Genomic DNA, 54,428 nt, shown 5'->3' with positions numbered 1-54,428 from the left:
ATTCTTTAACGTTAAATCTATACTCGTAATTCCATCTGGTGTACCATCATCGCAAACCTCTAATGGTGTAGGATCGATGATAGTTGGCTGAGTAAATACTGTCACAGATTGAGTACTTGTTGTTGGACAAGCACCATTAGTGGTGTAGTCAACAGTGTAAGTCGCATCGAATTGTCCACCAGATATCGTACCTGTTGATGGATTTATAACCGCTCCATCACCAGGATTTGGATTAAATGCAAATGTTCCTCCTGGTAATCCAGTCACTGTTGCTGTACCTCCATCGCATGTTGGTGACAACGTGAAACTAGAATCATCCTCTGGAAAAACTGTAACTGCTACAGTTGATGTTACAGGACAGTTGCCTGTTGTTGTATATTCAACTGTATAAGTTACTCCTGACGATCCGTTAGTAATTTCACCCGTAACAGCATCTATTATAGTTCCATCTGTAGGAACAGGATTAAACGCAAACACACCTCCAATGTCTCCTGTGATTGTTGCTGTTGCTCCAGTACAACTTGGTGTTAAATTGAACGTAGCATCTTCAGCAGGGAATACAGTAACACTTTGGCTTGTTGTTTCAGGACAAGGTCCTGAAGTTGTATACTCTACAGTATAAGTTGTTCCAGACACTCCTGTTACCAATCCCGTATTAACATCTATTGTTGCGCCATCGGCAGGCACAGGGTTAAACGCAAAAGTCCCTCCTGCATCTCCTGTGATCACAGCTGTTGCACCTTCACACGTAGATGTTAATGTGAAATTTGCATCTTCGAAAGGCAAAACTGTTACAGATTGAGTAGAAACTTCAGGACAGGCACCAGCAAGAGCGTATTCAACTGTATATGTTGCACCCTGTGTTCCGTTAGTAATCGTACCCGTTAATAGATCTAAAGTAGCGCCATCAGTTGGAATTGGATTAAACGTAAATGTTCCTCCTGCATCACCCGTAACTGTCGCTGTTCCTCCATCACATGTTGCTGTATAATTAAAACTTGCATCTTGTGCAGGTAAAACAGTTACAGATTGAGTTGTTCCTGGACTACAAGAACTAGCAAATTCATAGATAACAGTATACGTAGTACTGGATACACCTCCAGTTATTGTACCTGTTACTGGATCTATAGCTGCACCATCTGTTGGCTGTGGATCTTCAAATGCGAATGTTCCACCTGCATCTCCAGTTACGGTTGCAGTTCCTCCATCACATGTTGGTGTCATTGTAAATGACGTATCAAATACTTGACCAACGAGAATTGTTTCAGTATCATTGACCGCTAGAGTACAAGCCCCAACAGTGATATCTATAAGTGTAAATGTTTGATCTACGGCAGGCACTCCTAAAGTAACTGTAGCTGTCCCAGCAGCGTCAAGGGTTACGGTTTGTGTGGCACCAGCATTAATATTATAACTCACCACTCCATTTGGAGAACCAGTAATTTGAAATTGAGCATCTTCTCCATTACAAATAGGATTGGTTACAGCAACTACGTCTGCCATAAGTTCTTCTTCAACAGTAATACAAACTTCTTCAGTATACTCACATCCAAAATCATCAACAACTCTGTAAGTGTAACAATGAGTTCCAGCAGTTGCAGGAGCAACAGTAATAGTACTTCCCGTAACGTTTGTAATTGAAGGATCTGCATCCCAAGATTCAGAATCAATCATTGGAGTAAATGACAATTCAGGTGGTTGTATGTTTGGGTCAAAATTTAATCCCCAAGAAAAGATATATCCGTTATCGATAGAAAGGTTGTCAACAATTTCAATACACCAATCTCCGTTCAAAGGACTTCCAACCAATTCATTAAAAGACTCCACAGGAAGATAAGTCCCTGGTTCCCATGAATTATTTGGTGGATTCGTTCCGGCTGTTATTGTATTGGCATTTGAAAGCAGTGTTGTTGCAGACATTGAAAAGCAGTAATCTGCTCCTGTTCCAGGCGTGTTTGAATTATCATCATTAGCACCTCCGAAATATGTACCACCACCTGCTTGAGTAAACAGATCAGCTTCTTGTCCGTTAGGAGAAATAATCTTTATATCTAAATCGCCAGAATAAGAGTGTTCCATATTAACACAAATCTCAATAAGCTGGTTAGGATCTGTGAGTAACTGATCTGATTCAAAACAATCTACTGTAATACACGTTGTATAAACTGCACCAGAACCATCTGGTAAGAATGTTGTACCACTCACTGGAGGTGTACAATCATTAACGAAAGGAACTGGAGTAACAACACCATCAATAGTAGTTGATTCTCCAAAACATAAGGTTGAATTTGCAGCTTGAGTACCAGTAAAATCTGGCTCAGTTGCGACCTGAATGACTTGATTAATTAAGTTTGTATTGGGACATCCCAGAGGATCTGAATCTGTATTGGCATCTCTAACATTTAAGTTAACGATATAAACTCCTGGTGTATCATATGAAAATGTAGCTGTTTGACCATCTACAAAATTCCCATTATCTAAATCCCATTGATATGTAGCACCTGTTCCATCAAATTCAAAAACACCACTACCTGTCAAAGTAATTTCTTCATTAGGACATACTCTGATGTAACCATCAGCATTTGCCGCAGGAATTGAAGAATCTAACTGAGATACAATGGTTTGACATGGCGTAAAACATGAGATATCTGCCGCCCATCCTGTAGTAGTTCCAGCACCATCAGAAACAAACTGAATGGTTAGACATCCAGATCCATTATCATCTGTTGCAGTTACCGAACCTGGGTTATTAGCACCATCATAAGTTCCAAAAGGTGGACTAGCTGTACTATCACCATTATAAATGGTCATGACATCTGCACCTAATTGTGTGTTGAATGCTGTAAAATTTAATTGTACCAATTGACCTGGATTTTCAGGACATATAGTTAGTACTAAGTTTTCGTCACTTGAGTAATTCCCTCCAGCTCCTCCTGAATCAACAAAAGTTCCTGAACAAGCAGTTACTGTACCATCTTGCATAAGAACATCTTGCGCATAGGTATGAAGTGAAAATAAAGTGAAAATTATGAGTAGTGCTTTTTTCATAGCGAATAAATATAAATGGCTAATTAATGTCTTATTGATGTTGAGATTTGATAATGATAAAGTAATTAGTATTATCTACACGATACATATGTGTTCCGTTACCATAAAAATTAAAAAGGTATTTCAGCGGGTTAAAATTTTGAGGGTTAAAATTGGTATCACGTTGTAAATTATTGACATAATAGTCCATTAATGGCACTTCAGACAATAAAGTACATGCTTTCTGATCACTTGGATTTGGAACATTCTTGATCTCAACTCTGTTGCGCAGAATATTTTTAATATCCTTCAATCGCTGTGGCTTGCTTAATACATTTTTGTTTGCTGTGCTACCATAGACCTCATTGATTAATGCTAATTCACTAGCACTCAAAGGATTGTTTATATTATTGTTATAGTTAACTGTTTTTTGTTTTCTATTCTGATTTGAAGATTGAGAAAACACAGAAGGTGTTGCCAGTAAAGTACAGAACAACATTAGAGGGAACAGTAATTTTGAGTTCATGATTTTTTCTATTTAATGGATGCGGAATTTAAGAAAATTTTAATAAATAAACTGTTAAATCAGATATCATGTCCAGACATGCCGATTATAGGCATATAACATGTTAAATTAAAAAAGTCCTACCCTACTTTCGTTTTTTTTTATTGCTTATCTTTGCAGTCCTCTTTGAAACAGAGAATGAAAAAGTTTTAATTAAAAGAATTTCCGTTTTCCGGAATATAAAGAATGAAAATAGATAAAGACATTCAAGATATTGATGCTGTAGGTGATAATCATGTTGGAACTTCATCTGAAACACCTATGCGAAGTGATGCATTTAATCTGACATCTTCTGAAAAGATCGATATCATTAAAGATGACGTTAGGCATATTATGGAAACTCTAGGCTTAGATCTAACAGATGACAGCTTAAAAGGAACACCTAAGCGTGTAGCTAAAATGTTTGTTAATGAAATTTTTGGAGGCTTAGACCCAGAAAAAAAACCAAGTGCTTCAACCTTTGATAACAAATATAAATATGGTGAAATGCTTGTTGAAAAAAACATCACTGTATACTCAACTTGTGAGCATCACTTACTACCAATTGTTGGAAAGGCACATGTAGCTTATATTTCTAATGGTACTGTTGTTGGCCTTTCTAAAATGAACCGAATCGTCGATTATTTTGCTAAGCGACCACAAGTTCAGGAGCGTCTAACCATTCAAGTGGTCAAAGAACTTCAAAAAGTTTTAAATACCGAAGACGTAGCGTGTGTGATTGATGCAAAACACCTATGTGTTAACTCCAGAGGAATCAGAGATGTTGATAGTAGCACAGTAACTTCAGAATTTGGAGGAAAATTCAAAGAAAAAGAAACCAAAAGAGAGTTTTTAGACTACATTAAACTCGATACAACTTTTTAAGTATCCCTTTTTCCGAAGAGAAAATAAAATGTTAGATTTGACTATTATAACAATAGATCAAACTAACAACCGCATTTAAATATCTAACTATATGCATTTGTACGAAGAACAAAAGATTCAGATTTACAATACCCTTAGTGGAAAAAAAGAAACTTTTAAACCCATTGAAGAAGGATTTGTTGGAATGTATGTATGTGGACCTACCGTATATAGTAATGTACACTTAGGAAATGTGAGAACCTTTATGTCTTTTGATATGGTATTCAGATATCTGAGTCACTTAGGTTATAAAGTTAGATATGTTAGAAATATTACAGATGCAGGTCATTTAGAAAATGATGCTGACACTGGCGAGGATAAAATTGCACAGCAAGCACGTAAAGAAGAAATCGTTCCTATGGAAGTTGTTCAGCGCTACACTGTTGATTTCCATAATATATTGAATACATTCAATTTTCGTCCACCAAGTGTAGAACCTACTGCAACAGGACATATTATTGAACAAATTGAATTGATCAAAACCATTATTGATAACGGATTTGCTTATGTGGTCAATGGATCTGTATACTTTGACGTTCACAAGTTCAATGAAACTAATGACTACGGAATTTTAAGCAAACGTAAACTAGAAGACCTTATCCATAATACTAGAGCTTTAGATGGTCAAAGTGACAAGAAAAATCCTCAGGATTTTGCGCTTTGGAAACGTGCCGAACCTCAACACATCATGCGTTGGCCTTCACCATGGAGTGACGGATTTCCCGGATGGCATTTAGAATGCACAGCAATGAGCACAAAATATCTTGGAGATAATTTTGATATTCATGGTGGTGGAATGGATTTGAAATTTCCGCATCACGAATGTGAAATTGCACAAAGTCAAGCCGCCAAAGGACAAGCGCCTGTTAATTATTGGATGCATGCCAATATGCTACAATTAAATGGGCAACGCATGTCTAAATCTACAGGAAATGTAGTAAATCCTGATGAGCTATTATCTGGTAACAATGACTTTTTTAGTAAAGCCTACGCTCCTAGTGTGATTAGATTTTTCAATGCACAGTCTTCATACAGAAGTATTTTGGATTTAACAGATGATGGATTAAAAGCTTCTGAAAAAGGATTTCACCGTTTAATGGATGCTATTAATTTATTAGAGGAATTACAAACTGGCGACACATCTACCTTTAATATCTCAGAATGGCGACAGAAATGTTATGATGCCATGAACGACGATTTCAATTCGCCGATATTAATTGCGCATCTTTTTGAGGCAGCTAAGCAGATCAATCAAATAAAGGATGGTAATGCATCTATTACTTCTCAAGATCTGGAGTTACTAAAAAAGACAATGCACGATTTTACTTTTGATGTTTTAGGACTTGTTAAAGATTCTGATGGAGACACTGGAACAGATAAGTTGGCAGCAGCAGTTGAATTATTGATAGAGCTACGTCAGCAAGCAAGAGCTAATAAAGATTTTGCTTTATCTGATAAAATTCGTGATGATCTGGCAGCCAAAGGCATCCAATTGAATGACGGAAAGGATGGCACGACTTTTACGACAAACTAATTATGAAACGTGTTCTCATTGCTCCTTTTCTATTTCTTATAAAATTTTACCAAACGTTAATCTCTCCATTAACTCCAGCAACGTGTCGGTTTCAACCAACATGCTCACATTACTCGAAAGAAGCTTTGGAAAAGCACGGACTTTGGAAAGGCGGCAAACTTGCATTAAAACGAATTTTGAGTTGTCACCCATGGGGAGGTTCTGGCTATGATCCTGTTCCTGAAAAAGAAGATTAAAACTATCTTAACACTAATTGTAGTTTATACATAAATACTATCTTTATCCCAACAAAACTAAATACTATGATTGCGCTTGACATGGTTTGGAATCCATCAAAAGGAATAGACTTAGGTATATTCACCCTTCATTACTACAGTCTAATGTGGATTGTTGCGTTTGTTCTCGGACTCAACATCATGAAACGCATCTACAAAAACGAAAATCAAACCAACGAATCCTTAGATTCTTTATTTATCTATTCGGTTATTGGTATTATGTTAGGAGCACGTTTAGGACATGTCATCTTTTATCAACGTGAATTAATAACTGAAGACTTCTGGAGCATCTTCCTACCATTCAGCTTTAAAAACGGCATTGAATTTACTGGATTTCAAGGTTTAGCAAGTCATGGTGCTGCAATAGCAATGATTATTTCAATGTATCTGTATAATAAAAAAGTCTTGAAGAAATCGGTATTATGGATACTTGATCGTGTTGTTATTCCGGTAGCCTCAGGAGCTGTATTTGTAAGACTTGGAAACTTTATCAATTCAGAAATTATTGGAAAGCCTACCGGAACCGATTTTGGAGTCACCTTCAAACAATTAGGTGAAGATTTCCCAAGACATCCAGCTCAACTTTATGAAGCTGGTAGCTACATTTTTGTATTCTTCATCTTATGGTACTTCTACTGGAAAACAAAAAAGAGTGAACAGCAAGGCTTTTTATTCGGATTGTTCCTCGTCTTATTATGGACTGTAAGATTTTTTGTAGAATTTGTTAAAGAAGCGCAAGTTGAAGGACGTGATGACTATGTTTGGTTTATGAATACCGGACAGGTTTTAAGTATTCCGTTTATACTCATCGGACTCTACTTTATGTTCTTCTATAAACCTAAAACAGAATTAGCTTAGCATGTTCATAAAGTATTATAAGTTCGTTTCTGTGTTATGCTTCGGAATTGTATTTCTGAATATTCTATCGTGTAAGGACGAACAAAAATCGTCCACAGTAAAACAAGTAAAAATTGAATTTAAAAAAGAAGGTGTACTTCAACTTAAAAAAGCAGTTACAGATTCGCTTTTAGCTTCCTTAGACATTGAAATTGCCGATGATGAGTACCAAACGCAAACAGGTCTCATGTATCGCAGTAGTATGAAAATGAACCAAGGTATGCTGTTCATTTTTCCGAACTCAGACTTTCGTTCGTTCTATATGAAAAACACCGAAATCGCTCTCGATATTATTTATCTGACTGAAGACAAAACAGTTGTGAGCATACAGAAAAACGCAAAACCATTTGATAAGACATCTTTACCATCAGAAGGTCCTGCAAAATATGTTCTTGAAGTTAATGCAGGTTTAAGTGACCAATGGACTTTAGACAAAGGAGATAGAGTCGAATTCACAGTAAACTAAATCAATTCCCTATTTTATTTTTTAGTCTTTTATCGAGATTAAAACTTAATCCTAAACGATGATGACTCACATTATTCAAGTTTCCATTATTAAACGGAATACCATAACCATAGGTTAGATTAACCCAACCATACATACTAATTCCTAGCTCTGGTAGCAATCTAAACTCAGACTTTTCATTTTGAAAATAGTTCACAGCTGATAATCGTAGTGCAAATACTGTTGCAGAGATCTCATAACCCACTTTGGGAGCAATAACATAATTTCGACCACCTCGTAAATTGGTCTCCAATCCTATTCTAAACCCTTCTACTCCAACAACAGGAATTTTACCATCAGCAACAGTCACTTCTCCAATAAGCATATTAAATTCCAGAAATGTATCATGCTGAACAATAAGTCCTGGAGCAAAAATAAAGTCTTTGTATTGTAATCTATGCTTTTCAAATTCCTGTTCTCCAGATTGGGCATACGATACAAATCCCAATAAAAGTAATATAGATACGATTAGATATTTCATCATTACATTGATATTAATCTTTAAAGTTACTCAATACAAAATAAAAAGCCACTTCAAATGAAGTGGCTTTTTAATCATTACGAATAATAATTATTTTTTATCGTCATCCTCTTTTGGAGGTGCGATACCTTTGTTCTTTAAAGTATCATACATTAGTGGAGTTGCAATAAATACCGAAGAGTATGTACCAACTACCACACCAATAATCAAGGCAAACAACAAGCCTCTAAGTGATTCAGCTCCAAATATGAACATGGCTAATAACACGACTAATGTAGTTAACGAGGTATTCAACGTTCTACTTAATGTACTATTGATTGCCGAGTTGATATTTACACCACCTTTAAATCCAGAACGCTCAAGAAGAACCTCTCTAATTCTATCAAATACAACAACCGTATCATTCAGTGAGTAACCAATTACAGTCAAGATTGCTGCTATGAACGCTTGATCAATTTCCATACTAAATGGCATGAACTTATACAATAATGAGAAGATTCCTAATACAATAATTACATCATGGAATACTGCAGCTACAGCACCTAATGAGAATTGCCATTTCTTGAAACGGAATAAGATGTATAAGAATACTACAATTAAAGATCCTAATACAGCTAGTAATGATTCATTCTTGATATCATCAGCAATAGTAGGACTCACTTTACCTGAAAACACTTTACCAATGTTATTTTTTCCTTCAGAAAAATCCTCATATGAAAGTCCGTTAGGTAAGTAAGATTTCAAACCATCAAATAGCATAGTCTGTACTTCTTCATCTACATCAACAGAATTCTCATTGACTTTATACTTCGTAGAGATCTTCAATTGATTAGCACTTCCAATAGTTTTAACTTCAACACTTTGGAAAATAGCAGTTAAATCTTTTGCTACATCTTCAGAACTTACAGGCTTATCAAAACGCACCTGATATGTTCTCCCTCCAACAAAGTCAATACCTTGATCTAATTTATTAGTCAATAAAGACCCAATACAAACTGCAAGTAAAATACCTGAAATGACGTAAGCCACTTTTCGTTTGCTGATAAAATTGATTTTTGTATTCTTAAATAAGTTCTTGGTAATAGATGTTGAGAAATCCAACGTTTTACCTTTATTCACATACCAATCTACCAGTAATCGGGTTATAAATATGGCTGTAAACAATGAGGTCATGATACCAATAAGTAAGGTTGTTGCGAAACCTTTAATTGGTCCTGTACCAAATACAAATAAGATTAGTGCTGTTAAACCAGTTGTGATGTTTGCATCTAATATAGAAGATAATGCATTAGCAAAACCATCTTTTACAGCTTCCTTTTGAGATTTACCTTTACCTAACTCTTCACGTATACGTTCAAAAATAAGTACGTTAGCATCAACCGACATACCAATTGTTAAAACGATACCTGCTAAACCAGGAAGTGTCAATACAGCACCTAGACCAGATAATACGCCAAAGATTAGTAAGATGTTTAATAATAAAGCGATATCAGCAAAAATACCTCCTTTTCCGTAGTAAAGAATCATCCAGATTAGCACTAATGATAGTGCAATTAAGAATGATTTTGTACCACTATCAATAGCTTCTTTTCCTAAAGATGCACCTACTTGTTCAGCCTGTACGATTTCAGCTCTTGCAGGTAACTTACCAGCTCTTAATACGTTAGCAAGATCGACTGCTTCGTTCACTGTAAAGTTTCCAGAAATTTCTGTGTTACCACCAGAAATAGCTCCACTTGAAGAGGTTGGCGCTGAGTACACAATATCATCTAATACAATTGCAATCTGACTTCCCTGAGCATATGCTCTTCCAGTCATTTCCTCCCAAATTTTAGAACCTTTAGCATTCATCTGCATTGTAACACTTGGTTTATTCGTTTGGCTATAAGATTGACGAGCATCTGTAACTACACCACCACTTAATTCTGGTTGATTATCTCTATTTCCTTTAAGTGCATAAAGATCAACTGTTTCCAATCCAGTTTCTTTGTCTATTTTTGGTAAACCAAAAGCAAACTTTGTATAGCGAGCTTCTGCTGGAAGACCAGCACGAACTTCTGGCATTTCTAAATACGACTGTAATTTTTCTTTATCTTCTAATTTTACAGCAAACATACCAAAGCTTTGCACTGGCGCAATTAAATCACCTATAGGATTAACTGTATTAGTTGCTGTAGAATCTGTAGATGTCTCACCTAAGAGATCATCAATAGTACTATTTTCTGAATCTTCAGTTGCTGTTGAGTCTTGCGCCTCAACCGCTTCCTCTTTCTCGTTTAAACCTAACTTATTTTTTAAGGTTTCATTAGCTAAGGCAAAGAAATTTCCTAGCCCTTGTCCGCTTTCTACGTCCCAGAATTGTAATTGTGCAGTAGTTGTGATCAACTCTGTAGCACGCTTAACATCTTTTACACCTGGTAGTTCAACAAGCACACGTCCAGAGTTACCAAGACGTTGAATGTTTGGAGACACAACACCGAATTGATCAATACGCTTACGTAATACTTCAAAAGCAGATACGATAGATTCATCTACCTTTTCTTCTAATTTCTTTTTAACATCATCATCAGTCATTGTAATGTCTATAACATCATCAAGGTCTCTGTTGGCGAAAATATCTGGTGACGCTAATTTTTGATCACCTTTGATCGCATCCCATGCTTGGAAAAACGATTCTAAGTAAGACTCCTGAGCATCTTTTTGAATTTCTTCAGCATCAGCTAATGCTTTATTGAATGCAGGATCTTTACTATTGTTAGATAGACCTTCTAAGATATCTCTTACAGAAATTTGAAGAATTACATTTAATCCTCCTTTAAGGTCAAGACCAAGGTTCATTGACTTTTCTCTCACTTCTTTACCTGTGAAGCTTGCAATACCTATGTTGTAAGACTCTATGTTAGAGATAGAATCTAAGTAACGAATTTCAGCATCGCTGATATCGTCTGGGTTGTCATATTTACTTACTGCGTATGTTTTAGCAGCCTCGTCAATTTGGTTGTTTTTGAATGTAAATGATAACTGGTAAATACTTACCAATCCAAATAACACTGCAAAAAGCTTTACTAGTCCTTTGTTTTGCATTATTATAATTTTTAGGTCAAACGTTAACCCGAATTTTCGGGAGAGCAAATATAGAATTTACCTCCAGTTTGACAATTATTATTTATGTTTATATATACTATTTATGTGGCTTTTCGATTAAATACTAAAAGCCATCTTTGAAAGGTTAAGCGTTATGTTGCTCAACACTATTTTTACGGAAATTTAATGGGAATTTGCTATTTAGCTAATTGTATGAAAACATGTCCCAAAATGTGAAGGTCCTGCTCTAACTTCAGGAATTTTTCGAGAGCTATTATCTATTGCAATTGCAACAGTTCTATTAAATTTATAAGCAACTTCTACACTTTTGCAAAGTTCTTTTTCATCTACATTTTTTTGAGGAACAAATAGATTAGGATTATAAAACCTATCCTGTTCTGCTTTGGTTTCTAAAGCTAGCTTACCACCTAGATCAGAAGCATCATCTGCTTGTTGAATTTCATAAACATCAAGGTTGTAAGATAGCGAACGATCATCAGAAGGTATTTGAGGATCGCCATTTTGGTCTGATAAGTATCCAAGTTCTAATAGGTTCACTTCGGAAAGCACCGCTTTGATACTATCTACATCTGAATCACTGTAATAGGTGATTTTTAAATGTCCGCCTTGCTGCTCTTTGACTTGAATATTCTCAACACCTACAGACTGAAGTTGTTGCTTTACAATACTAATGGTGTTTTTAGCATCATTAGAAGTGATAGCATCATTAGTAAATTGAAGAACGATTTCCTGATTAGGTACAGCACAATGCTCCTTAGTAGCAAAACCTGCTAATAAGACAAACATAACCGTGAGAATACTATAGTACCATCTCGTCTTCATGCGCCAAATATAATTAAAAAATATAGATTAGATGAAAGGAATATATTTTATGATTAAAAGCATAAAAATCTACAAAAAAAAAGAGCAGCTATGATGCTGCTCTTCTGAGATGTATTGTAGAATAATTTTTAATTCTGACCTTCCATATTTTCGTATCCTTCTGGAGGTGTCATACTAAACTGATCATCAGAAACTGATTGCTTTTCAATTTGAGTAACTTCAGTAGTGATTTTCATTTTATTTCCCATCTGATTCATATCCATAACCATGTATAAAGGAAATCCTTTCAATTTATCACCAAGCATTGATGTTTGTTGAGAAGCGACTGGAATAGCTTCGGTTGTAAATATTTCCATGGTCATTTGAACACCATCTTGGTCTATACTTACAAAATATTGCTTGCATTTGTATCCTAAAATCTCTTTCGTTTCTTCTCCTGCTTTGACTTCAATGTTCTTAGACATTTCTTCAGCCTTGTCATTTTTAACATAAGTATATTTCTTACCCATCATTGGGTTGTCCATTAATGTTAAAAACTCATTGGTTTCAGTATTAGAAATCGTAACAACATCACCAGACATTGGGTTTGACAGCTCAGTACGTGATTTTTTATCTTTAAAATACGTTGTTGTTTGCATATCGCCCATCATTGCCAATTGTTGCATCAATTGTTCATTATCACTTGATAAGGTTTGTTTAGAAACGATTTTTCCTTCAGTTAATTTGTCTTGAGCAGTAAGTGTTAAACTAAAAACTGCTATGAATGCGATCAGTAATTTTTTCATTGTAAAATTTGTTATGATTATATATTTGTTGTTTTACTCATTATTGACAAATACCTTGCCATAACAAATTTCACAACGTTTGTTGAGTTTATAATTCTAATAATCCGTTAGTTTTTTGAACACCAGCAGCACTTTCTTTTAAATGTGCTTCTTCTGCATCACTAAGGTCGATCTTTACGATTTCTTCAATTCCGTTACGTCCTAAGATTACTGGCACACCAATACAAAGATCGTTTAATCCATACTCACCTTCTAACAATGTAGAACAAGGAAACATTTTCTTTTGATCACAAGCAATAGCTTGAACTAATCCGCTTACTGCAGCTCCAGGTGCATACCATGCTGAAGTTCCTAACAATTTAGTTAATGTTGCTCCACCAACTTTAGTATCTTCTTTTACCTGATTTAAACGGTCGTCTGATAAAAATTCAGACACCTTGATACTATTTCTTGTAGCATGTGCTGTTAAAGGCACCATCCCTTTATCGCTATGACCTCCAATTACCATTCCGTCAACATCACTGATAGGAGCACCTAAAGCTTCCGCTAATCTATATTTGAAACGTGCTGAATCTAACGCACCTCCCATACCAATAATCCTGTTCTTTGGTAAGTTAGTTGTTTTATGAACGAGGTAAGTCATGGTATCCATTGGGTTACTTACTACAATGATTATCGTATTTGGAGAATGTTCGATTAAGCTAGAAGACACAGACTTAACGATACCAGCATTAATACCAATGAGCTCTTCACGAGTCATACCTGGTTTTCGAGGAATACCAGATGTAATGACACAAATATCACTATTGGCGGTTTTAGTGTAATCATTTGTTACTCCTGTAAGCTTTGTATCAAAACCATTTAAAGACGCTGTTTGCATTAAATCCATGGCTTTACCTTCGGCGTATCCTTCTTTGATGTCTAATAATACAACTTCGCTTGCAAAATCTTTAATGGCGATATATTCGGCACAACTTGCACCTACTGCTCCTGCTCCAACTACTGTTACTTTCATTTCTCTAATCTGTTTTTATGTTAAATTGTGTTGATAATTGAGTTTGCAAAATTACGAATTTTTAGCATGTTAAAGAAAAAAGCACAAGATAAAATCTTGTACTTTCTTTAATAATGGTTTGAATGGTATAAGCTTTAAAATGAAAAATTTATGCCGAGTGTAGCACTATCAAATTCTGCAATCGTATAATCAGCATTCAAACCAAAAAAACCAAGTTTAAGATTTGCGCCAACTGTTGCTCTAACACCTGAGATATCTTGTTCGATAGAAAAAGGATCAATAATATCCTGAGAAAAGAGAAAACCATCGGTTACTCTGTAAGTTCCCAACAGATCTGTAGTTGATGTTCCTGTGACATATCCCAATCCGCCATAAAAATTTATAATCTTCAGTTTAGTACCTACAATCAATTGAAACAAAAAGGTATTAACATTTGTTTCGATGCGTTGGTTTTCACCTTCAACAATCTCTACATCTGTAAAGTCGTAACTAGCATCTAAATTTGTATAAGCTACCAATCCTGATATAGCAACAGGAAAGATTTTATCTGCAGGCAACCAACTTGTAAAGTCTTGCTGAAGTCCTATTCCATAAAGTCCAACTTTGGCATCTTCAGATTCGATCTTCGGAAAAAACCGTCCTTTAACCTGTGTTCCTTTAAAAGGCGAAAAACTAGCTTGAAGAAATCCAGTAGGAATGATATTTATATTTTCCGAGGCAATTCCTGTAGGTAAAATGAGTTCTGTTTCCTGATTTCCGAAGATAGGATCATCATAGGTAATAATAATTCTGATATCAGGATCATTATTTCCAAGTGCTGTAGCTACCATTTTAGATGGGCTACCATCGTCAAATCTTATATTCTCATAATCGGCTACATTCATTTGAAATGATTTCTTATCATCTTTAATGAAGCCTACATTCCCTATAATTGAAAGTTCAAAACTAAACCGCTTTGGTGCTTTAGCGTTATTAAACCACCCATTGTTAATTCCAAATCCCAGACCTTCGGAAGCTGGGGCAATATAGTCTTGGGTGAATCTTTTGGCATCAGCAATACCTGCTGCTAATAAATCATTGATGTTTTCCTGAGCTTTGGCTGACATTACACTTGCAATTACAAGAGTCAGTATTAAAATATTTTTCATAAGTTAATTGATTTGGTATTAGATTATGGCATTACTAATATAACGTAATTACACCAATTCTATTTTGATTTCAAATAAATAAAGCAACTACATGAGATACGTAGTTGCTTTATATTTGGTTTTCACTTTCATACGTTTAATAGAAAGTAAAACTTGATTTATTATGCATCAATATTGGCATAGATTGCATTTTTTTCAATAAACTCACGACGTGGTGGCACCTCATCTCCCATTAACATTGAGAAAATTCGATCTGCTTCTCCTCCATTATCAATTTGCACCATACGCAATGTTCTAAAATCAGGATTCATAGTTGTATCCCATAATTGTTCGGCATTCATTTCTCCAAGACCTTTATAACGTTGGATCTTAGAACCATCTCCAAACTCTGAGATAATTTCGTCACGCTCTTTATCACTCCATGCATATTGCTTTTTCGCACCTTTTTTAACAAGGTACAAAGGTGGTGTTGCAATGTAGATATGACCGTTTTCGATTAATTCTTTCATATATCTAAAGAAGAACGTCAAAATCAAAGTTGCAATATGGCTACCATCAATATCGGCATCACACATGATGACAACTTTGTGATATCTCAATTTAGATAAATTTAAAGCTCTTGGATCTTCTTCAGTTCCAATTGTAACACCAAGTGCTGTAAAGATATTTTTGATCTCTTCATTTTCAAATACTTTGTGTTGCATTGCTTTTTCAACATTTAGTATCTTACCACGTAATGGTAAAATGGCTTGAAATGCTCTATCACGACCTTGCTTAGCAGTTCCACCTGCCGAATCTCCCTCAACAAGGAATACTTCACATTTTGCAGGATCCTGTTCTGAACAGTCACTTAACTTACCAGGTAAACCTCCAATACTCATGACGGTTTTACGTTGCACCATTTCACGAGCTTTTTGAGCTGCATGGCGTGCTTGGGCTGCAAGAATTACTTTTTGAACAATAGTTTTTGCATCATCTGGATGCTCTTCAAGATAGTCTGTAAGCATTTCTGACACTGCCTGACTTACAGAAGCAGACACTTCTCTGTTTCCAAGTTTAGTCTTTGTTTGACCTTCAAACTGAGGCTCAGCAACTTTAACAGAAATAATAGCTGTTAATCCCTCTCGGAAATCGTCTCCTGCAATATCAAATTTCAACTTATCTAGCATTCCTGAACTATCTGCATATTTTTTCAGAGTATGTGTTAGACCTCTTCTAAATCCAGATAAATGTGTTCCTCCTTCATGTGTGTTGATATTATTTACATAAGAATGTAAATTTTCAGCATAAGAGGTGTTGTAAATCATAGCCACCTCAACAGGCACACCATTTTTCTCACCTTCAAAGGCAATCACATCATTCATTAGTGGCTCACGGTTTCCATCTAAGAACTTGATAAACTCTTTAAGTCCTTCTTCAGAGTGGAATGTTTCACCTTCAAACTCACCATCTTCTTTCTTAGTTCTTCTATCGATCAAATGAATTGTGATTCCTTTGTTCAAATATGCTAGTTCACGTAAACGACTAGCAAGTGTATCGTAGTTATATTCTAAGCTTTGTGTAAAAATAGTCGGGTCAGGTTTAAAGGTTACAATAGTCCCTCGTTTATCTGTTTCACCAACTTGTTTTACAGGATACAATGTTTTTCCGCGTTCATATTCCTGCTCCCAAATTTTACCATCTCGATGTACTGTAGCTTTCAAATGCTCAGATAAGGCATTTACACAACTCACACCTACACCGTGTAATCCACCAGATACTTTATATGAGTCTTTATCAAATTTACCACCTGCACCAATTTTGGTCATTACAACTTCAAGGGCAGAAACTCCCTCTTTTTTATGCAGATCTACAGGAATCCCACGACCATCATCTTCAGTTGTAATAGAATTATCTTCATTAATGGTCACAGTGATATTATCACAGTGTCCTGCTAATGCCTCATCAATAGAGTTATCGACAACTTCGTATACCAAATGGTGGAGACCACGTGTCCCAACATCACCAATATACATGGAAGGACGCATACGTACGTGCTCCATTCCTTCGAGTGCCTGAATACTATCGGCAGAATACTGTTTTTTATTTTCTTCGCTCATAGATTATTATGTGTTATTGAAATAATTTAGTTTCTAATTGTTTTGATATAATTTCGAATCATACCAGCATAAAAAAAAGACGCCTAACAGCATCCTTTTGAACACAAACAAAGATAAGAAATTCTAAGGCATTTTAAAAGCTTTTTATCGAATGAAAACAATAATTATCAACATTTGTTAATTACTTAAAAGTGTCTTAAATCGATCAAAAAGCATCTTAAAATCGATTTTACTGTTTTTTAACTGCTATAGAAAACTTACAAAAACCCAAAAGCGTTTACAAGTAATATTTTTAATGTTATTTGCTGTAAAAAAAAACTAAAATTCTGCTTATGAATTCATGTTTTTAACAACAGGAAAATCATTCCATTTCCAAATTAAAAAGGTCATAAAAAGAAATACAGCATTATATAAAAGTATGAAACCGATAAAATAAGGCCAAGTATCAAATGTAGCGTTGTTCATGGTGTAAAAAATACTATCTCCTGAATCTGTATTTGTGACTAAATGCCGAGTTGCCCAATTGTTTCCTAAATGAAGTCCTATAGGAAAAAATAAGGTTTTAGATTTCAACAATGCCGTAGAAAACCATAAATGTCCAACTGGTATACTTACAATTAACAAAATCATCATACCTCTATTTTGCATGACGTTTTCATCTAAAACATGAATTAACATGAACAACATAGAAAAAATAATATTGGCTATAACCACGTTAGTCTTACTAATGGTTTTCTTAAACAAATAACCTCTAAATAAAAACTCTTCAACAGCAACAGTTGGCAAAATAAAGTAGAATGCATATAAGATAGACACATAGTCTATAGACTCACTAATCACAAGCGATTCGTCAGTATACAATGCTCTGACATATTTAGCCACCCATAAAGCTATAACTCCAATTAACACTCCTAATGGCAAAAACGAGAGGTTCCTTAAACTTAAATTTAGACCAATTTCTGATAAGGATTTGTTTTCAGCTTTATATAATATCCAAGTTGCAAGACCTAATAAAATTGGAGCTGTATATGGAAAGTATTCTTTTACAACACCTTTGTTTATTATATTACTTAATATCAAGGCTAAGGAAAAAAGTAATATTGACAAAATTAAATGTGATGCAGTCGGGTACTTATTTAGCAATGTCTTCATTATCGTTATTAAATATTTGAATGTTTGATTTGATTATATATTTCACAAATAATAAAGTCATAATTGATGGAAAGATCCCCTTTACTAGGCTATAAAAAAGCCAATTCCAATCGTTCAAATTAGTTTTGGACAACTCTTCAAAAATCAACTCACCGTAAGGCATCGAATCATAAAACATGGTCATTAAAAAGTTATATCCCAAATGAAAGCCTAACCCTAACATTATAGATTTCGATTTATAAAAAGTATATGCCCAAACGTATCCTGTCAAACCCGTTACAAAAACAACATATGCAATAGCTATAATTCTATCACTTGTCATTCCATATGAAAACACATGATAACCTCCGAAGATGATTGCAGAAATCAGCATCGCCCATTTCGCACCTATTCTATGTATAAGTATGTATAGGATAGCACCTCTAAACACTAAATCTTCAGTGAGTGCAGATCGAATATGATAAACAAAAGATTTAAAAATTAAGGTATAATTAATAGCATTTTTTAGTTGCCAATTGACATTCAAAATAAAGGTTTCAATTGCAATCCATAGAAGACAAAGCAAAACCATAAACAACATGCCAATCAAAAACTGAAGTATTCTTTTAGGATAAGGGATGATGCCTAAAACCTCGATATTTTTCTTTTCAATGAAATGCAAGAGCACCCAAGAGACTACTATTATGACTAATAATCCTAACATATGACTAAATGTTTAAAATGTTAATCCTTTTGTGGTTTCAAAAAAGGAATGGATAACGGGTAGTTACACGTTTGCTTGTTTAATGCAGATGAAATATTGATGATACTAACAATAATTCCGAAAAGAAAAACTGCTCCAGTAATAAAATAATTATAGCCTGGAATCAAAAAAAACAACAAGAGCGATACAATAACCATTAAATTAATCGTCCCATGAAAATTCACTACGGCTCTTCCATGTTGGTCGTATACTTTATTATCATTGGCTTTACCTACCCATATAAATAAAGGAATTAAAACATTTGCAAATGGAATAATTAATCCCAAAAATGGAGTACCATGAAATAGCAACATCCACTTTCTTTGAATAACTTCTTCATTTGGATTATCAAGAACAATTAAATCTTCAACTTCAATACTTAAACCAACAGCCAATAATTTTACAGTTTGCAAATGCGGTTGCACTTCACCTTTTTCAATACGCTGAATAGTTCTTACTCCAACTGTTGTTTTTTCAGCAAGTTCATCTTGTGTATACCCTTTTAACTTACGCTGATATAATAAATTTTCTTTAAGTGTTGGCTGTTTCATTTTATATCATTTTTGTTAGTGCAAATCTAATTAGTAATCTTGGTTTTTCACACGTCATTTAAATGTCACCTATCTGTCATTTATAGGTTTTGCAAGGGTTTTTAGAGGATTTAGACAAAAATATTGTTTTGATTAAAAGTAAATAAAAAAAGACCAATCATGGATTGGTCTTCTCTAATGTTTATAATAGCTATTCAAATCTTAAATTTTAACATAAGCATCATCATGAACTTTTGCTACGGCTCTTCCTGAAGGATCATTCATGTTTTTGAAAGCCTCATCCCATTCAAGAGCAATCTTTGTACTACACGCCACACTTGGTTCCTGAGGCACACTAAATGCTGCTGCATCACTTGGAAAATGTTCTTCAAAAATAGTTCTGTAATAATACTCCTCTTTGTTTTGTGGTGTTTGAATTGGAAAACGGAAATGCGCATTAGCCATTTGCTCATGAGACACTTCAGATTCAACCAGTTCTTTTAAAGTATCAATCCAGCTGTAACCAACACCATCACTAAATTGTTCTTTTTGTCTCCATGCTACACTTTCTGGTAACATATCTTCAAAAGCTTTTCGCACGACCCATTTTTCCATACGTTCACCATTGATCATTTTATCTTTAGGATTAATGCTCATAGCTACGTCTATAAATTCTTTATCTAAAAACGGAACACGGCCTTCAATTCCCCAGGCTGCTAAACTTTTGTTCGCTCTTAAACAATCGTACATATGTAGTTTGCTTAATTTTCTAACAGTTTCCTCATGAAATTCCTGTGCATTTGGAGCTTTGTGAAAATACAAATAGCCACCAAATAATTCATCGGCTCCCTCGCCAGACAATACCATTTTTATTCCCATAGACTTGATGACTCTTGCCATTAAATACATAGGTGTACTAGCTCTTATGGTTGTAATATCATAAGTTTCCAACTTATAGATCACATCTCGAATAGCATCTAATCCTTCCTGAATGGTGAATTTGATCTCATGATGAACAGTTCCGATATGATCAGCAACTTTTTTAGCAGCTGCAAGATCTGGAGAGCCTTCTAATCCTACTGAAAAGCTATGCAACTGTGGCCACCATGCTTCAGAAGTATCATCACTTTCAATACGCATTTGTGCATATTTTTTTGCAACAGCCGATGTTATGGACGAATCTAATCCACCCGATAACAAGACACCATACGGTACATCACTCATCAATTGTCTGTGTACAGCAGCTTCTAATGCTTCTTTTATTTTAGCTATATTGGTTTCATTGTCTTTTACAGCTTCATAGTCTGTCCAATCACGTTTGTACCATTGCACAAATTCTCCATCTTTACTGGACATATAATGACCTGGAGGAAACAATTCGATTTTTGTGCAAACACCTTCCAAAGCTTTCAATTCAGAAGCTACATAAAAAGTTCCATATTTATCCCAACCAATATACAATGGAATAATTCCCATGTGATCACGTGCAATGAAATACTCATCTTTTTCAACATCATAGATTGCAAATCCGAAGATGCCATTCATGTCGTCTACAAAGTCGACGCCTTTCGCTTTGTACAAGGCTAAAATCACTTCACAGTCGCTTTCAGTTTGAAACTCATATTGACCTTCAAATTGTTTACGTAGTTCTCTGTGATTATAAATTTCACCATTAGCAGCTAAAATGAGTTTTCTATCTTCACTAAACAGCGGCTGTTTACCCGATGCTGGATCTACAATTGCCAAACGCTCATGAGCCAGAATAGCTTTATCATCACTATAAATTCCGCTCCAGTCTGGACCTCGATGACGAATGGTTTTAGCCATATCTAATATTTGAGATCTTAGGTCTTCCGATTTTTGTTTTAAGTCAAACGCACATACAATTCCACACATAATCTTATTCTTTATATCGTTTAATAATTATTTAATTTGATAAAGCAAATATGATGCTAAGATTATAATTAAGAAATATAAAACATTACATTAATTACAATATATAACTATAAAAATAATTTATATACAAATATGTAATCAAAACATATTTAAAAAATTGTTTTTCCACGGAAATTGTAAACTTTAACATGAGTTCTCGACTTTTAATACAACACAAAAACCAAAGTGGTTTATCATTACAAAATCTTAAACATTAAAAACACAAAATGAAAACAAAATCAATTATTTCAACTATTGCTATGGCATTTATTATGCTTATTTCAGTAAATATGAATGCTCAGGAATTTCCAGATTTAAACAAAAGTCCGATGGATGCATCAGCTTTTCCTTCTAACTGGAAAGAGGCAAATAAACTTATTAAAATAGTCTACAGTAGACCACAACTCAAAGGTCGTGCATTAGAGAAATTAGCTCCAAATGGAAAGGTTTGGAGAACAGGCGCTAATGAAGCTGCCGAGTTAACACTATATGTCCCAATGATGCTAGGAAAAACTAAAGTTCCTGCAGGTACATACACGTTTTATGTAATTCCCGGAGAAAAAGAATGGACTGCTATTATTAATAAAGATCTAAACGTTTGGGGTAGTTATTTTTACAAGGAAAGTAATGATGTGGCTAGACTAAGTGTTCCTGTTAGAGAAAGTAAAGACGCATTAGAAGCCTTTGGAATAGTTTTCGAAGAATCTAAAGATGGTGTCCACATGCATTTAGGTTGGGGAAATGTTAGAGTTGCAGTTCCATTTACCAAATAAACATAGCTTATAACATAAAAAAAGCTCTGAATGATCAGAGCTTTTTTTTTATGGAATATTTAAATACTTATGCGTTTGAAGTGATACTTTCCATTTAGGGTTCTCCATCACATAATCTACTATTAAAGGGACAACCTTATCACGCTTACTCCATTCAGGTTGCAAATACAAAATACAATCATCATTCACTTTTGCAGCTTGCTCTTCTGCAAATCGGAAATCATCCTTATTATAAACAATGACTTTAAGTTCATTTGCTTTTTGATACACCTCCTCAGTAGGCAACTTCATTTTCTTTGGTGAGAGACAAATCCAATCCCAGGTTCCTGTTAATGGATAAGCTCCTGAGGTTTCAATATGCACCTGAAGCCCTTTTGCTTTTAACTGAGTTGTTAATTCGGTCATATCCCATGTTAATGGTTCTCCACCTGTTACCACAATAGTGTTACTATATTTTGCAGCATTCTCTACAATTTTTTCCGTTTCAGTAGGCGGATGTAATTCTGCCAACCAGCTTTCTTTAACATCACACCAGTGGCAACCTACATCACAGCCACCAATCCTAACAAAATATGCTGCAGTGCCTTTGTGATAGCCTTCTCCTTGAATGGTATAAAATTCTTCCATTAAAGGTAAAAGCAATCCTTTATCAATAAGTTCTTGTCGTTCAGTTCTTGTCATAGCTTGCAAATATACCTTAAAAGTTGTGAGTTAACCTTAAGAATATCTAAGTTTTCATTTTACAGCTATAACCTCAATTTCAATACTAGCTCCTACTGCCAATCCCGAAGCTGCAAATGTTGTTCGCGCTGGTTTATTAGGGAAATAAGTTTTGTACACCTCATTAAATGCAGTAAAATCATTTATATCTTTTAAAATCACAGTGCATTTAACAACACGATCTAGTGATAATTCATGATGCTCTAAAACGGCTTTGATATTTTCTATGCATTGCTTTGTTTCCTTCTCTATACCTCCTTGTACTAAAGTTCGTGTAGAATGATCCATTCCTACTTGACCTGCTAAAAACAGAAAACCATTAGCTTCAACAACATCACTAAAAGGCGCTTGTGCTTTTTTGGGTTCATGAGATTTGTGAAAAGTGATGTCCTTATTTTTAGGTTGACATGAGAATATTCCGAAGACAAATAAAACAATTATAAAAAGAGATGGATTTTTCATTTTAGCTGATTTTAAACTTGACTAAAATTACACTATTTTTATGCAAATTTTGAATTATGAGTAGAACGGACGATTTTTTAAAAGAGATCACAGACGGAAACACGAATAAAGGTGAGTATATTACACTAGGCTCTGCTATGTTAGATGGCGAAACATTGACTAATGCTTATGTAAATGTACCTCTAAAAACCATGAATAGACATGGCTTAATTGCTGGTGCAACTGGTACTGGAAAAACAAAAACACTTCAAGTTTTAGCTGAAAATTTAAGCGAAAAAGGAGTTCCAGTACTTCTAATGGATATCAAGGGAGATCTTAGTGGATTAGCACAGCCTAGTCCTGGCCATACTAAAATTGACGAACGTCATGAAAAGATTGGTTTACCTTTTGACCCTAAATCATTTCCAGTAGAAATCATGACACTTTCTGAACAAGATGGTGTAAGACTTCGTGCAACTGTAAGTGAGTTTGGACCAGTTCTACTATCTCGTATTCTGGATTTAACAGAAGCACAATCTGGTGTAGTTGCAGTTATTTTTAAATATTGTGATGACAACAAACTACCTTTATTAGATCTTAAAGACTTCAAGAAAATATTACAATACGCAACACAAGAAGGCAAAAAAGAATTTACAGAAGCCTACGGACGGATTTCAACAGCATCTACTGGAGCAATCTTAAGAAAAGTTGTAGAAATTGAACAGCAAGGTGGTGAGTTATTTTTTGGCGAGACCTCATTTGAAGTTGACGATCTGTTACGCGTTGACAACAACGGAAGAGGATATATTAATATCATTCGTTTAACCGATATCCAGGATAAACCAAAATTATTTTCCACTTTCATGCTAAGTCTTCTGGCTGAGATCTACTCTACTTTCCCAGAACAAGGTGATAGTGGCCGACCAGAGCTAATCATGTTCATTGACGAAGCGCATTTGATATTTAATGAAGCTTCAAAAGCATTATTAAATCAAATTGAAAGTATCGTTAAACTTATTCGTAGTAAAGGTGTTGGACTATATTTCGTAACTCAAAACCCTACAGATGTCCCTGAAGCAGTTTTAGGTCAGTTAGGATTGAAAGTTCAACATGCCTTAAGAGCTTTCACAGCAAAAGACAGAAAAGCCATCAAATTAACAGCGCAAAATTATCCAGATACTAAATATTACGATACTGCAGACGTGCTAACCTCTCTTGGGATTGGAGAGGCATTGGTTTCTGCTTTAAATGAAAAAGGAAAACCAACACCTTTGGCAGCAACAATGATGCGTGCTCCAATGAGTAGAATGGATATATTGACAGAAGCTGAATTAGCAGCACTTCTTGCCAAATCTAAATTGGCGAGAAAATATAATAAGGAAGTAGACAGAGAGAGTGCTTATGAAATGCTCAATAAAAAAATTGAAATTGCTGAAGCAGAAGAAGCAAAAGAAAAAGCGCGTCAAGAAAAAGAGGCTTTAGAAAAAGCCGAAAGCAGAAAACGCTCATCAAGATCAAGAAGTAGAAGCACCAGACAAAACCCTATTGTTAAAGTTTTGACAAGTCCTACTGTTATAAGAAGTGTTCTTGGTATTTTAACTAAGATGCTTAAATAATATCATTTAAATCATTTTTACCCTAAATATAATTCTTGTGAATACATACATAAAACACATTGCTATTAGTACTCTTGCTACATTAATTATTACAAGTTGTACTCCGGAAAAAAAGCAAGATCCTTTTGAAATTAGCAAACAACATGTTGGTTTATTGACCGATTCAACTCAAGTAAAAGATCTTGAGATAGTATTTCCAAACGACTCTATTGTCACAGCTATAAAAGGAGATGAATTTTCTGATGATATCAATGACATTGACATTTATTCTTCCGAAGGTAAAAAGCTATTAAGTCTAACACCAAGTCAAGCATTAGACTCGACAGCAGTAATTAAAAGTGTGCAGATTTTAAGCGAAAAATATAAAACCGAAAAAAATATTTCGTCGTTAAGTACGTTTAAAGACATAAAAGACAACTATAAAATTTCCAGTATAAATACACTTATAAATTCAGTTGTGATTTCGGTTAATGAAATCAATGCCTCTTTTACAATTGAAAAAAAAGAGCTTCCAGCTAATTTGAGATATGATATGTCAATTAATATTGATGCAGTACAGATACCTGATCATGCTAAGATTAAATATTTTATAATTCACTGGTAATTAGATCATATTATTTTGAGTAAAAAACCATTTATCATACAAGACAGTCCTTTCATAGTTCCTACTACTGATGGTAAACTCATTGAAGAACATTTTGGCAATGCAACCGATGGAAATTCTCAAATAAGCATTGCTCACATGATAGCGCCTGCTGGTTGGAGTGAACCTTTCCAAACTCCGGAATTTGACGAATACACTTATATTATCAAAGGAAAAAAGCAATTTATCATCGAAGATGAAATTATAGTTCTACAAGCTGGTCAATCTATTAAAATAGAAAAAAACACCAGAGTTCAATACTCTAATCCGTTTACCGAAGTTTGTGAATACATAGCTATTTGCACACCTGCATTTTCTATGGACCTTGTAAACAGAGAAGACCAATGAAATCATTAATCGCCAAATCTATAGGTTCTTCCATAAATTTAGTGAGTTACTTTTCACCAAGAACCGCAGGACACCTAGCCATTAAATTGTTTTCAAGTCCGAGAAAACTAAAACTAAAAGAAGAAGATAAAGATTTTCTTGATACAGCCTTTCAGGAGGATATTGATTACGAACATCTGAGTATTTCCACTTACAGATGGATAGGAAAAAAAGACACTATTTTACTCGCTCACGGATGGGAAAGTAATTCTGTTAGGTGGAAACCTTTAATAGAAGAATTACATACTCTCGATTATAACGTCATTGCATTAGATGCTCCTGCTCATGGAAATTCTACTGGTAAAATTTTCAACGCTATACTTTACGCCGAATGCATACATATAGTTGCAAAAAAGTTTGAAGCTAATACCATTGTAGGTCATTCTGTTGGTGGTATGGCTAGTGCTTTTTCTCATAGCAAATACCAATTACCATCTGTTCAAAAGTTAGTGCTTTTAGGAGCACCTTCTAATTTTGTTGGTGTGTTTAGTCGTTATGTGGACATGATGGGCTACAATAGACGATTAGCGAAAGCTATGGATGAACTTATTATTGAACGTTTTAATGAAAAGCCTGAACATTTTAATGCTGCCCGTTTCTTGAAAGATACAGATATAGACGGACTCGTCATACATGATGAATTTGATAAAATAATTCCTTATAATGATGCTGAAGATTTCAAAACCTTCTTTAAAAAAGCAGAACTTATTGCTACTAAAGGGTTTGGTCATGGCTTAAAATCTAATGAAGTTCATAAATATATCATCGAATTTATTGATAAATAAATAGTGATGACTATAGGAAAACTTATAATTTCGTTTGCTGTTTTTATCAGTATTGCGTTATTTGAGAATACTAATCCAAAACTTTTAAAAGTCATATTACTCGGATTTATTTTAAGCTTTATATCCTCATTCTTTGATCGAGATTTTCTATTCGACATTTCTTTTTTGAGTTTCGGATTTTTAGTCCTGATATTCTTGATTTACAACATTATAAATAAGAAATGGTTACCAACTTTGATTGCGTTACCAATATTGGTGTTATTTATTTTCAAAACACAATATTGGTCATATTTATCTGAAATTCAGACAGCAATGTTCATTCCGGTTATCACGTATATGATTATTATTAAAAACTATAAAACGTATAAAAATCAGATCGCTATTCTAACCATTCTGGTTGCCTTTGCTATCTCTGAAATCATACGATTAGCAGACTATATGATGGCTGCCAATTAAATTAGATCTTCGTTGTCATTAATCTTTATTGTACTTTTGCTTTATGAGTGAAAATCTAAAACGAATCAACAAATATCTCAGCGAGGCTGGCTATTGCTCACGTCGTGAAGCCGATAAACTTATTGATGCTGGTCGTGTCACAATTAACGGCGTGGTTCCGGAAATGGGAACAAAAATAGCTCCTAATGACGAGGTTCGTGTTGATGGTGAGATTGTAAAAAACACTAAAGAATCATTTGTCTATTTAGCATTTAATAAACCTGTAGGTATTGTTTGTACAACCGATACTCGGGTTGAAAAAGATAATATCATTGATTTCATAAATTATCATAAACGCATTTTTCCTATCGGAAGATTAGACAAACCTAGTGAAGGTCTTATCCTTTTAACTGATGATGGTGATATCGTTAATAAAATATTGCGCGCAAGTAACAATCACGAAAAAGAATACATAGTTACTGTAGACAAACCTATCTCTCAAACCTTTATTAATCGAATGTCAGGAGGTATTTATTTGGAAGAGTTAGGTCAAACCACAAAAAAATGTAAAGTCAAAAAAATCAATTCCCATACCTTTAGTATTATATTAACCCAAGGCTTAAATAGACAAATTCGTCGCATGTGTGAGTATTTGACCTATGAGGTACAAACCTTAAAACGTGTACGTATAATGAATATTGAATTGGATGTTCCAATAGGGAATTATCGAGAATTGACTTCAGAAGAACTTAAAACATTAAACGCACTAATTGCCGACTCTAATAAGCACTACCAAGAAAACCCATTAAAGTTTAGAAAAAAGAATACAAAGTGATAGAACAATTAAGTAAAATATCAAATACAAAACGAAGTATTTTAATTATTGCTTTAATTGTCATCATAGCAATAACTTTTGAAACACTACAGCAGTTGTATTACATTAAAAGATTTCAAGTTGCTGAGGGTGTTACTTTTTTCGAAGTTTTAAAAACACAATCCTACCGTTGGATTGTTTGGGTATTACTATCACTTATTTTAATCTGGCACATACGCTCCCAATCCCCAAAAAACAAGAGCACTTTGGGAATTTTTAAATTAACCGGACTTATTGTGGTTCTGGTACTCACTAATATTTTAATTATTTCATTGAGTCAAATGTTTATGTCTGGTGATGCATTCTCTTTTTCAGATCTCTTTGCAGAATACCTTCCTTTTTTCACCTATCAAAAGGCACCTATTTATACCCTTGGTTATATAGCAATATCTATGATACTCTATTTGTACTTTGAAAATGAAAAGCTCCAAATTGAAGTACAGGAATTATCTGAATTAAAATTGACCAATGCTAAATTATATGAACAGCTTAGTGCTGAAGTTGATGAAAAATCAACGGTTCTAAACATTAAAATTGGGAACAAACGTAAGATCATTCCAGTAGATCATATTTGTTGGATTGAAGCTGATGACTACTGTGTAAAAGTTCATACTACAGCCAGTAAAACCTATACAATGCGAAGTTCTCTAAAAGCGCTGGAAGAAAAGTTAAACGCTAACTTCTTGCGCGTACACAGAAAGGCCATTGTTAACATGAGTTTAGCTAAAGAATTAAATCTAGCTAACACACCTAATGTAATTCTTCAGAACGACACGAAGGTTCCCGTTTCAAAAAGCAACTTAAGAACGGTAAAGGACTTTTTTAGTTAAGTATTTGGTTTTTCTTAACGCGTTTTACTGCAAATTCAATGCTATTCTCTGCATTTACATAGTGTTGAACAGATATTTTGTCGTGATTTGAATACAATCAAAAACAAAATATTATGAAGTTATTACTTACTATTGGTTTTATGTTATCTACTTACGTTTGTGCTGCTCAATATGATTATGAACCATCAGAAAAATTTCCTTTCGGACAACCTCATCCTGATGCTCCAGAGCAAATTAAAGACTTTGATCCTTTAATTGGTTCATGTAATTGTAAATCTACAACCCGGAAACAGGATGGCTCATGGAATGACACTGAAGACATGATTTGGAGGTGGAAATATATCATGAATGGTACTGCTGTGCAGGACGAAACCTTAAAAGCAGATGGCGCTCATACTGGCAGTATTAGACAATATATTGCCGACAGTAGCAGATGGTATGTTCATTTTTTCTCAACTAAATCTCCAACAGCTTCGTTGCCTACCTGGGAAGGAAATAAGACAGAAGACAACAAAATTGTCTTGTACAGAGAATCAAAAGCTCCAAACGGAATGGATGGGTATTATAGACTTACCTTTTACGACATTAGCAAATCTGGCTATAAATGGATTGGCGAATGGGTAGACACAACCGAAAAAATAGTGTTTCCTACCTGGAAAATAGAATGTACCAGAGAAAATTAGATCTTTTAAAGAAAAGAGCAACTCTGACACCTTAGATTTTCATATGATAATATGGAAAGGTTGAAAATAAATAGTTAATTTCGACTATCAAAAAAAGATAAATCATGTCGAATATTTCACCATTCCATATTGCAATTCCTGTTCATAATCTTAAAGAATGTAGAACATTTTATAGAGAGGTATTACATTGTGAAGAAGGTCGTAGTAGTGATCACTGGGTAGACTTTAACTTTTTTGGACATCAGTTGGTTATACATTATAAAGAAAAATCTGAAGCGTCTCTCCATACCAATCCAGTCGATGGAAAATCAGTTCCTGTTCCTCATTATGGAGTTGTTTTACCGTGGGATACTTTTCAAGATTTCGCTAAGAATCTAGCAAATAAAGGTGTGTCGTTCATTATTGAGCCTTACATAAGGTTTGAAGGTCAAGTTGGGGAACAAGCCACAATGTTTTTTTTAGATCCTGCAGGAAATGCTTTAGAGTTCAAGGCGTTTAAAGATATACAACAGTTATTTGCTAAGTAGTTGTTCTTCGGAAATAGAACGGCAAATAAATTATTAAAAACAGAGGAATAATTATCAACTGACAAGCTATGATGTAGTATGGCCACTCACCAAAATAATCTAAAAGCGATGCTGATTTCGGCTTTTCGTTCAGGTAAAAATAATTCGCATTTAACAAGTAATTGATAAAAATCATCAACCCAACATACACCTGCAATGCTAAGAACGATTTAAATACACTTTTTAATTTGGGTTTAAAGTCTAGAACATAAATACTATAAAACATCACAATTAATAATCCTAGATGAACAATCCAATACCTAAAATAATCAAAACTAGGAAAACCCACTGCTATATCAGGTGTGATCACACCTTGTAAGGTTCCAGCAATAATCCAAAACACCAATATTTCAAACATCCAGTAGCGACGATAGTATGTATAAATTGGAATTAGAATTCCTAATAAACTACACAAATACAAAGGCAGATCTGTTCTAAAATCATAAGTACTAAAGAGCATATGATAAACGTGAAACCCAATAACAGTGGTGGATATAAAAACAGCAATGTAATGGATTAGGCGTTGTTGCTTTTCCGTAGGCATTTGCTTGGCATATCGAATTAAAGCAACTGCAAAAACAGTCGCAATTCCAATTGGCAACAAATGCTCCCAACTAAATATCAAAACTCGGTGTAATGCAGCAGACAGGTTAATCATACTGCAATATAACTAAATAAGCTATTTACATGCGTTGCTCTCGAGCCAACAGTGTGTTTTTAAGTAGCATGGCAATGGTCATTGGTCCTACACCTCCTGGAACTGGAGTGATATAACTTGCCTTTTTACTCACATTCTCAAAGTCAACATCTCCTGTGATTACATAACCCTTCGGAGAATTTTCGTCTTCAACTCTGGTAATTCCAACATCAATAATAACTGCATCGTCCTTGACCATTTCAGCTTTTAAGAAATTTGGAACTCCTAAGGCTGAAATAATAATATCAGCTTGAGATGTTATTTGCGTAATATTTTTAGTGTGACTATGGGTTAGAGTTACGGTTGAATTTCCTGGAAAGCCCTTACGTCCCATTAGAATACTCATCGGACGTCCAACAATATGTGATCTACCAATGATCACAGTATGCTTACCATCAGTTTCCACACCATAGCGATCCAAAAGCTCTAATATTCCGAAAGGTGTAGCTGGAATAAATGTGCTCATATCCAAGGCCATTTTACCAAAGTTTTCAGGGTGAAAACCATCCACATCTTTACTTGGGTCCACTGCCATCAACACTTTTTGAGTATTAATTTGTCTTGGTAATGGTAATTGAATGATAAATCCATCGATATCATCATTCTGGTTCAATTCTTCTATCTTGTCTAACAATTCAATTTCACTGGTTGTATTTGACATACGAACCATAGTCGATTCAAATCCAACACGTTCACAAGCTCTAACTTTACTTCCTACGTAAGTTAAACTTGCACCATCGTTTCCAACAATTACTGCAGCCAAATGAGGTACTTTCTCTCCTTTAGCTATCATTTTATCAACCTGTTGCTTAATTTCGTTTTTAATGTCGTTACTTACCTTTTTTCCGTCTAGAATTGTCATGTGTTAGTTATTGTGGATTAATTATATAAAAAAAGCATGAGTTATTATCTCATGCCTTTCATAGCTTGCATCATTGCTTTTCCTTTTCCGCCTTGCATCATCTTCATCATTTTACTCATCTGGTTAAATTGTTTAAGAAGCTGGTTAACTTCCTGTACCGAAGTTCCAGAACCTTTTCCTATACGTTTCTTTCTACTAGAGTTAATTATTGAGGGATTAGAGCGCTCTGCAGGAGTCATAGAATGGATAATGGCTTCAATACCTTTAAAAGCATCATCGTCAATATCAACATCTTTCATCATTTTTCCTGCACCAGGTATCATTCCAATAAGGTCTTTCATGTTACCCATTTTCTTGATCTGCTGAATTTGTTTCAGGAAATCATCAAATCCAAATTGATTCTTAGCAATTTTCTTCTGAATCTTTCTAGCTTCTTCTTCGTCATATTGCTCTTGAGCTCTTTCTACAAGAGAGACAACATCTCCCATCCCTAGAATACGATCAGCCATACGTGACGGATAGAAGACATCAATAGCTTCCATCTTTTCACCTGTACCAATAAATTTAATTGGTTTGTTTACAACCGATTTAATTGAGATTGCAGCTCCACCTCGTGTATCACCATCTAATTTAGTAAGGATAACACCATCGAAATTTAATATATCGTTAAATGCCTTAGCAGTGTTCACAGCATCCTGACCTGTCATAGAATCTACTACAAACAAAGTTTCTTGCGGCTGAATGGCTTTGTGAATGTTTGAAATTTCGGTCATCATAGCTTCATCAACAGCTAAACGACCTGCTGTATCTATAATTACTACATTAAATCCATTAGCTTTTGCATGAGCAATACCTGCTTGAGCAATGGCTACAGGATCACTATTTCCTTTATCACTATAAACCTCAACATTGATTTGATCTCCTACAACATGTAATTGATCAATTGCGGCAGGACGATAGACATCACAAGCAACTAAAAGTGGGCGTTTTGTTTTTTTATTTTTGAGATAGTTTGCTAATTTACCAGAAAAGGTAGTTTTACCAGAACCTTGCAGACCAGACATTAAGATTACACTTGGACTACCAGAGAGGTTAATACCTTCTGCATCTCCACCCATAAGCTCAGTCAACTCATCTTTTACAAGCTTTACCATTAATTGACCAGGCTGTAAGCTTGTCAATACATTTTGACCTAAGGCTTTTTCTTTGACCTTATTGGTAAACTCCTTTGCAATTTTAAAGTTAACATCGGCATCTAATAAGGCTCTACGAACTTCTTTTAAAGTTTCAGCTACATTGACTTCAGTAATACTACCATGCCCTTTTAAGACGTGTAATGCTTTATCTAACTTTTCACTTAAATTATTAAACATATTCTTTTAGAATTTTAAAGAGGCAAATTTAACGATTTGTGATGTATTTATAAAGCCCAAAAGCAGAAATTAAAACACAAAAAAGGATTGTTGTAGCCAACAATCCTTTTATAACCAACTAAAAACTAAAACTAACGGTTAAGTTTACTTAACAATTACTTATATTTTTAATAGAACAACTAAAACTTAAAAACTCCTACCATAATAATTTTTTTAACTTAGCCGCAACCAAAACAGAATGTCAAAACCACTCAAAGAACATATTTGCGAAGAACAGTTATTCTCCTCCATCTTTAGGAAACACTCCAAAGACCTTCATGACTTTCTTTATTATAAGTTTGGAGGCACATTAAATCCACAGGATAAAATGCAAGAAGCTTTTGTTAAGTTATGGGAAAACTGTTCAAAAGTACCACCAGATAAAGCCAGAAGCTTTTTATTTACTACAGCAAATAATTTAATGCTCAATGAATTTGCGCATCAAAAAGTGGTATTAAGACACCGAAAAACCAAGCAAAAACAAAGCACTAACATAAATCCTGAGTTTCTACTTCAAGAGAAGCAATACAGAGAAAAATTAGAGAAAGCCATCGCCAATCTTACAGAGGCCCAACGTGTGGCATTCTTAATGAATAGAGTTGAAGGAAAACGATTTAAAGAGATCGCTGAACTGTTAGACATTTCAACAAAAGCAGTTGAAAAACGCATCTATGGTGCTTTAAAAAAATTAAGACAGGATATTGAAGAATTATAAAGGGTAGGACTTTTTATTCCTAAACTGTTATATGTTTGAATTAAATATTATGAACCGAGAAGCCCTTATACAAAAATGGTTAGATCATGATCTCAGTCCTCAGGAACTTGAAGCATTCAAGCAACTTGAAGACTATGATGACCTGATTAAACTTGACCTAGAATTGCAAGGTTTTAAAGCTAATACTGTACATACAGATGAGTCTTTAAATAGTGTTTGGAGTTCCATAAAATCAGAGCAGAAAAAAACGTTTAAGTTATTACCACTGCTCTCAAAAATAGCTGCTATTTTAGTTGTTGGTTTTGGTATATACTTTTATACTACAACTGTAAACACTACTACAAGCACTCTAGTTTCTCAACAAAAGACCATTGTATTACCTGATGCTTCAAAAGTGAAGCTAAATGCAATGTCTTCGGTAACGTTTAATAACTCAAAATGGGACAACAACCGAAGTATCCTACTTGATGGCGAAGCCTTTTTTGATGTTGCTAAAGGTGAGACATTTGATGTTAAAACAACCTCAGGAACTATTACTGTTCTTGGAACACAGTTTAACGTTAAAGACCGTAATAATTACTTTGAAGTCACTTGTTACGAAGGAAAAGTAAAAGTTAACACAACAACAAAAGAAACAATACTCCTTCCAGGAGACAACTTTTTAATTATTGATGGGAAATATATTGCTACCGAAAAAGAAAAACTATCAAGTCCGTCATGGTTAAATCACAACAGTACTTTTAAAAGTATTCCTTATAGAGAGGTTATTGCTGAATTTGAAAGACAATACAATGTATCGATTGAATTTGAAAACATTAGTGATTCTCAAAATTTTACTGGAAGTTTTACACATAATGATATTGAAATTGCCCTAAAATCCATTACTTTACCATTACAATTAAAGTATAGTAAAACGGATAATATCATTAGGCTAAAACGTGAATAAAAGAGGTACGCTCTATCTTTTTATAATTTTACTCTTTTTAAATTTAAGTAGCATTGTTGCGCAAACAAATTTCAAAGACAAACTTCCGCTTGCTAAAATCCTTACAACATTAGAAGCGAGATACAATATTAACTTCACCTATCTCGATCAAACCATTGAAGACAAAACAGCAATTCTTCCCAGTAAAGACATTACTCTAGAAGAAGCTCTGGAATTTTTAAAATCTGAAACTAATCTTGATTTCATTATTCTAAGCAACACCAATATTGTCATTTCTAAACGTACTAATCCGTTCAGTGACTTTATAACACAAAAGCTTGAAGAAGTAGTTATTACCAATTTCTTAACCAAAGGAATTTCGAAAAAAAGTGATGGCAAAATCAATATAAAGACTGAAGATTTTGGCATTCTTCCAGGACTTATTGAGCCAGATATTCTACAAAGTATACAAGCTTTACCAGGAATATTAAGTGTAGATGAGCGCGTATCCAACATCAATATTAGAGGTGGAACCCATGATCAAAACCTAATTCTTTGGGATGGAATAAAAATGTACCAATCTGGTCATTTCTTCGGATTGGTTTCGGCATTCAATCCTTACTTAACCAAAGAGGTCAATATCTCAAAAAACGGAACCAGCGTTAAGTTTGGTGATGGTGTTTCTGGTGTTATTGACATGCAACAATCTAACAGTCTTGATCAGGAATTCAAAGCTGGAGCTGGCTTTAATTTGATTTATGCCGACGGTTTTGCAAAAATTCCGTTAGATGAAAAAGCTGAATTACAATTCTCTGCCAGACGTTCTGTAACCGATTTCATATTCACCCCAACCTACGATCAATATTTACAACGCGTGTTCCAGGATAGTGATTTCTCTAATGCTCAACAGGGAAACTCAGAGGTCATATCAAATAACGAGCGTTTCTATTTTTATGATATTGCCAGCAAATTTTTATATGATGTTACTGATCAAGATCAATTCAGATTTAATTTTTCAACCATAAACAACAGTCTTACTTATGACCAACTTCCAAATGACACATCTGAAGACCCTCTAAAAAACTCGTTAGAACAAACCAATTTTGCTACTGGAATAGAATATTTAAAATACTGGAATAGTAAATTAACAACAACAGCTCAGGTCTATTTTACCACTTACGATCTAAAAGCAACAAACTTCGATATCATTAATAATCAACGCTTAAATCAAGATAATAAGGTTGATGAAATTGGTGTAAAGATTAATGCAACTAACCATATTGATAATAACCTAAAACTTCATGGAGGCTATCAGTTTAATGAGGTGATTATTAGTAATGCTGAAGATGCCGACAACCCGAATGTTATTAGTTTTGTAAAAGAAGTTGTGAGAACACACTCTATCTATGGCGAGGCTGAATTCACTTCAGCCAACAAAAATACCTATGCTAGAATTGGTCTGAGAACCAATTACATTGAGAAGTTTTCAGAGTTCTTCACTGAACCTCGACTTTCTGTAAGTCATAAACTGAATAATGATTTTAGATTGGAGTTCCTTGCCGAATTAAAAAGTCAGACCACTTCGCAAATTATCGATCTTCAAAATGATTTTCTAGGTATCGAAAAACGCCGTTGGATCCTATCTAACAATGAGGACATTCCAATAATCAAAAGTGTTCAAGGTGCTATTGGCATTCACTACAACAAAAACAAACTCCTAATCAGTGCTGAAGCTTTTATAAAAGATGTAGAAGGCATAACCACCAGAAGTCAGGGTTTTCAAAACCAATTTCAGTTTACAAATGCTATAGGTAAATACCAAGTTAGAGGTATTGACTTTTTAATCAACAAACAATTTGACTCCTTTAGTACATGGCTTAGTTATTCTTACAGTAAAAACGATTACATTTTTGACGATCTTAATAATGGAAACCCGTTTCCTAATAATATTGATATAAGGCATGCCGCAACATTCGCAACCACTTATACTATTAACAATCTGAAATTAGCTTTAGGTGTGAATTGGCACTCTGGAAGACCTCAAACCTTACCTTCAGAAGTGCAAAATAATGCCAACTCATTAATTGAATATGATTTACCAAATAATGAGCGTATTGCTGATTATTTCAGAACAGATCTATCTGCTACCTATCAATTGAAACTCACCAATAAACTTGATGCTTCAATTGGTACTTCTATTTGGAATATCTTCGATAGACAAAATGTAATCAACACCTACTATGTCGAAAATTCTGATGGTGATATTATTGCAATAGAAAATTTATCTTTAGGAATAACACCAAATTTAAGTTTTAGAGTCCGTTTTTAAAATGAAAGTATTTTCTGAAAGAAATAATTAGTATTTTTAAGAAAATAAAACTATCTCACATGAAACTACCTCAACTATGTATCGCAATCTTATTATTATGGTCTCTATCATTCCAAGCTCAGGAATTTAATATCCCTGATAATTATTCACTAACATCTGAAGCTGATTATAAAAAACATCAGCAGGATGCCTTAGATGCTATTAACTGGCTGGAGAACACGCCCTTAAATGAGCAGGAATCAAAAAGAAAAAATGTTAGCGCCTTTGTCATGCAGTGGCTAACAGGTACTCCAACTGTTACTATTAGTGTTTCTGCTTATATTGTTGAAGTTGCTGAAAAAAACCCAGACCTTTTACTAACCTTCTTAGCTGGATGGGCTAAGCATGCTATAGAAAACTCTAGAAAACTTAATGAAATGGAAGGTAATGTAGCAGGCATGAAAAGTGTCTTAAAAGTTTATGAGAACAATAAAGATTCAGGAATAAAAAAAGACAGAGCTTTAGAAAAGCTTCTTAAAAAGAAATCTGATAAAGATTTAGAAAAATGGATCACAAAGAAATTGAACAGTTAAAATTTCCTATTGGAAAATTTCATACACCTGAACATATCTCTTCTGAAATAATCGATTCGTGGATTCAGGATATTGAACATTTTCCTGAAGCCATTGAACAACTTACAAAAGACCTATCTAACGAGCAACTCAACTGGGCGTACAGACCAGAAGGCTGGACTATTAAACAGGTAGTACATCATTGTGCTGACAGCCATATGAATAGTATGATTAGGTTTAAACTGGCACTTACTGAGGAATCTCCAACTATAAGACCTTATTATGAAGACCGTTGGGCCACGCTTATTGATGGTAATGATGACGATTTAAAAGACACGCTTTTTTTACTTAAAGGACTACATTCTAAACTTGGGAAGCTACTACGGCACATTTCTAACGATGAGTTGTCCAGAGAATTTATACACCCTGAACATGGAAAGCGCTTTAGGTTAGATGAAACCATAGGCACTTACGCCTGGCATAGTAATCATCATCTGGCACATGTTAAACAAGCAATCAAATATAAAGGACACTTCAATGATTAGAACAATCTTAACAACAGCATTGCTACTTGTTTTATCAAATGTTACACATACTCAAAATAATGACTTTGATGATACTTTCATAACTGAAAATTTCAAACTTTTAAATACTGTAGATACTGAGTTAGCAATTTGTATGTCTCCAATTATTGAGGGTCGGATGAAATTAAAGCTTAAGGACACTACAAGCTTTTATAGTCCTATGAAAAAACTATCAAAATATGTAACTATAAAACTATCAGAAGATAGTTTAGTTAAAACGTATAGTTGGGACAGAATCAATGGAGGAAGTTGGCACGATATGGCGTCTTATGTTCAGTTTAAAAACAGCTCAGGACAGATTAAATATCAACAATTAGACTCTGGAGATGAATATATGACTGGCGAACCTACATGCGTTATCATTTATGATATTCATGCTATAAAGTCAAAAAACAAAACCTACTATTTAATGTTGGGTTGGGGAACTTATGGTGGAGGATTACATCACTGTTTAGCAAGAGTTTACCAAATTACAACTGATGGATTCGTCCAATATGAAACGATATTTCAAGGAGACAAATACCTGCTTGCTGGTGCAAATCGAGTTAATAAAATTAATCTTAAATACAATTCAGAATTGGGGGAATTATCCTATTTCCACTACGAATATGATGAAGATAATGGATTCTATAATGGTGAAAGTAAAGTAGAAACTTGGTTATTTGACACTGATAAATTCATCAAACAAGACTAACTTTTCTACTCTACTTCAAAATCGAAATAGGTTTTTGGAAAAGGCTCCCATCGCAACGTAAAATGCCACCATTCTTTGGGATAATTTCTGAAATTATGCTTCAGCATCACCTTTTGTAATAGTTGTCGGTTAGTCTTTTGCTCTTCAGTAAGATCTGGATGATCCACCCAGGATTCTTTTCCGAAGAAATCATACGGGCTCCCCATGTCTAAAGGCTTATTGGTGTTACCATCAATTATGGTAAGATCTAAAGTACTGCCTCGACTATGGCCTGAACGCGTGGCTATATATTCTTCTCTAAATAAAAAACGCTTCTCTACCTCTGGATAAAATTGTTGCTTATGTATAGTATCATTCAAATCTTTTGCCCAACGAATAAAATGATTCACAGCGCGTTGTGGTCGATAACCATCATAAACTCTCAAACATAAATTTTGTTCCTGTAACTCATCTTGAACGTTCTTAAGTGCCTGTGCAGATTGCTTGGTTAGAATGAGTTTGTTTGCTTTGTAACCATCAATAGTATCACCTACAAAGTTATTATTAGAAAAATAACGCAACTCTACATCAATGTCTGGAATAATCTCTTTAACATTAATAAATCCATCGGGTAAACCATTTTGCTTTTGAGGAGAAAAGGCAAAAGTGAAAGCAATACAAGTAAGAATTAATATTTTGTGGATCTTCATGATATAGCTAATTTAGATAAAAATTAAGTGATGGACTTATTTTCTGGAGAAAAAACAATCTTAAATCTGCCTAATGCGGAACTTATCTACATCGAAAATTTCTATGATATAGATAAGGCAAACACTTATTTTAATGTGCTAAAAGAGGATATCCAATGGCAACAAGATGACATTACAGTATTTGGAAAAACCTATAAACAACCTCGTCTCACAGCATTATACGCAGAAAATTCTAAACCGTATTCCTATTCTAATATTACAATGCATCCTCATGTGTTTACTCCTGAACTTTCTCAAATAAAATATGATATTGAGCAAATGGCTCAACATAAGTTCACAAGTGTTTTGCTCAATTTATATCGCGATGGAAATGATAGTAATGGCTGGCATGCCGATAATGAAAAGGAACTTGGTATCAATCCTGTTATAGCTTCAGTGAGTTTTGGGGAAACACGACCATTTCATTTCAAACATCGTCATAATAAAGATGAAAGACATAAATTAGATCTGAATCATGGGAGTCTTTTAATTATGAAAGGTGAAATGCAACATTATTGGCTACATCAAATAGCAAAAACAAAAAAAACTATAGGAGAGCGTATCAACCTTACTTTTAGAACCATCATATAAATGATTAATTATATAAAAAGAAAAAACCAAGGTCCCTCAACCTTGGTTTTCCTAATTTGCTTTTTAATATATGTGGTAGATTTAGGGTCTCTAATTCTGCACATATGCAAATATTAATTAATTAATCCATTGAACTAAAAACTAAATTTTAGTACACTTCAAATATAGAACTCTATTTCAATTTACAAGTTTAAATACGTAATTAATCGATGAAATACACTTAATTTTAACATTTTTAGATGAAATATTGTATTTCATCGATGAAATGCATTTTGTGAATTTGTTTTTTTTATAAATTTCAGACTATAAAATGATACAATTTTCATCTTATTTTTTAGTTAACTTTGGTACATCTATTGCGTGACATTACTAAAAATATAATTATGACCTATTGTTTAAGACTTATTCTCTTTTGTCTAGTTCTCAATGTATCTGCTCAAGAGCTCAAATATACTGCTCAAGATATTGCAGTCAATGCCTTAATAGATGGCACTTTATTATTACCAAACGATATCGACAAACCAAAATTAGCAATTATCATTGCAGGTTCTGGACCCACAGACAGAAATGGGAATCAGAATTTTTTGAAAAATAATTCTCTAAAAAAATTAGCAGAAGGACTTACAAATAAAGGCATAGCTACATTTAGATATGATAAACGTATTGTAAAACAAATACTAAAAAACAATGTTGATCCAAATATTACATTTGACGATTTTGTAACGGATGCCATTTCGGTAGTGAACTATTTTAAAGATCAAACAAGTTATTCTGAAATCTATGTTATAGGTCATAGTCAGGGAAGTTTAGTAGGAATGCTTGCTGCAAAAGACAGAGCAGATGGTTTCATCTCGTTAGCAGGAGCAGGCCAGTCCATTGATGAAGTCATCACTAATCAGGTCGCTAACATGGATCCGTCATTAGTAGATCCTACAAAAAAAGCCTTTGCTAGTTTAAAAAAAGGACAAACTACAAGTGATTATCCTCCTGCGTTAGGTTCAATTTTTAGATTAGATATTCAACCTTTCATCATGAATTGGATGCAGTATAATCCACAAGAGATTCTTAGGTCTTTAGCAATACCAGCATTGATTATTAACGGAACAAAAGATCTTCAAGTATCTGTAGATGAAGCTAAATTATTAAAAGATGCTTCAGAAAAAGCAAAACTTGTAATCCTAGAAAACATGAATCATGTATTATTTATTATAGAAGGTGATCAACTGGAAAATTCTAAATCTTATAATGAATCCTTTAGAAAAATTTCAGAAGAATTAATCACCAGTGTTAGTGATTTTATACTGAAATAAATCTTACGAATTAGTTTATAAAAGTTAAAAACGCATCTCAAAGTCTGAGATGCGTTTTTACTAACTAACCAACCAAATGATAAATGTTACTCCGTTATGCGAGGTAATCACTCCTCTACTAACATCATCATAAGCATTTACAATTCATATATAGCAAATGGCGTGCCAAACTTAATTTGCAAGTTAAAAATCTTTGATGTAAATTTGATATCAAAATAACATCATATTGAATTATTTAACTTAAACCTAAACCAATGAAAGAAGAAAAAACTATAGTCCCAGCAAACGGGTACCTTGTGCTATTTGTATTCCTCATATTATTTTTCGGACCAATAGTAAGTTCAATAGTAACTCAAAGCCCAGAATTTTTAGTTATAATTCCCATAGCAATACTAATAGCTCCTGGATTTATTATGGTACAGCCTAATGGATCTAGAGTACTACTGCTCTTCGGAAAATACATAGGAACTGTAAAAAAGAATGGATTCTATTGGGTAAACCCTTTCTATACTAAAAAGAAAATATCATTAAGAGCTAGAAACTTTGATAGTGAACGTTTAAAAGTAAATGACAAACTTGGTAACCCTGTTATGATCAGCACCATTCTTGTTTGGCGTGTACAAAATACCTACAAAGCTGCTTTTGATGTAGATGTTTACGAAAACTTTGTTCGTGTACAAACCGATGCTGCTGTACGTAAATTAGCGAGCATGTATCCTTATGACAATTTTGCAGATGAAGGCCATGATGAAGATATCACCCTTCGTTCTAGTGTGAATGAGGTAAGTAACGCCTTAGAAAAAGAAATTGATGAGCGTTTATCAATTGCAGGAATAGAAGTTTTAGAAGCGCGTATTGGATATTTAGCATACGCACAGGAAATTGCAAATGCCATGTTGAAACGTCAGCAAGCTACTGCTATCGTTGCTGCCAGACACAAGATTGTTGAAGGCGCAGTGAGTATGGTAGAAATGGCTTTGGAGGAATTAGGCAAGAAACAAATTGTTGATTTAGATGAAGAGCGTAAAGCAGCTATGGTTAGTAATTTGATGGTTATCCTCTGTGGTGATAAAGACGCATCACCAGTATTAAATACAGGCACTTTAAATCATTAAGATGAATAAGAATCAGATATATAGCATCGCCATTGGAAGCGCATTAGGCAGTAGCATCGGAACAACTATAGGAGCCATTACAGGTAATGTGGCAATGGGAGTTGTATATGGTTCTATGATTGGACTAATACTAGGCGTAATTTTAGCCTTGGTCATTTTTAAGGACGATGAGTCAAATAACGAAAAGTTGTAAATAAATAAACCCATGAAAGAATATAAAGTAGTAACACCAAAACTTGGTTTTAAAAATAGAATTCAAAAATATGAAGACTTATTAAATCAATATGCCAGAGAAGGCTGGATTGTAAAACATATTGGTCAAACTTCACCGATGATTATTTTTGAACGTGATAAAAATAGATAATCATGAAAACCAACAGACCAAGAATAGCAGTTCCGCTTGAACCTATGGACATTGTTGTTGATCTCTTATCAGTGACATTACTAGTATTAATGATTATTTATACTTTGATCTCCTATTCTGAATTACCAGAGATTATCCCTTCGCATTTCAATGGAAAAGGTGAGGTAGATGGCCATAGCAACAAGTTATTTCTTTGGATGCTTCCCGCTTTTGGTCTTATTACCTTTATTGGTTTATTCATATTAAATAAATATCCTCATTTGCACAATTATATGGTGAATATTACTGAAGAAAACGCCTTAAAAAATTATAGATTTAGTACCCGAATTTTAAGGTTTACTAATTTATTTGTCATACTTATCTTTGCGTTCATTAATTACGCCATTATTGAATCTGCAAACGGCAGTCACTTTAAATTAGGTAGTTGGTTTATGCCAACAGTAATTGGAATAAGTGTTATACTGCCTGTTTTTATACTAATCTATAAACAAAAAATCAATAAATCATGATTCTCAAAGTAGCACATTTGTTTTTACTATTTATATTAAGTTTAATAATAGCATTGTTTATCCATTAATACTATGTCCAAGAAAAAAGCATTTGCATTACGAATAAATGAAGATATGCTGAAAGCAATCGAGAAATGGGCTTCTGACGAATTCAGAAGTACTAACGGACAGATAGAATGGATGCTCATGCAATATCTCAAAGAAAAGAACCGACAACCCAAACCTAAAAACAATACTAAAAGTGACTCTTAAAAAAGTCGCTTTTTTTATGCGCATTAATTTTGGTATTTTGCACATCTAAACATCTCCTATGAAAGCAATTTCTAAATTCTGTATCTTATTTTTTTTCCTTTTTACATGTTTTAATAGTTTAAACGCTCAGACAATTACTATAGAGTCTGTAGACGAAAATAGTTCAAAGGATTTTGCCATACCTTTTTCTGTAGATAAATTGAGTTTTACTGATTTTTCTATGAGAGTAACTACAAAAGACTCCATAGCTAAAATAAAAGATATTCTAAGTCATGAAAACGAAGGACTAGTCTCTGAGATTTCAGATTTTAGCGCTGTTATAAAATTTAACTCTGACAGGTTATACACCTTAAATTCTGAAAATTTAATTCAGGTGGTAATAAAAGCAGACGAAAGTTTTATCGATCAGAATATTTTAGAAATCACAGATATTGAATTTTTAAATAACGGACAACCAGTTAATGTTAATGTCGTTAATAACACATCCACAGCCATTGTGAAAGCCCCTTTGTTTACTAAGGATACTATTGTTTTTGGGCTTCTTATGCTTGCCTTAGGTTTGGTTTTTCTTACTGAGTCTTTAAAAGGTGGGTTCTGGAAAAAGTTTTACAGAATAGTTCCAGGTCTATTCGTTGCTTACATGTTGCCAGCTGTTTTGACGACGTCTGGTTTAATAGCTCCTGAATGGGAAACCATTTCTGAAGACCGCAAAATTGTTGAACATAGTACAAGCTTATACTATATGGCGAGCCGATATTTATTACCTGCAGCATTAGTATTAATGACATTAAGTATTGATCTTAAAGGTGTTTTCAATCTCGGATGGAAAGCACTGGTAATGTTTTTTACTGGAACTCTGGGAATTGTCATAGGTGGACCAATTGCTATTTTATTAATAGCATCTATATCTCCAGAAACTGTTGGAGGCGTTGGACCTGATGCTGTTTGGAGAGGACTTTCCACATTAGCAGGAAGCTGGATTGGTGGTGGTGCAAATCAAACCGCTATGTTAGAAATATATGGTTATAACCAACGATTATATGGAGGAATGGTATTTGTCGATATTGTCGTTGCAAATGTATGGATGGCTGTTATTCTCATAGGTATTGGAAAGCGTAATAAAATAAATAAATGGTTAAAAGCCGATACTTCAGCAATTGAAGATTTAAAAGAAAAAGTCTCTACATTTTCTGAAAAAGTCAAACGCAATCCATCGCTTACAGACATTATGATTATAGCAGCTATTGCATTTGGAACTGTCAGTATAGCTCATTTATGCTCAGGTTTTCTTGCGCCATTTTTCGACAAATTAGTAGCTGGTATTGAATCGCCAACAACAAGAAATATTTTTACTTTCTTAGGATCTTCTTTCTTCTGGATGATCAGTATAGCAACACTTATCGCCATATTATTATCGTTCACAAAAGCCAAAAACTATGAAGGTGCTGGTGCCAGTAAATTTGGTAGTGTTTTCATTTATATACTGGTAGCAAGTATTGGAATGAAAATGGATTTAACTCTTATTTTTGACAATCTTGGTCTTATTGCTATTGGTGTGGTATGGATGACCATTCATGCATTGCTACTTATTGGAATTGCAAAAATCATAAAAGCACCATATTTCTTTTTAGCGGTAGGAAGTCAGGCTAACGTTGGTGGCGCAGCATCTGCTCCTATAGTCGCATCGGCCTTCCATCCTTCATTAGCTACAGTAGGTGTACTTCTGGCTGTGTTTGGATATGCTATTGGAACCATTGCTGCTATTGGTTGTACTATTTTATTAGAATTAGCTGCAGTAAGCTAGCTTTTCATTATTTTTTATATGATATTTGCTCACTCTAAAATCATTAAAATGAAGCAAATTTTAGTTGTCATACTAGCACTGTTATTGTTGTCCTGCGGAAAAGAGGAACAACATGATTTCACACTTATTGGTCAGGTAAAAGATTTAAAAAAAGGAATACTTTACCTTCAAAAACAACAAGATTCTATTATGATAACTTTAGATTCTATGGCTATCAATGGAGAGGCTAGTTTTAAATTGCATAGTGATCTGGAAGAACCAGAAGTATTGTTCTTAAAGCTTGATAAAAATGATGATGAAGATGGAACGATAGCCTTCTTTGCAAATAAAGGGATTACTGAAATTAATTCAACATTGAAAAATTTTAGCGTTGATGCTATTATAAAAGGATCTGAGCAACAGAAAGTGCTAGATGAATATTTGGAGATGATGTCTAATTTTAATGATAAGAATTTAGATATGATCAAAGAAAGTCTAGAATATCAAAAAGCTAAAGACACCAGCAAAGTAGAAGAACTAAAAGTTAAGTTTGACAATTTATTAAAGAGTAAATACCGCTATACAATTAACTTTGCTGTCAACCATCCAGATAGTGAAGTATCTCCATATTTAGCCATAAGCGAAGTACCAAATACTAGTGTGAGTTATTTACAACAAATATATGATGCACTTGCCGATAATATTAAAAGCTCTAAATACGGTAAACAGCTGAAAGACTTTATCGAAGAACGACAAGAAGAAGAAAAAGAACAATAGACGATTAAAAAAAAATCCCAAACTTGTAAGTTTGGGATTTTTTTTGAGCCGATGGAGGGACTCGAACCCACGACCTGCTGATTACAAATCAGCTGCTCTAGCCAGCTGAGCTACATCGGCTTTTTGGAGCTGCAAATATAATATGGAATTATAAATTTGCAAACGCTCCTCTTAAAATTATCCTAATTTGTTTAATTTTTCGATTAAGGCTCTACCTCTATCTTCTAATTCATTTTTAATTGATTTAAAGTGTGCTTTTTTATTGTCTACACTTTTATCATTCACCTTAGCAATTAACTCATCAAATGTGTTGATTGCTTCATCAATTATTGCTTCACTCTTCTTAGTGTCTTTATCAGTGTTTGAGTATTCCCAAACATAAACTGCTTCAATAATATCACCTAAAACAAAATTGATGTCTTTTTTAAGGTCTCTAACGTTTGCCATAATATTTAAATTTATTTGCTACAAAATTAAACATAAACTTCTAATAGTTTTGCGTTACCTGAAGTTATTTTATAAGTTTCTATTGCTGCAGGAATTAGTATCGTTTCTCCTTGTTTAATTGCTTCAACTCCTGTTTCAGTTTCAATTTGTGCTTCACCTTCAACACACATGTAAATAAAGAATGAATCTTTATTATTAACTTTTGAAATTGGCGCAGTAACGTGAAGAAAGTTGGTTGTAAAATATGGACACGAAACCATAGAATTAGATTGATTCTCTATCTTATCATAAGACACTCTAAAATCATTTTCCATATCAAAATTGATAGCATCGATAGCTAGATCATTATGTAATTCACGTTCATTACCTTGATCATCTACTCTATCCCAATCATAAACTCTGTAAGTGACATCACTGGTTTGTTGAATTTCAGCTAAAAGTACTCCAGCACCAATAGCATGAATTCGACCTACCTCAATAAAATAAGCATCACCAGTTTGAACTATATCAAAATTTAAAATCTCAGTCAAGGTCTTATGTTTCTGATGCTCTAAGTATGTTTCTGCTGTTATTTTTTGATTGAATCCTACGATAAGGTTAGCATCTTCATCAGCTTGCATCACATACCACATTTCTGTTTTTCCGAAGGAATTGTGACGCGTAAGAGCTAACTCGTCATTTGGATGAAGCTGTATAGACAAATCCTCTTTAGCATCAATAAACTTGATAAGTAGCGGAAACTTATTTCCAAAAACCTTATAATTCTTGTTACCCAGAAATGCTTCTTTATAATTTTCTAGGAGCGCTTTTAAGGATTGTCCTTTGAGAGGCCCATTAGTTACGATAGAGGTATCGTCTTCAACATCACTTATTTCCCAACTTTCACCAATATTGGATTGATTGGATGTTTTATTGAGAATTGTCGTTAGCTTTTCACCTCCCCAAATTTTATCTTTTAAAATCGGTTTAAATTTTAATGGATATAATTCAGTTTTCATTATCCAGAAAAGGTTACGAAATTTCTAGGTGTTTCATATAGAGTGATTTCTAAATCAAAATCGGCATTCAGCTTAGGTTTGATCTTGTTGTAGATGACAACTACTATATTCTCAGCTGTAGGGTTTAGATCTTTAAACTCAGGAACTTCAACGTTAAGGTTTTTGTGATCAAAAGCATCTTCAACTTCAGACTTAATAATATCTTTAAGCACTTTCATATCGATCACATAACCTGTTTCTTTATCTATTTCACCAGTAACATGTACAATTAATTCATAGTTATGCCCATGAAAGTTTGGATTGTTACATTTTCCGAAGATCTCATCATTCTTTTCAAAGCTCCAATCTTTACGATACAAACGATGTGCTGCATTAAAATGTGCTTTTCTACTTACTGTTACTCGCATTACTTTGTGATGTTTATGTGTTCGTAAAATTTATCAAAAATAATCTTAAACCATGCTGTGTAAAGCTCAGGATGCAGTTCAATATCTACTTTTACTGCTTCTAATGGCATCCACTTCCAGGCTTCAACTTCATCAGTATTTATAACTGGCTCATTATTGAAATGTCCAACCATAATATGATCTAGTTCATGCTCAGTCAATCCATTATCAAATGGTGCTTTATAAATAAAAGAGGTTGTTTCTTTGAGGTCTACTACAAAGCCCATTTCTTCCATTAATCGGCGTTTACCAGCTTCTAAATTGGTTTCCCCAACTCTCTGGTGACTGCAACAGGTATTGGTCCATAATAATGGTGAATGATATTTATGTTTAGCACGTTGTTGCAACATTAATTCATTCTTATCATTAAAGATAAAAACTGAAAAAGCACGATGCAAGACTGCTTTTTCATGAGCTTCCATTTTTGGCATTGTACCAATCTGCTCATCGTTTTCGTTTACAAGAATTACATGTTCTTCTGTCATAGCTAACAAAAATAACAACTAAATCTTTAAAAAAACACCAGAAACAAAAAAGCTACCTTGAAAAAGGTAGCTTTTAACTTTATTTTAATAGATCTTACTATTTATTATTCTTTTTCAGGGCATTTCACACCATTGATACTTGTAATGATAAACTCACTACGTCTGTTCAATTGGTGTTCTGCCTCAGAACAATCAGAATTATTTGTAGGTTCACATCCACAATCATTAACTAATCTAGATTCACCATATCCTTTAGCTGTTAAACGATCTGCATCAACACCTTTATCTATTAAGTATTGTCGTGTTGATTGCGCTCTATTTTCTGAAAGTCGGTTGTTATAATCTGCTGGTCCTCTACAATCCGTATGACTTCTAATATCGATTGTAATTGTAGGATATTTATTCATCACAGCTAGTACTTTCTGTAACTCAACTTCAGCATCATATCTAATATTGAACTTATCGAAGTCGAAATAAATAATTGGAATATCTAAAATCTTAGCTAAATCGGCACAAGGCTCTAATTCTACTTCGTCTTTTTCCAATAGTAATTCAATAACTAATTCTTGTTTTTTCTTAGGAGTTGTGAAACGCTTTTCATCTGAAGCATAAGTCTCTTTCTGTCCTCTAATTAAATATTCCATTTCACAGGCGAGTCCTTCAAATTTATAGGTCGCATCAGCACCTGTTGTAACTTGATTTAACGGATTTCCTTCAGCATCATAGATGGTTACAATAGCTCCTGGTAATAGCTCAAGGGTTTGTTTATCCTTAACGGTTCCTTCTACCACTTGTTCACATTCAGGAATAGTAAAGCTATAGATATCATCATCTCCTTTTCCTCCATCTCTGTTTGAGGTGAAGAAACCTTCTTTAGTTGACAGATTTTCAAAATAACCAAAGTCATCCATCGGACTATTAATTGGTCGTCCAACATTCTCTAGAGCCATTGGTTGATTTAGTTCTCTTTTGTTTTCAAAATCTCTAATTACAAAAACGTCTAAACCACCTAATCCACTAAAACCATTAGATGACATATATAAATCCCCTTCAGAATTTACAAAAGGAAAGGTTTCATGACCTTCAGTATTAACTGCTGGTCCAAGATTAACAGGATCTCCTAGAGAACCATCTTGGTTTATATCCACCTCAAAGATATCTGACGCACCTAAAGTACCAGTCATATCTGAAGCAAAATATAGCTTAGTTCCGTTAGCATTGATTGTTGGATGAGCTACACTGTAGTCGTCACTATTGAAATGCACAGACTCGATGTCTGCCCAATTTCCATCTTCATCTAAAGTAGCTTTAAATAACTTTAAACGGTTGGTGCCATCTTCATCATTCTTATATTTTTTATTGAAATAATTATTACGCGTAAAGTACATCACTTTTTCGTCTGGAGTAAATGCCACAGAAGATTCATGAAATTTGGTATTAATATCACTATCAAGTTCACTAACATTACCATAAGTTCCATTCTCTTGTTTATCTGCTGAAAACAGATCCAGGTAAGGTTGTTCGTTCCATTTATATTTCTTTCCACCACCACGAGACGATGCAAATATGATTTGATCTTGATATTGGGCAGTTCCAAAATCTGAATTTTCAGAATTGATTTCTAAGTTATAAACTTCGAATTCTCTACTAGCCTCATCGATCATTGATAGATAATCTACAGTAGATTTAAAAGCTCTTCCTCTTAAATCACTACGATCAGCTTCAGCAAATTTTTTCATCCACTTATCTGACTCTGAATAGTTCTCAATAGATTTTAAAGCTTGAGCATATCTAAAGTAGTACTCTGGGTCCAAAGTTTCATCCATAGCCATTAACTCGCCATACCATTTTGCAGCTTCTTCCATTTGATTATTGAAGTAAAATGAGTTTGCAAGTTTCTGAAGTAAATCAACAGATTTATAACCGTTATTAGCTACTTCTAAAAGAATTTCACTTGTTTTTAAGTACGCTAAATTATCATACTCTTTGTTAGCTTGTCTTACCTTTCCTCTTTGAGAATATCCCATAGAAAAAACAAAACTCAAAGCTAGTATACATATAATCTTGTGTGTTTTCATAATCATTTTTTTAGAAGAATCTTGGTGATAATATTCTACCTACTTTTTGTAATTCAAATCGTAACATAATCTCATGAGATCCACTATTATAGTTATTAAGATTTGTTGTTGTTGCATCATAAGAGTAACCAATGTATAAACCATCAGTAACTTGAATTCCTGCTAAGCCACTTACAGAGTCATCCCATCTCCAGGCTAAACCTAAAGTTAGCTTATCATTAAATAAAAAGTTAGCCGAAACATCAGCAATTATTGGCGCTCCTGAAACCGCTTTTACAAAAGCTGCAGGTTTAAACTTTGTATTTTCGCTTAAATCAAAAACATATCCTGCAATTAAGTAATAGTTCATTCGTTCTTTAGCAATTGAGACTTGACTTGCATCGAAGTGTTCTGTCTTCAAAAAATTAGGAACAGATAAGCCTACATACCACTTGCGATTATGTAGATATAAACCAGCACCTATTGTTGGTGAAAACACGCTCAAATTGTCTGCAAACGTTGGATCTCCTAATTGCTGTATGACTCCTTCACTCCAATCTGAAGTTAATGCATGAACACCACCTTTGACTCCAAAAGATAATTTGGTATTATTATCACTCACTTGAATAGTATATGAAAAATTAGCATCTATATAATATTCATTAACAGGTCCGAGTGCATCATTTACAACAGACAACCCTAAACCAATCTTATCGTTTCTGAGTGGCGCATGAATACCTAATGTTTGTGTTTGTGGCGCACCATCAATACCAACCCATTGTGTACGATGAAGTCCAGTTATGCTTAATACTTCTCGCTGTCCAGCATAAGCAGGATTAACACTCATAGTATTATACATATACTGTGTATACTGAGGGTCTTGCTGTGCAAAACTAGTATTAATCATTAGTGTACTAAACACTAACAGTATTAATCCTTTTAATAATGATGATTTTTGTATCATTTTAATATTGTTTTTAATCTTGCCTTATTAATTATCTGTTTAAGTATAACCATCCTACTCTTGGTTCAGAACCATCTCCTAAATCAATTACGTAGTAATATGTTCCTACTGGTAGTTTATCTCCTTGACTTAGAACAGCTCTTCCATTAGAAGTTCCATCCCAATCATTTCTATATCCATTAGTTTCATAAACTATATTTCCCCATCTATTATAAATCTCTAATCTATTGTTAGGAAATGTTTCAATACAATCTATATTGAAGAAATCATTTACACCATCTCCATTAGGAGAAAACTCGTTGTAAATAGTTAAACATATAGGTGAAACTCCAACAGAGTCACTATTGTTATTTTCATTTTGATCGTTACCTCCTGCAAATTCTGAAATGGAAGCTGTATTCAGATAATCACCAAATCCAAGAACTTCTACAGTAATTTCAAGAACTTCTACCTGACCAGGATTTAATTGTCCTACAACCCATTCGCCATCAAATTCTGAATATGCTCCTGCTGTTGCTATTGCCGAAACAAAAGTATATCCACTAGGAATAACTTCATCAACAACAACACCTGTTGCAGTTACAAATCCTTCATTAGCTACTGTTATAGTAAACGTAACTTCATCACCAATAACAGGCTCCAAAATATCAAGCTCTTTAGTTATTGATAATTCAAAATCAGAATCTGTTTCAGTTACAGTTGGATCATCTTCTGTATTTCCATCGGTATCATCTCCATCATCACTAGTATCAGTTGTTGTTGTTCCATCAGGTCCTTCTCCATCTGCTACAACACTATTGACTAATCCTCCAGCATCAACGTCATCTTGAGTAATAGTGTATGTTGCTGTATAAGTAGCTGTTTCACCAACTAATAGATTTCCTTCTGTACTACCTAAATCTGAACTTACATATGTTGGTCCTGAATCTAAGGTTAACGGAATATTATTAGCATCTGTAAACGTATCCACAATAGTAACGTTTGTCAAGCTTACATTTCCAGAGTTAGTTACAGTAATCGTATACGTAATTACATCACCTACACCAATTACACCATCTCCATTATCAAGAATATCTGCAACTTTTACAACATCTAATTGTGGTTGTTGCGGAAGATCTGTTGTTGTTGGATCATCTGGCTCTCCATCGCCATTGTTATCATTATCTGTAGCATCTGTCGGATCATCACTATCATCGGTTACTGTTCCACCTTGTGGATCACTTCCATCAGCTGTTGCCTGATTCGTTACAACTCCTGCATCGATATCATCCTGTGTGATGGCATAAGTTGCTGTGTACACTATCGTTCCTGCTCCTACAGCTAAGTCTTCTAAGTCGGCTTCTAAGTCTAAGTCGGCTCCTCCACTCTGATATGTTGGGGTTGGTAGCGTACCTGTTCCTGTAAAGTCACCTGCATCTTCTGACACACTAACATCAAATACCGTCACATCACCTGTGTTGCTTACTGTATAGGTGTAAGTAATGATATCGCCTACACTTACAACACCATCTGCTCCTAGATCTAAACTGCTCTCTTTAATGATGCTGATCGATGGGTTCTGTGGGATGGTTGTATCAGTTGGATCATCCGGCTCTCCATCGCCATTGTTATCATTATCTGTAGCATCTGTCGGATCATCACTATCATCGGTTACTGTTCCGCCTTGTGGATCACTTCCATCAGCTGTTGCCTGATTCGTTACAACTCCTGCATCGATATCATCCTGTGTGATGGCATAAGTTGCTGTGTACACTATCGTTCCTGCTCCTACAGCTAAGTCTTCTAAGTCTGCTTCTAAGTCTAAGTCGGCTCCTCCACTCTGATATGTTGGAGTTGGTAGCGTACCTGTTCCTGTAAAGTCACCTGCATCTTCTGACACACTAACATCAAATACGGTCACATCACCTGTGTTGCTTACTGTATAAGTGTAAGTAATGATATCGCCTACACTCACAACACCATCTGCGCCAAGATCTAAACTGCTCTCTTTAATGATGCTAATCGATGGGTTCTGTGGGATTATTGTATCGGTTGGATCATCCGGCTCTCCATCGCCATTGTTATCATTATCTGTAGCATCTGTCGGATCATCACTATCATCGGTTACTGTTCCGCCTTGTGGATCACTTCCATCAGCTGTTGCCTGATTCGTTACAACTCCTGCATCGATATCATCCTGTGTAATAGCATAAGTTGCTGTGTACACTATCGTTCCTGCTCCTACGGCTAAGTCTTCTAAGTCGGCTTCTAAGTCTAAGTCGGCTCCTCCACTCTGATATGTTGGGGTTGGTAGCGTACCTGTTCCTGTAAAGTCGGCTGCATCTTCTGATACACTAACATCAAATAAGGTCACATCACCTGTGTTGCTTACTGTATAGGTGTAAGTAATGATATCGCCTACACTCACAACACCATCTGCTCCTAGATCTAAACTGCTCTCTTTAATGATGCTGATCGATGGGTTCTGTGGGATTGTTGTATCGGTTGGATCATCTGGCTCTCCATCGCCATTGTTATCATTATCTGTAGCATCTGTCGGATCATCACTATCATCGGTTAC

56 protein-coding genes and 1 tRNA gene are annotated in these 54,428 nt (G+C 34.4%); 30 read left to right on the top strand and 27 right to left on the bottom strand.

The genetic code is table 11. The features are described 5' to 3' along the window. The coding region (locus Q0951_RS16825; RefSeq protein ID WP_299339461.1) for a PKD domain-containing protein at positions 1–3,048 on the bottom strand (3,048 nt) is incomplete at its 3' end. Positions 3,049–3,079: 31 nt separating this feature from the next. After that, the gene (locus tag Q0951_RS16820) at positions 3,080–3,553 is read right to left on the bottom strand and encodes a hypothetical protein (protein ID WP_299339460.1); all 474 of its coding nucleotides are present in this window, start codon (positions 3,551–3,553) and stop codon (positions 3,080–3,082) included. A gap of 225 nt (positions 3,554–3,778) precedes the next feature. Here Q0951_RS16820 and folE point away from each other — a divergent pair, with 225 nt between their 5' ends. The 5 genes from folE to Q0951_RS16795 all read left to right on the top strand — a co-directional run bounded on the left by folE (position 3,779) and on the right by Q0951_RS16795 (position 7,667). Beyond that, positions 3,779–4,456 (top strand): GTP cyclohydrolase I FolE, encoded by a 678-nt coding sequence (folE, locus tag Q0951_RS16815; RefSeq protein ID WP_299339459.1) that lies wholly within the window; start codon positions 3,779–3,781, stop codon positions 4,454–4,456. 91 nt (positions 4,457–4,547) lie between these two features. After that, positions 4,548–6,029 carry a cysteine--tRNA ligase gene (gene cysS / locus Q0951_RS16810; protein WP_299339458.1) on the top strand — a complete coding sequence of 494 codons (1,482 nt, stop codon included), beginning with the start codon at positions 4,548–4,550 and terminating at the stop codon, positions 6,027–6,029. 2 nt (positions 6,030–6,031) lie between these two features. Next, a complete protein-coding gene (gene yidD / locus Q0951_RS16805; RefSeq protein WP_299339457.1) occupies positions 6,032–6,265 on the top strand; it encodes a membrane protein insertion efficiency factor YidD in 234 nt (77 codons plus the stop codon). 66 nt (positions 6,266–6,331) lie between these two features. Continuing rightward, positions 6,332–7,162: a prolipoprotein diacylglyceryl transferase gene (gene lgt / locus Q0951_RS16800; RefSeq protein ID WP_299339456.1), complete on the top strand. Its 831-nt coding sequence runs from the start codon at positions 6,332–6,334 to the stop codon at positions 7,160–7,162. 1 nt (position 7,163) lies between these two features. Next, positions 7,164–7,667 (top strand): DUF192 domain-containing protein, encoded by a 504-nt coding sequence (locus Q0951_RS16795; protein WP_299339451.1) that lies wholly within the window; start codon positions 7,164–7,166, stop codon positions 7,665–7,667. A gap of 1 nt (position 7,668) precedes the next feature. Here Q0951_RS16795 and Q0951_RS16790 read toward each other — a convergent pair whose 3' ends face one another. From Q0951_RS16790 to asnB, 11 genes are all read right to left on the bottom strand, one after another. After that, positions 7,669–8,190 (bottom strand): hypothetical protein, encoded by a 522-nt coding sequence (locus tag Q0951_RS16790; RefSeq protein WP_299339449.1) that lies wholly within the window; start codon positions 8,188–8,190, stop codon positions 7,669–7,671. Positions 8,191–8,277: 87 nt separating this feature from the next. Next, positions 8,278–11,271 carry a protein translocase subunit SecDF gene (gene secDF, locus Q0951_RS16785; protein WP_299339447.1) on the bottom strand — a complete coding sequence of 998 codons (2,994 nt, stop codon included), beginning with the start codon at positions 11,269–11,271 and terminating at the stop codon, positions 8,278–8,280. 201 nt (positions 11,272–11,472) lie between these two features. Then, positions 11,473–12,114, bottom strand: coding sequence for a hypothetical protein (locus Q0951_RS16780; RefSeq protein ID WP_299339445.1), 642 nt, complete (start codon positions 12,112–12,114; stop codon positions 11,473–11,475). A 128-nt stretch (positions 12,115–12,242) separates the two neighbouring features. After that, on the bottom strand, positions 12,243–12,899 hold the full coding sequence (locus tag Q0951_RS16775; RefSeq protein WP_299339443.1) for a hypothetical protein: 657 nt from the start codon (positions 12,897–12,899) through the stop codon (positions 12,243–12,245). A gap of 88 nt (positions 12,900–12,987) precedes the next feature. Continuing rightward, complete coding sequence (gene mdh / locus Q0951_RS16770) at positions 12,988–13,914, bottom strand: malate dehydrogenase (RefSeq protein WP_299339442.1); 927 nt, start codon at positions 13,912–13,914, stop codon at positions 12,988–12,990. Positions 13,915–14,048: 134 nt separating this feature from the next. Beyond that, positions 14,049–15,062, bottom strand: a complete 1,014-nt coding sequence (locus tag Q0951_RS16765; RefSeq protein ID WP_299339441.1) for a DUF6588 family protein — start codon at positions 15,060–15,062, stop codon at positions 14,049–14,051. A gap of 161 nt (positions 15,063–15,223) precedes the next feature. Continuing rightward, a complete protein-coding gene (gyrB, locus tag Q0951_RS16760; RefSeq protein ID WP_299339440.1) occupies positions 15,224–17,161 on the bottom strand; it encodes a DNA topoisomerase (ATP-hydrolyzing) subunit B in 1,938 nt (645 codons plus the stop codon). A gap of 330 nt (positions 17,162–17,491) precedes the next feature. After that, positions 17,492–18,268, bottom strand: coding sequence for a CPBP family intramembrane glutamic endopeptidase (locus tag Q0951_RS16755; RefSeq protein ID WP_299339439.1), 777 nt, complete (start codon positions 18,266–18,268; stop codon positions 17,492–17,494). A 25-nt stretch (positions 18,269–18,293) separates the two neighbouring features. Beyond that, complete coding sequence (locus tag Q0951_RS16750) at positions 18,294–19,016, bottom strand: CPBP family intramembrane glutamic endopeptidase (protein ID WP_299339438.1); 723 nt, start codon at positions 19,014–19,016, stop codon at positions 18,294–18,296. 20 nt (positions 19,017–19,036) lie between these two features. Beyond that, positions 19,037–19,606, bottom strand: coding sequence for a helix-turn-helix domain-containing protein (locus Q0951_RS16745; RefSeq protein ID WP_299339437.1), 570 nt, complete (start codon positions 19,604–19,606; stop codon positions 19,037–19,039). Positions 19,607–19,807: 201 nt separating this feature from the next. Next, positions 19,808–21,481: an asparagine synthase B gene (gene asnB, locus Q0951_RS16740; RefSeq protein WP_299339436.1), complete on the bottom strand. Its 1,674-nt coding sequence runs from the start codon at positions 21,479–21,481 to the stop codon at positions 19,808–19,810. A 266-nt stretch (positions 21,482–21,747) separates the two neighbouring features. Here asnB and Q0951_RS16735 point away from each other — a divergent pair, with 266 nt between their 5' ends. Continuing rightward, positions 21,748–22,293 (top strand): DUF2911 domain-containing protein, encoded by a 546-nt coding sequence (locus Q0951_RS16735; RefSeq protein WP_299339435.1) that lies wholly within the window; start codon positions 21,748–21,750, stop codon positions 22,291–22,293. Positions 22,294–22,341: 48 nt separating this feature from the next. Here the strand turns inward: Q0951_RS16735 and Q0951_RS16730 are convergent, their stop codons facing one another. Next, positions 22,342–22,974: a 7-carboxy-7-deazaguanine synthase QueE gene (locus Q0951_RS16730; RefSeq protein WP_299339434.1), complete on the bottom strand. Its 633-nt coding sequence runs from the start codon at positions 22,972–22,974 to the stop codon at positions 22,342–22,344. A gap of 54 nt (positions 22,975–23,028) precedes the next feature. Continuing rightward, entirely contained in the window at positions 23,029–23,475 is a 447-nt protein-coding gene (locus tag Q0951_RS16725; RefSeq protein ID WP_299339433.1) for a RidA family protein, read from the bottom strand. A gap of 56 nt (positions 23,476–23,531) precedes the next feature. Between Q0951_RS16725 and Q0951_RS16720 the strand changes: the two genes are divergently transcribed. The 9 genes from Q0951_RS16720 to Q0951_RS16680 all read left to right on the top strand — a co-directional run bounded on the left by Q0951_RS16720 (position 23,532) and on the right by Q0951_RS16680 (position 30,234). Next, on the top strand, positions 23,532–25,070 hold the full coding sequence (locus Q0951_RS16720) for a helicase HerA-like domain-containing protein (protein ID WP_299339432.1): 1,539 nt from the start codon (positions 23,532–23,534) through the stop codon (positions 25,068–25,070). 37 nt (positions 25,071–25,107) lie between these two features. Then, positions 25,108–25,674, top strand: a complete 567-nt coding sequence (locus Q0951_RS16715; RefSeq protein WP_299339430.1) for a hypothetical protein — start codon at positions 25,108–25,110, stop codon at positions 25,672–25,674. Between the two features lie 15 nt (positions 25,675–25,689). After that, positions 25,690–26,061 carry a cupin domain-containing protein gene (locus Q0951_RS16710; protein WP_299339429.1) on the top strand — a complete coding sequence of 124 codons (372 nt, stop codon included), beginning with the start codon at positions 25,690–25,692 and terminating at the stop codon, positions 26,059–26,061. Continuing rightward, positions 26,058–26,885 (top strand): alpha/beta hydrolase, encoded by an 828-nt coding sequence (locus Q0951_RS16705; protein WP_299339427.1) that lies wholly within the window; start codon positions 26,058–26,060, stop codon positions 26,883–26,885. Before Q0951_RS16710 ends, Q0951_RS16705 begins: the two co-directional genes overlap by 4 nt. A 6-nt stretch (positions 26,886–26,891) precedes the next feature. Next, complete coding sequence (locus Q0951_RS16700; protein ID WP_299339423.1) at positions 26,892–27,341, top strand: hypothetical protein; 450 nt, start codon at positions 26,892–26,894, stop codon at positions 27,339–27,341. Positions 27,342–27,384: 43 nt separating this feature from the next. Continuing rightward, on the top strand, positions 27,385–28,155 hold the full coding sequence (gene rluF / locus Q0951_RS16695; RefSeq protein ID WP_299339419.1) for a 23S rRNA pseudouridine(2604) synthase RluF: 771 nt from the start codon (positions 27,385–27,387) through the stop codon (positions 28,153–28,155). After that, entirely contained in the window at positions 28,152–29,024 is an 873-nt protein-coding gene (locus Q0951_RS16690) for a LytTR family DNA-binding domain-containing protein (RefSeq protein ID WP_299339415.1), read from the top strand. The genes rluF and Q0951_RS16690 overlap by 4 nt, the downstream gene beginning before the upstream one ends. 113 nt (positions 29,025–29,137) lie before the next feature. Next, positions 29,138–29,707, top strand: a complete 570-nt coding sequence (locus Q0951_RS16685; protein WP_299339412.1) for a hypothetical protein — start codon at positions 29,138–29,140, stop codon at positions 29,705–29,707. A 104-nt stretch (positions 29,708–29,811) separates the two neighbouring features. Next, positions 29,812–30,234, top strand: coding sequence for a VOC family protein (locus Q0951_RS16680; RefSeq protein ID WP_299339410.1), 423 nt, complete (start codon positions 29,812–29,814; stop codon positions 30,232–30,234). On the opposite strand, the gene Q0951_RS16675 is transcribed toward Q0951_RS16680, so the two are convergent. The 3 genes from Q0951_RS16675 to ffh are packed head-to-tail and all read right to left on the bottom strand — an operon-like array spanning position 30,227 to position 33,205. Next, complete coding sequence (locus tag Q0951_RS16675; protein WP_299339408.1) at positions 30,227–30,931, bottom strand: TIGR02206 family membrane protein; 705 nt, start codon at positions 30,929–30,931, stop codon at positions 30,227–30,229. The two genes, Q0951_RS16680 and Q0951_RS16675, sit on opposite strands and share 8 nt — an antisense overlap. 25 nt (positions 30,932–30,956) lie before the next feature. Beyond that, positions 30,957–31,832 carry a bifunctional 5,10-methylenetetrahydrofolate dehydrogenase/5,10-methenyltetrahydrofolate cyclohydrolase gene (locus Q0951_RS16670; RefSeq protein ID WP_299339405.1) on the bottom strand — a complete coding sequence of 292 codons (876 nt, stop codon included), beginning with the start codon at positions 31,830–31,832 and terminating at the stop codon, positions 30,957–30,959. A 44-nt stretch (positions 31,833–31,876) separates the two neighbouring features. After that, positions 31,877–33,205 (bottom strand): signal recognition particle protein, encoded by a 1,329-nt coding sequence (gene ffh, locus Q0951_RS16665; RefSeq protein WP_299339403.1) that lies wholly within the window; start codon positions 33,203–33,205, stop codon positions 31,877–31,879. Between the two features lie 238 nt (positions 33,206–33,443). Here ffh and Q0951_RS16660 point away from each other — a divergent pair, with 238 nt between their 5' ends. Genes Q0951_RS16660 through Q0951_RS16635 form a run of 6 tightly spaced genes read left to right on the top strand, consistent with a single transcriptional unit; the run spans position 33,444 to position 39,042 of the window. Beyond that, positions 33,444–33,959: a sigma-70 family RNA polymerase sigma factor gene (locus Q0951_RS16660; protein WP_299339400.1), complete on the top strand. Its 516-nt coding sequence runs from the start codon at positions 33,444–33,446 to the stop codon at positions 33,957–33,959. A gap of 49 nt (positions 33,960–34,008) precedes the next feature. Beyond that, the gene (locus Q0951_RS16655) at positions 34,009–34,905 is read left to right on the top strand and encodes a FecR family protein (protein WP_299339397.1); all 897 of its coding nucleotides are present in this window, start codon (positions 34,009–34,011) and stop codon (positions 34,903–34,905) included. Next, a complete protein-coding gene (locus Q0951_RS16650; protein ID WP_299339395.1) occupies positions 34,898–37,213 on the top strand; it encodes a TonB-dependent receptor in 2,316 nt (771 codons plus the stop codon). The genes Q0951_RS16655 and Q0951_RS16650 overlap by 8 nt, the downstream gene beginning before the upstream one ends. Before the next feature lie 59 nt (positions 37,214–37,272). After that, complete coding sequence (locus tag Q0951_RS16645) at positions 37,273–37,785, top strand: hypothetical protein (protein ID WP_299339393.1); 513 nt, start codon at positions 37,273–37,275, stop codon at positions 37,783–37,785. Further along, complete coding sequence (locus Q0951_RS16640) at positions 37,758–38,309, top strand: YfiT family bacillithiol transferase (RefSeq protein WP_299339391.1); 552 nt, start codon at positions 37,758–37,760, stop codon at positions 38,307–38,309. Before Q0951_RS16645 ends, Q0951_RS16640 begins: the two co-directional genes overlap by 28 nt. Continuing rightward, on the top strand, positions 38,302–39,042 hold the full coding sequence (locus tag Q0951_RS16635) for a hypothetical protein (RefSeq protein WP_299339388.1): 741 nt from the start codon (positions 38,302–38,304) through the stop codon (positions 39,040–39,042). Before Q0951_RS16640 ends, Q0951_RS16635 begins: the two co-directional genes overlap by 8 nt. Positions 39,043–39,047: 5 nt before the next feature. Here the strand turns inward: Q0951_RS16635 and Q0951_RS16630 are convergent, their stop codons facing one another. Then, positions 39,048–39,731 carry a M15 family metallopeptidase gene (locus Q0951_RS16630; RefSeq protein ID WP_299339385.1) on the bottom strand — a complete coding sequence of 228 codons (684 nt, stop codon included), beginning with the start codon at positions 39,729–39,731 and terminating at the stop codon, positions 39,048–39,050. Between the two features lie 30 nt (positions 39,732–39,761). On the opposite strand from Q0951_RS16630, the gene Q0951_RS16625 reads away from it, so the two are divergent. The 9 genes from Q0951_RS16625 (at position 39,762) to Q0951_RS16585 (ending at position 46,471) form a co-directional block, all read left to right on the top strand. Further along, the gene (locus tag Q0951_RS16625; protein WP_299339382.1) at positions 39,762–40,361 is read left to right on the top strand and encodes an alpha-ketoglutarate-dependent dioxygenase AlkB; all 600 of its coding nucleotides are present in this window, start codon (positions 39,762–39,764) and stop codon (positions 40,359–40,361) included. Positions 40,362–40,744: 383 nt separating this feature from the next. Then, positions 40,745–41,671, top strand: a complete 927-nt coding sequence (locus Q0951_RS16620; protein WP_299339379.1) for an alpha/beta hydrolase — start codon at positions 40,745–40,747, stop codon at positions 41,669–41,671. A gap of 254 nt (positions 41,672–41,925) precedes the next feature. Further along, the gene (locus tag Q0951_RS16615; RefSeq protein WP_299339377.1) at positions 41,926–42,786 is read left to right on the top strand and encodes an SPFH domain-containing protein; all 861 of its coding nucleotides are present in this window, start codon (positions 41,926–41,928) and stop codon (positions 42,784–42,786) included. Position 42,787: 1 nt separating this feature from the next. Beyond that, positions 42,788–42,979, top strand: coding sequence for a hypothetical protein (locus tag Q0951_RS16610; RefSeq protein ID WP_299339375.1), 192 nt, complete (start codon positions 42,788–42,790; stop codon positions 42,977–42,979). Between the two features lie 12 nt (positions 42,980–42,991). Beyond that, entirely contained in the window at positions 42,992–43,150 is a 159-nt protein-coding gene (locus Q0951_RS16605; protein ID WP_299339373.1) for a DUF4177 domain-containing protein, read from the top strand. A gap of 2 nt (positions 43,151–43,152) precedes the next feature. Next, the gene (locus Q0951_RS16600; RefSeq protein WP_299339371.1) at positions 43,153–43,659 is read left to right on the top strand and encodes a DUF1648 domain-containing protein; all 507 of its coding nucleotides are present in this window, start codon (positions 43,153–43,155) and stop codon (positions 43,657–43,659) included. Positions 43,660–43,731: 72 nt separating this feature from the next. Further along, positions 43,732–43,911 (top strand): Arc family DNA binding domain-containing protein, encoded by a 180-nt coding sequence (locus Q0951_RS16595; protein WP_299339368.1) that lies wholly within the window; start codon positions 43,732–43,734, stop codon positions 43,909–43,911. A 544-nt stretch (positions 43,912–44,455) separates the two neighbouring features. Continuing rightward, positions 44,456–45,715: a DUF819 family protein gene (locus Q0951_RS16590; RefSeq protein ID WP_299339462.1), complete on the top strand. Its 1,260-nt coding sequence runs from the start codon at positions 44,456–44,458 to the stop codon at positions 45,713–45,715. Between the two features lie 48 nt (positions 45,716–45,763). Next, entirely contained in the window at positions 45,764–46,471 is a 708-nt protein-coding gene (locus tag Q0951_RS16585) for a DUF4369 domain-containing protein (protein ID WP_299339365.1), read from the top strand. 46 nt (positions 46,472–46,517) lie between these two features. Here Q0951_RS16585 and Q0951_RS16580 read toward each other — a convergent pair. From Q0951_RS16580 to Q0951_RS16545, 8 genes are all read right to left on the bottom strand, one after another. After that, positions 46,518–46,591, bottom strand: a tRNA-Thr gene (locus tag Q0951_RS16580). Between the two features lie 57 nt (positions 46,592–46,648). Beyond that, the gene (locus Q0951_RS16575) at positions 46,649–46,918 is read right to left on the bottom strand and encodes a hypothetical protein (RefSeq protein ID WP_299339362.1); all 270 of its coding nucleotides are present in this window, start codon (positions 46,916–46,918) and stop codon (positions 46,649–46,651) included. A gap of 26 nt (positions 46,919–46,944) precedes the next feature. Continuing rightward, positions 46,945–47,916, bottom strand: a complete 972-nt coding sequence (locus Q0951_RS16570) for a type I phosphomannose isomerase catalytic subunit (protein WP_299339359.1) — start codon at positions 47,914–47,916, stop codon at positions 46,945–46,947. Continuing rightward, entirely contained in the window at positions 47,916–48,323 is a 408-nt protein-coding gene (locus tag Q0951_RS16565) for a 6-carboxytetrahydropterin synthase (protein ID WP_299339357.1), read from the bottom strand. The genes Q0951_RS16570 and Q0951_RS16565 overlap by 1 nt, the downstream gene beginning before the upstream one ends. Next, positions 48,323–48,847 carry an isopentenyl-diphosphate Delta-isomerase gene (idi, locus tag Q0951_RS16560; protein WP_299339355.1) on the bottom strand — a complete coding sequence of 175 codons (525 nt, stop codon included), beginning with the start codon at positions 48,845–48,847 and terminating at the stop codon, positions 48,323–48,325. Before idi ends, Q0951_RS16565 begins: the two co-directional genes overlap by 1 nt. 104 nt (positions 48,848–48,951) lie before the next feature. Then, positions 48,952–50,925 (bottom strand): OmpA family protein, encoded by a 1,974-nt coding sequence (locus tag Q0951_RS16555; RefSeq protein WP_299339352.1) that lies wholly within the window; start codon positions 50,923–50,925, stop codon positions 48,952–48,954. 10 nt (positions 50,926–50,935) lie between these two features. Further along, complete coding sequence (locus Q0951_RS16550; protein WP_299339349.1) at positions 50,936–51,868, bottom strand: type IX secretion system membrane protein PorP/SprF; 933 nt, start codon at positions 51,866–51,868, stop codon at positions 50,936–50,938. Positions 51,869–51,899: 31 nt separating this feature from the next. Beyond that, positions 51,900–54,428: gliding motility-associated C-terminal domain-containing protein (locus tag Q0951_RS16545; RefSeq protein WP_299339346.1), on the bottom strand; the 2,529-nt coding region annotated here is incomplete at its 5' end.

Source organism: uncultured Psychroserpens sp., from assembly GCF_947501425.1.
Taxonomy (GTDB): Bacteria; Bacteroidota; Bacteroidia; order Flavobacteriales; family Flavobacteriaceae; genus Psychroserpens.
This window is presented reverse-complemented; position numbering and strand designations above follow the sequence as displayed.

Excerpts from the sequence above, each read along its gene's own strand:
- Q0951_RS16820 (WP_299339460.1), bottom strand. The coding sequence starts at position 3,553 with ATGAACTCAAAATTACTGTTCCCTCTAATGTTGTTCTGTACTTTACTG.
- folE (WP_299339459.1), top strand. The coding sequence starts at position 3,779 with ATGAAAATAGATAAAGACATTCAAGATATTGATGCTGTAGGTGATAAT.
- cysS (WP_299339458.1), top strand. The coding sequence starts at position 4,548 with ATGCATTTGTACGAAGAACAAAAGATTCAGATTTACAATACCCTTAGT.
- yidD (WP_299339457.1), top strand. The coding sequence starts at position 6,032 with ATGAAACGTGTTCTCATTGCTCCTTTTCTATTTCTTATAAAATTTTAC.
- lgt (WP_299339456.1), top strand. The coding sequence starts at position 6,332 with ATGATTGCGCTTGACATGGTTTGGAATCCATCAAAAGGAATAGACTTA.
- Q0951_RS16795 (WP_299339451.1), top strand. The coding sequence starts at position 7,164 with ATGTTCATAAAGTATTATAAGTTCGTTTCTGTGTTATGCTTCGGAATT.
- Q0951_RS16790 (WP_299339449.1), bottom strand. The coding sequence starts at position 8,190 with ATGATGAAATATCTAATCGTATCTATATTACTTTTATTGGGATTTGTA.
- secDF (WP_299339447.1), bottom strand. The coding sequence starts at position 11,271 with ATGCAAAACAAAGGACTAGTAAAGCTTTTTGCAGTGTTATTTGGATTG.
- Q0951_RS16780 (WP_299339445.1), bottom strand. The coding sequence starts at position 12,114 with ATGAAGACGAGATGGTACTATAGTATTCTCACGGTTATGTTTGTCTTA.
- Q0951_RS16775 (WP_299339443.1), bottom strand. The coding sequence starts at position 12,899 with ATGAAAAAATTACTGATCGCATTCATAGCAGTTTTTAGTTTAACACTT.
- mdh (WP_299339442.1), bottom strand. The coding sequence starts at position 13,914 with ATGAAAGTAACAGTAGTTGGAGCAGGAGCAGTAGGTGCAAGTTGTGCC.
- Q0951_RS16765 (WP_299339441.1), bottom strand. The coding sequence starts at position 15,062 with ATGAAAAATATTTTAATACTGACTCTTGTAATTGCAAGTGTAATGTCA.
- gyrB (WP_299339440.1), bottom strand. The coding sequence starts at position 17,161 with ATGAGCGAAGAAAATAAAAAACAGTATTCTGCCGATAGTATTCAGGCA.
- Q0951_RS16750 (WP_299339438.1), bottom strand. The coding sequence starts at position 19,016 with ATGTTAGGATTATTAGTCATAATAGTAGTCTCTTGGGTGCTCTTGCAT.
- Q0951_RS16745 (WP_299339437.1), bottom strand. The coding sequence starts at position 19,606 with ATGAAACAGCCAACACTTAAAGAAAATTTATTATATCAGCGTAAGTTA.
- asnB (WP_299339436.1), bottom strand. The coding sequence starts at position 21,481 with ATGTGTGGAATTGTATGTGCGTTTGACTTAAAACAAAAATCGGAAGAC.
- Q0951_RS16735 (WP_299339435.1), top strand. The coding sequence starts at position 21,748 with ATGAAAACAAAATCAATTATTTCAACTATTGCTATGGCATTTATTATG.
- Q0951_RS16730 (WP_299339434.1), bottom strand. The coding sequence starts at position 22,974 with ATGACAAGAACTGAACGACAAGAACTTATTGATAAAGGATTGCTTTTA.
- Q0951_RS16725 (WP_299339433.1), bottom strand. The coding sequence starts at position 23,475 with ATGAAAAATCCATCTCTTTTTATAATTGTTTTATTTGTCTTCGGAATA.
- Q0951_RS16720 (WP_299339432.1), top strand. The coding sequence starts at position 23,532 with ATGAGTAGAACGGACGATTTTTTAAAAGAGATCACAGACGGAAACACG.
- Q0951_RS16705 (WP_299339427.1), top strand. The coding sequence starts at position 26,058 with ATGAAATCATTAATCGCCAAATCTATAGGTTCTTCCATAAATTTAGTG.
- Q0951_RS16700 (WP_299339423.1), top strand. The coding sequence starts at position 26,892 with ATGACTATAGGAAAACTTATAATTTCGTTTGCTGTTTTTATCAGTATT.
- rluF (WP_299339419.1), top strand. The coding sequence starts at position 27,385 with ATGAGTGAAAATCTAAAACGAATCAACAAATATCTCAGCGAGGCTGGC.
- Q0951_RS16685 (WP_299339412.1), top strand. The coding sequence starts at position 29,138 with ATGAAGTTATTACTTACTATTGGTTTTATGTTATCTACTTACGTTTGT.
- Q0951_RS16680 (WP_299339410.1), top strand. The coding sequence starts at position 29,812 with ATGTCGAATATTTCACCATTCCATATTGCAATTCCTGTTCATAATCTT.
- Q0951_RS16675 (WP_299339408.1), bottom strand. The coding sequence starts at position 30,931 with ATGATTAACCTGTCTGCTGCATTACACCGAGTTTTGATATTTAGTTGG.
- Q0951_RS16670 (WP_299339405.1), bottom strand. The coding sequence starts at position 31,832 with ATGACAATTCTAGACGGAAAAAAGGTAAGTAACGACATTAAAAACGAA.
- ffh (WP_299339403.1), bottom strand. The coding sequence starts at position 33,205 with ATGTTTAATAATTTAAGTGAAAAGTTAGATAAAGCATTACACGTCTTA.
- Q0951_RS16660 (WP_299339400.1), top strand. The coding sequence starts at position 33,444 with ATGTCAAAACCACTCAAAGAACATATTTGCGAAGAACAGTTATTCTCC.
- Q0951_RS16655 (WP_299339397.1), top strand. The coding sequence starts at position 34,009 with ATGAACCGAGAAGCCCTTATACAAAAATGGTTAGATCATGATCTCAGT.
- Q0951_RS16645 (WP_299339393.1), top strand. The coding sequence starts at position 37,273 with ATGAAACTACCTCAACTATGTATCGCAATCTTATTATTATGGTCTCTA.
- Q0951_RS16640 (WP_299339391.1), top strand. The coding sequence starts at position 37,758 with ATGGATCACAAAGAAATTGAACAGTTAAAATTTCCTATTGGAAAATTT.
- Q0951_RS16635 (WP_299339388.1), top strand. The coding sequence starts at position 38,302 with ATGATTAGAACAATCTTAACAACAGCATTGCTACTTGTTTTATCAAAT.
- Q0951_RS16630 (WP_299339385.1), bottom strand. The coding sequence starts at position 39,731 with ATGAAGATCCACAAAATATTAATTCTTACTTGTATTGCTTTCACTTTT.
- Q0951_RS16625 (WP_299339382.1), top strand. The coding sequence starts at position 39,762 with ATGGACTTATTTTCTGGAGAAAAAACAATCTTAAATCTGCCTAATGCG.
- Q0951_RS16620 (WP_299339379.1), top strand. The coding sequence starts at position 40,745 with ATGACCTATTGTTTAAGACTTATTCTCTTTTGTCTAGTTCTCAATGTA.
- Q0951_RS16615 (WP_299339377.1), top strand. The coding sequence starts at position 41,926 with ATGAAAGAAGAAAAAACTATAGTCCCAGCAAACGGGTACCTTGTGCTA.
- Q0951_RS16610 (WP_299339375.1), top strand. The coding sequence starts at position 42,788 with ATGAATAAGAATCAGATATATAGCATCGCCATTGGAAGCGCATTAGGC.
- Q0951_RS16605 (WP_299339373.1), top strand. The coding sequence starts at position 42,992 with ATGAAAGAATATAAAGTAGTAACACCAAAACTTGGTTTTAAAAATAGA.
- Q0951_RS16600 (WP_299339371.1), top strand. The coding sequence starts at position 43,153 with ATGAAAACCAACAGACCAAGAATAGCAGTTCCGCTTGAACCTATGGAC.
- Q0951_RS16595 (WP_299339368.1), top strand. The coding sequence starts at position 43,732 with ATGTCCAAGAAAAAAGCATTTGCATTACGAATAAATGAAGATATGCTG.
- Q0951_RS16590 (WP_299339462.1), top strand. The coding sequence starts at position 44,456 with ATGCTTGCCTTAGGTTTGGTTTTTCTTACTGAGTCTTTAAAAGGTGGG.
- Q0951_RS16585 (WP_299339365.1), top strand. The coding sequence starts at position 45,764 with ATGAAGCAAATTTTAGTTGTCATACTAGCACTGTTATTGTTGTCCTGC.
- Q0951_RS16575 (WP_299339362.1), bottom strand. The coding sequence starts at position 46,918 with ATGGCAAACGTTAGAGACCTTAAAAAAGACATCAATTTTGTTTTAGGT.
- Q0951_RS16570 (WP_299339359.1), bottom strand. The coding sequence starts at position 47,916 with ATGAAAACTGAATTATATCCATTAAAATTTAAACCGATTTTAAAAGAT.
- Q0951_RS16565 (WP_299339357.1), bottom strand. The coding sequence starts at position 48,323 with ATGCGAGTAACAGTAAGTAGAAAAGCACATTTTAATGCAGCACATCGT.
- idi (WP_299339355.1), bottom strand. The coding sequence starts at position 48,847 with ATGACAGAAGAACATGTAATTCTTGTAAACGAAAACGATGAGCAGATT.
- Q0951_RS16555 (WP_299339352.1), bottom strand. The coding sequence starts at position 50,925 with ATGAAAACACACAAGATTATATGTATACTAGCTTTGAGTTTTGTTTTT.
- Q0951_RS16550 (WP_299339349.1), bottom strand. The coding sequence starts at position 51,868 with ATGATACAAAAATCATCATTATTAAAAGGATTAATACTGTTAGTGTTT.